General features: G+C 34.9%; 39 protein-coding genes and 1 pseudogene (1 of these 40 running past the window's edge). 34 read left to right on the forward strand and 6 right to left on the reverse strand.

Annotation, left to right across the window (positions count from 1 at the left end; translation table 11 throughout):
• The 3 genes and pseudogenes from H4J70_RS17100 to H4J70_RS17110 all read left to right on the forward strand — a co-directional run.
• Positions 1-207, forward strand: a pseudogene (locus H4J70_RS17100) (prohibitin family protein); the annotation flags it as partial.
• Between the two features lie 379 nt (positions 208-586).
• A complete protein-coding gene (locus H4J70_RS17105) occupies positions 587-1,651 on the forward strand; it encodes a metal-dependent hydrolase (protein WP_182251525.1) in 1,065 nt (354 codons plus the stop codon).
• A gap of 312 nt (positions 1,652-1,963) precedes the next feature.
• Positions 1,964-3,001 carry a hypothetical protein gene (locus H4J70_RS17110; protein WP_157471073.1) on the forward strand — a complete coding sequence of 346 codons (1,038 nt, stop codon included), beginning with the start codon at positions 1,964-1,966 and terminating at the stop codon, positions 2,999-3,001.
• Positions 3,002-3,039: 38 nt separating this feature from the next.
• Here the strand turns inward: H4J70_RS17110 and H4J70_RS20935 are convergent, their stop codons facing one another.
• Positions 3,040-4,917, reverse strand: coding sequence for a response regulator (locus tag H4J70_RS20935; RefSeq protein ID WP_182251526.1), 1,878 nt, complete (start codon positions 4,915-4,917; stop codon positions 3,040-3,042).
• 773 nt (positions 4,918-5,690) lie between these two features.
• On the opposite strand from H4J70_RS20935, the gene H4J70_RS17120 reads away from it, so the two are divergent.
• From H4J70_RS17120 to H4J70_RS17130, 3 genes are all read left to right on the forward strand, one after another.
• The gene (locus tag H4J70_RS17120) at positions 5,691-6,299 is read left to right on the forward strand and encodes a PAS domain-containing protein (RefSeq protein ID WP_070376905.1); all 609 of its coding nucleotides are present in this window, start codon (positions 5,691-5,693) and stop codon (positions 6,297-6,299) included.
• Positions 6,300-6,460: 161 nt separating this feature from the next.
• Positions 6,461-8,284, forward strand: a complete 1,824-nt coding sequence (locus H4J70_RS17125; protein ID WP_070376906.1) for a PAS domain-containing sensor histidine kinase — start codon at positions 6,461-6,463, stop codon at positions 8,282-8,284.
• Positions 8,285-8,288: 4 nt separating this feature from the next.
• Positions 8,289-8,630: a response regulator gene (locus tag H4J70_RS17130; RefSeq protein ID WP_070376907.1), complete on the forward strand. Its 342-nt coding sequence runs from the start codon at positions 8,289-8,291 to the stop codon at positions 8,628-8,630.
• A 327-nt stretch (positions 8,631-8,957) separates the two neighbouring features.
• Here the strand turns inward: H4J70_RS17130 and H4J70_RS17135 are convergent, their stop codons facing one another.
• Positions 8,958-9,272 carry a hypothetical protein gene (locus H4J70_RS17135; RefSeq protein WP_182251554.1) on the reverse strand — a complete coding sequence of 105 codons (315 nt, stop codon included), beginning with the start codon at positions 9,270-9,272 and terminating at the stop codon, positions 8,958-8,960.
• A 280-nt stretch (positions 9,273-9,552) separates the two neighbouring features.
• Between H4J70_RS17135 and H4J70_RS17140 the strand changes: the two genes are divergently transcribed.
• The 26 genes from H4J70_RS17140 (at position 9,553) to H4J70_RS17270 (ending at position 50,216) form a co-directional block, all read left to right on the forward strand.
• Positions 9,553-10,119 carry a response regulator gene (locus H4J70_RS17140; RefSeq protein WP_070376909.1) on the forward strand — a complete coding sequence of 189 codons (567 nt, stop codon included), beginning with the start codon at positions 9,553-9,555 and terminating at the stop codon, positions 10,117-10,119.
• On the forward strand, positions 10,119-11,201 hold the full coding sequence (locus tag H4J70_RS17145) for an HD domain-containing phosphohydrolase (RefSeq protein ID WP_182251527.1): 1,083 nt from the start codon (positions 10,119-10,121) through the stop codon (positions 11,199-11,201). The genes H4J70_RS17140 and H4J70_RS17145 overlap by 1 nt, the downstream gene beginning before the upstream one ends.
• Before the next feature lie 79 nt (positions 11,202-11,280).
• Complete coding sequence (locus tag H4J70_RS17150) at positions 11,281-12,981, forward strand: ATP-binding protein (RefSeq protein ID WP_182251528.1); 1,701 nt, start codon at positions 11,281-11,283, stop codon at positions 12,979-12,981.
• Positions 12,981-16,568, forward strand: a complete 3,588-nt coding sequence (locus H4J70_RS17155) for a CHASE domain-containing protein (protein WP_182251529.1) — start codon at positions 12,981-12,983, stop codon at positions 16,566-16,568. The genes H4J70_RS17150 and H4J70_RS17155 overlap by 1 nt, the downstream gene beginning before the upstream one ends.
• 103 nt (positions 16,569-16,671) lie before the next feature.
• Entirely contained in the window at positions 16,672-18,210 is a 1,539-nt protein-coding gene (locus tag H4J70_RS17160; RefSeq protein WP_182251530.1) for a PAS domain-containing methyl-accepting chemotaxis protein, read from the forward strand.
• Positions 18,211-19,190: 980 nt separating this feature from the next.
• Positions 19,191-21,044, forward strand: a complete 1,854-nt coding sequence (locus H4J70_RS17170) for a tetratricopeptide repeat-containing diguanylate cyclase (protein ID WP_182251531.1) — start codon at positions 19,191-19,193, stop codon at positions 21,042-21,044.
• A gap of 935 nt (positions 21,045-21,979) precedes the next feature.
• The gene (locus H4J70_RS17175; RefSeq protein ID WP_182251532.1) at positions 21,980-22,267 is read left to right on the forward strand and encodes a lipid asymmetry maintenance protein MlaB; all 288 of its coding nucleotides are present in this window, start codon (positions 21,980-21,982) and stop codon (positions 22,265-22,267) included.
• Between the two features lie 43 nt (positions 22,268-22,310).
• Positions 22,311-22,673: a response regulator gene (locus tag H4J70_RS17180; RefSeq protein WP_070376915.1), complete on the forward strand. Its 363-nt coding sequence runs from the start codon at positions 22,311-22,313 to the stop codon at positions 22,671-22,673.
• Between the two features lie 4 nt (positions 22,674-22,677).
• Entirely contained in the window at positions 22,678-24,777 is a 2,100-nt protein-coding gene (locus tag H4J70_RS17185) for a chemotaxis protein CheA (protein ID WP_182251533.1), read from the forward strand.
• Positions 24,777-25,301 carry a chemotaxis protein CheW gene (locus H4J70_RS17190; RefSeq protein WP_070376917.1) on the forward strand — a complete coding sequence of 175 codons (525 nt, stop codon included), beginning with the start codon at positions 24,777-24,779 and terminating at the stop codon, positions 25,299-25,301. Before H4J70_RS17185 ends, H4J70_RS17190 begins: the two co-directional genes overlap by 1 nt.
• A 10-nt stretch (positions 25,302-25,311) precedes the next feature.
• Positions 25,312-25,782, forward strand: a complete 471-nt coding sequence (locus tag H4J70_RS17195) for a chemotaxis protein CheW (protein WP_182251534.1) — start codon at positions 25,312-25,314, stop codon at positions 25,780-25,782.
• Between the two features lie 47 nt (positions 25,783-25,829).
• Positions 25,830-29,000: a methyl-accepting chemotaxis protein gene (locus H4J70_RS17200; RefSeq protein WP_182251535.1), complete on the forward strand. Its 3,171-nt coding sequence runs from the start codon at positions 25,830-25,832 to the stop codon at positions 28,998-29,000.
• 47 nt (positions 29,001-29,047) lie between these two features.
• Positions 29,048-29,920, forward strand: coding sequence for a protein-glutamate O-methyltransferase CheR (locus tag H4J70_RS17205; RefSeq protein WP_182251536.1), 873 nt, complete (start codon positions 29,048-29,050; stop codon positions 29,918-29,920).
• A 5-nt stretch (positions 29,921-29,925) separates the two neighbouring features.
• Entirely contained in the window at positions 29,926-30,585 is a 660-nt protein-coding gene (gene cheD, locus H4J70_RS17210; RefSeq protein WP_182251537.1) for a chemoreceptor glutamine deamidase CheD, read from the forward strand.
• Between the two features lie 24 nt (positions 30,586-30,609).
• Positions 30,610-31,695: a chemotaxis response regulator protein-glutamate methylesterase gene (locus H4J70_RS17215; protein ID WP_182251538.1), complete on the forward strand. Its 1,086-nt coding sequence runs from the start codon at positions 30,610-30,612 to the stop codon at positions 31,693-31,695.
• Entirely contained in the window at positions 31,685-32,860 is a 1,176-nt protein-coding gene (locus H4J70_RS17220; protein WP_182251539.1) for a methyl-accepting chemotaxis protein, read from the forward strand. The genes H4J70_RS17215 and H4J70_RS17220 overlap by 11 nt, the downstream gene beginning before the upstream one ends.
• Positions 32,861-32,878: 18 nt before the next feature.
• On the forward strand, positions 32,879-33,187 hold the full coding sequence (locus tag H4J70_RS17225) for an STAS domain-containing protein (protein ID WP_182251540.1): 309 nt from the start codon (positions 32,879-32,881) through the stop codon (positions 33,185-33,187).
• A 6-nt stretch (positions 33,188-33,193) separates the two neighbouring features.
• The gene (locus H4J70_RS17230; RefSeq protein ID WP_259368076.1) at positions 33,194-34,918 is read left to right on the forward strand and encodes a SpoIIE family protein phosphatase; all 1,725 of its coding nucleotides are present in this window, start codon (positions 33,194-33,196) and stop codon (positions 34,916-34,918) included.
• A 2-nt stretch (positions 34,919-34,920) separates the two neighbouring features.
• Positions 34,921-35,844, forward strand: a complete 924-nt coding sequence (locus H4J70_RS17235; RefSeq protein ID WP_182251541.1) for a diguanylate cyclase domain-containing protein — start codon at positions 34,921-34,923, stop codon at positions 35,842-35,844.
• 80 nt (positions 35,845-35,924) lie between these two features.
• Entirely contained in the window at positions 35,925-37,088 is a 1,164-nt protein-coding gene (locus H4J70_RS17240) for a response regulator (RefSeq protein WP_070376924.1), read from the forward strand.
• On the forward strand, positions 37,085-39,253 hold the full coding sequence (locus H4J70_RS17245) for a PAS domain-containing sensor histidine kinase (protein ID WP_182251542.1): 2,169 nt from the start codon (positions 37,085-37,087) through the stop codon (positions 39,251-39,253). Before H4J70_RS17240 ends, H4J70_RS17245 begins: the two co-directional genes overlap by 4 nt.
• Before the next feature lie 443 nt (positions 39,254-39,696).
• Entirely contained in the window at positions 39,697-40,272 is a 576-nt protein-coding gene (locus tag H4J70_RS17250; protein WP_070376926.1) for a response regulator, read from the forward strand.
• A 1,156-nt stretch (positions 40,273-41,428) separates the two neighbouring features.
• Positions 41,429-42,964 carry a PAS domain-containing methyl-accepting chemotaxis protein gene (locus H4J70_RS17255; protein WP_182251543.1) on the forward strand — a complete coding sequence of 512 codons (1,536 nt, stop codon included), beginning with the start codon at positions 41,429-41,431 and terminating at the stop codon, positions 42,962-42,964.
• Between the two features lie 5 nt (positions 42,965-42,969).
• Positions 42,970-45,567, forward strand: coding sequence for an EAL domain-containing protein (locus H4J70_RS17260; protein WP_182251544.1), 2,598 nt, complete (start codon positions 42,970-42,972; stop codon positions 45,565-45,567).
• 50 nt (positions 45,568-45,617) lie between these two features.
• Complete coding sequence (locus H4J70_RS17265) at positions 45,618-46,652, forward strand: GGDEF domain-containing protein (RefSeq protein ID WP_182251545.1); 1,035 nt, start codon at positions 45,618-45,620, stop codon at positions 46,650-46,652.
• A gap of 729 nt (positions 46,653-47,381) precedes the next feature.
• Complete coding sequence (locus H4J70_RS17270) at positions 47,382-50,216, forward strand: PAS domain-containing hybrid sensor histidine kinase/response regulator (RefSeq protein WP_182251546.1); 2,835 nt, start codon at positions 47,382-47,384, stop codon at positions 50,214-50,216.
• A gap of 1,089 nt (positions 50,217-51,305) precedes the next feature.
• On the opposite strand, the gene H4J70_RS17275 is transcribed toward H4J70_RS17270, so the two are convergent.
• Together H4J70_RS17275 and H4J70_RS17280 are read right to left on the reverse strand one after the other, a co-directional pair.
• Entirely contained in the window at positions 51,306-51,710 is a 405-nt protein-coding gene (locus H4J70_RS17275; RefSeq protein WP_182251547.1) for a hypothetical protein, read from the reverse strand.
• Between the two features lie 344 nt (positions 51,711-52,054).
• Positions 52,055-52,348 (reverse strand): hypothetical protein, encoded by a 294-nt coding sequence (locus tag H4J70_RS17280; protein WP_182251548.1) that lies wholly within the window; start codon positions 52,346-52,348, stop codon positions 52,055-52,057.
• A gap of 832 nt (positions 52,349-53,180) precedes the next feature.
• Between H4J70_RS17280 and H4J70_RS20795 the strand changes: the two genes are divergently transcribed.
• Together H4J70_RS20795 and H4J70_RS17285 are read left to right on the forward strand one after the other, a co-directional pair.
• Positions 53,181-53,390: a hypothetical protein gene (locus H4J70_RS20795; RefSeq protein WP_259368077.1), complete on the forward strand. Its 210-nt coding sequence runs from the start codon at positions 53,181-53,183 to the stop codon at positions 53,388-53,390.
• Between the two features lie 13 nt (positions 53,391-53,403).
• Positions 53,404-54,591 (forward strand): Arm DNA-binding domain-containing protein, encoded by a 1,188-nt coding sequence (locus tag H4J70_RS17285; protein ID WP_182251549.1) that lies wholly within the window; start codon positions 53,404-53,406, stop codon positions 54,589-54,591.
• A 63-nt stretch (positions 54,592-54,654) separates the two neighbouring features.
• Here H4J70_RS17285 and H4J70_RS17290 read toward each other — a convergent pair whose 3' ends face one another.
• Positions 54,655-55,854, reverse strand: coding sequence for a tyrosine-type recombinase/integrase (locus tag H4J70_RS17290; protein ID WP_182251550.1), 1,200 nt, complete (start codon positions 55,852-55,854; stop codon positions 54,655-54,657).
• A protein-coding gene (locus H4J70_RS17295) for a hypothetical protein (protein WP_182251551.1) crosses the window boundary here: on the reverse strand, positions 55,847-57,671 show its 3' portion. It continues 1,370 nt past the right edge of the window; 1,825 of the gene's 3,195 nt are visible here — the last part of the coding sequence; its start codon lies beyond the right edge, outside the window; the stop codon is at positions 55,847-55,849. Before H4J70_RS17295 ends, H4J70_RS17290 begins: the two co-directional genes overlap by 8 nt.

The raw sequence follows: 57,671 nt of genomic DNA on the forward strand, positions 1-57,671 counted from the left end.
GGTATTAAGCTCGTTGCTATAGCAGAAGCTGAATCTATTCGAATTAAAGGCTTAGCTGAAGCTGAAGCGATTACGGCTAAAGCTAAAGCACTGGGTAACAACCCTTTAATTGTTAAGCTAACAGAGGCTCAAAACTGGGATGGCAAGCTTCCAGCGACAATTTTAGGCAGTAGTAATATGCCAATATTAGATATGAGAGCAAAATAAGCCTACTAGTATCATAATAGAAACCGCTTAATTGCGGTTTTTTTATCAGTATCGTCGAGAAATCTCGGTACTTTAGTGCCGAGTAGTTTACCTAAGACTAATGAAACTTTGATCGTCGAACAAGATGTTAATCATTACCTTAGTTATTCTATCTCTGTCATGAGTATATTATATGAGTTAAATGCCATAGAAAGCTTATGCCATGTCAACGCTCTATGAACAACAAGCCTCTTGTTAAAATTGTCAGTAAACCGAATGAATATAGTTTATTAGCCATTGAAACAGTATGAAAAACCAAAGAAAATTTGCTGTCTCAATTGATCTAGAATTGTAGATAAAGGCGTATTAAAATAATAATTGTTAAATCGGCAAGGTCATTATGGATTCATTAACACAAGCTGTCTTGGGTGGCGCAGTCGGCTATGCCGTATTAGGTAATAAAGTTGGTCCTAAAGCGGCTATTTATGGTGCCGTTTTAGGAACATTGCCTGACTTAGATGTATTCTTACCCTATGGCGGTGATGTCGAAGCTTTTACTTACCATCGAGGATTTAGCCACTCGTTATTAGTACATTTGCTCATTAGCCCTTTAATTGCCTGGTTAATAACCAAATGCCATCAAGCTACGGCCATTTATAAGAAACACTGGTTTTTGTTGGTATTTTTGTGTTTATCTACTCATGGGATTTTGGACAGCTTCACTGTTTACGGTACACAGTTGTTGTGGCCAATTACTGAATATCCCTTTGCAGTCTCTAATTTGTTTATCATTGACCCCATGTATACCTTACCGCTGTTGTTTGCGTTTATTGTTATTTTTCTGCCCAGAGTTAAACCGGCAAGTGCTGTAAAAATCAATACTTTTGCATTGACGATAAGTACACTTTATATCTGTTGGTCTTTGGCGGCAAAGCTTTATATAGACGATAAAGTCACAACAGCGCTGAACGAACGACAGATAAAAACACATCATTATTTGAGTACACCTGCGCCTTTTTCTACGCTACTTTGGCGGGTATTGGTTATGTCTGATGGTCAATATTATGAGGGCTATGTCTCTGTGTTTGACTCAGCATCGGAGGTAAGACTGGAAGCTTATCAATCGTCAGACTCTCTGCTTACTAATCTTAAAGATGAATGGAATGTACAACGACTACAATGGTTCACGAAAGGCTTTTATTCAGTAAAACAAGAAGAGCAGTATATTGTTTTATCTGATTTACGCATGGGTGTGGAATGTAGTTATGTGTTTAATTTTATTGTTGGCGAGCAAACGAATATGGGGATTGTTAAGAGTCATGCTGAGAAGGTAAGTGCGAGGCCTGATTTTAGTATGCTTGGTAGTGTTTGGCAGCGAATTTGGGATCCATCAGTTTCTTTGTCGCCTCTTAAAGAAAACGGTGTTTGTGCTAACAGTAAAAATTTATCTTCTAAGAAAGCTTAATCAGCTAAGTACTCTTCATGTGGATCGCTCGCTTCTTACTTATATCAGGAAATACCGCTATTAATACAGCTTCTATTCACTCTGATTTCTTTAAAAATATTGAGTTAGTCAAAAAATTAGGACTTTTCAAAAGAAAGTAATAGTTAGTAAACAGAGGTCTAGGTCAATGATTATTTTCAGAATAATTAAAATAAGTCATCTTTACTGATTAAGATCAGCTAATGATTCTTTAAGTGTGGAATGACAGTTGATAAACGTTTATGATCTTTTCAACATATAATGCCAGTGATATTATCCAATGGATGGAACAAATTGAAAGAGCAATCCCCCAAATATTATCTATTGATACTAATATTACTGTTAGGGTTAACCATTACTTCGGCTAGTCTTTTTAAATCTATCTATATAGATCAGCAAGAATTAATAAACGTTCAAGAGAATAGGTATGATTCCTATTTGTTAACAACGCTATTACGTCGCAGTTCAGATGACTTAACTCGTTTGGCTAGAATGTACGTAGTAACAGGCAACCCGCTATTTGAAAAACAGTTTCATGATGTCCTTGCTATTAGAAATGGTCAATCTCCATTACCTGTTAATTATGATAGAGTTTATTGGGATTTCATGGCCGTTAGCAACGACTTAACTCCTTTTGAATTAGGAAAACCTGTTTCACTGATAAGCTTAATGAAAAGCGCCAATTTTACAAAAAGTGAATTTTTATTGTTAGAAAAATCACAGGATAAATCGGATAAGCTTGTTTCAATTGAAGAAACTTCCTTTAATGCAATAAATGGCATATTTCAGGATGAGAATGGTGAATTTACTATTTCTGCTAAACCGAACAAACAAATGGCGATTGATTTATTGCATAGCGATGAATATCACATGGCTAAGATAAATATCATGAAGCCAATTAATCAATTCTATGAAGCTTTAGATCAACGTACCAAAAAAAAGGTCAGCGACACAGCTAATCGACTTAATTCCTCTTCAAATATTCAAATAATTATTTTTATTTTATCGGTTTGCGCAATTGCCTTATTGATTTTTATATTATGGCGAAATCATAAAAAAATGTTGCAAGTATTAAATCAAATAGTTATCGAAAGAACAGAAGAACTACAAACTTCAAACATTGAGCTTAAAAATTCTTTAGAACAAATAAAAACGTTAGAAGGAATCATTACTGTTTGCGCATATTGTCACAATATTCGAGACGATGAAATGGAATGGAATACAATGGAAAAATATTTTTCTGACCATTCAGATGCAAGGTTTAGTCATGGTATCTGTCCTAAATGCGTACCAATTATTCGTTTAGAATCTGGTCTTGGTGTAAAAAAATAACGTAACAAGTAAGTTATTTTATCACTACACTTTATGATTCAAAGGAGAAGGCCTTTCATTACCTCACGCAACTTATCGATGCTGTAAGGCTTACTAACAATACCTGCAACACGGTCACGCCCTAACTTCGTACTGATTTCAGTATCACCAAAACCACTCGAGACAACGATAGGGAGTTCTGGCTTAATCTTCTTCAGTTTTTCGAACAACTCATAACCATCCATCACTGGCATCCCCATGTCAGTAAAAACAAGGTTTATTTCTGTTGCGTTATTTTTGTACATTTTCAATGCTTCCTTGCCGTTCACTGCCTCCAGAATAGTGTAACCTAGTATTTCAAGAAATTCTTTTGCAAGAGGGCGTATATTCTCATCATCCTCTACTAAAAGTAATGTGCCGCTTCCCTTCCATGATACTGAATGTACAGAAGAGCTTTCTTTGTCGCTCTCATTGTGTTCATTTGATAGGGCAGGCAGGTATATTTTGAAGGTTGTGCCTTGTCCCAACTGGCTGAACAGTTGTAAAGCGCCAGCATGTGATTTTATGATCCCAAGAACTGCTGACATTCCAAGTCCACGTCCTGTAAATTTAGTTGTGTAGAATGGTTCAAATACTTTCTCTTTTGTTTCTTCATCCATACCACCGCCATTATCTGTTACTTCCAGACAAAGATATTCACCTGTGGGAATTAACTGGTCGTGGTAATCTTTAACAGTTTCCCCCTCTATAACTCTATACATAGAGAGCAGTACATCGACTTTACCTTGCTCTGTGCCGATAGCTTCTGATGCGTTTATTATCAGGTTCATGATTACCTGATAGAGTTGACTGATATCCCCTTTTACCATAGAAATTTCGCTTGAAACTTTGGTTTTGATAACTGCATTTGGGGAAATGACTTCTTTGAGCATGCAGATGGCTTCGTCTACCTGTACCACCATATCGACATTAGTTATAGTGAGTGGAGTATTACCTGCGTATACCATCATCTGGCGACAGAGTCCTGCTCCTCGTTCAGCAGCTGCTGCTATTTTAGGGATATTCCGAGTGGCAGTTTCTACGTTCATCTTTATCAGTTCGCAATTACCAATGATGATTCCAAGAATGTTATTGAAGTCGTGGGCTATACCTCCAGACAATACACCTAGGCTCTCCAATCTTTGAGAACGTTGAAGTTGGAGTTGATGTTCGAATAAAGCTTTCTTTTTACTTTCAAAAGCAAGTACTTCATTGGCGATGACTAGCTCAGCGGCACGTTTTTCTTTTTCATTATTTTGAAAGGCAAGTACTTCGTTGGCGATGACTAGCTCAGCGGCACGTTTCTCTTTCTCATTATTTTGAAAGACAAGTTCTTCGTTGGCGATGACTAGCTCAGCGGCACGTTTTTCTTTTTCATTATTTTGAAAGGCAAGTACTTCATTGGCGATGACTAGCTCAGCGGCACGTTTTTCTTTTTCATTATTTTGAAAGACAAGTTCTTCGTTGGCAATGACTAGCTCAGCGGCACGTTTTTCTTTTTCATTATTTTGAAAGACAAGTTCTTCGTTGGCAATGACTAGCTCAGCGGCACGTTTTTCTTTTTCATTATTTTGAAAGGCAAGTTCTTCATTGGCGATGACTAGCTCAGCGGCACGTTTCTCTTTTTCATTATTTTGAAAGGCAAGTTCTTCGTTGGCAATGACTAGCTCAGCGGCACGTTTTTCTTTTTCATTATTTTGAAAGGCAAGTTCTTCGTTGGCGATGACTAGCTCAGCGGCACGTTTTTCTTTTTCATTATTTTGAAAGACAAGCTCTGCATTGGCGATAACTAGCTCAGCGGCACGTTTTTCTTTCTCATTATTTTGAAAGGCAAGTTCTTCGTTGGCGATGACTAGCTCAGCGGCACGTTTCTCTTTCTCATCATTTTTTTGAGTCACTTTATATCAGTCACTTTATATTAGTCTCTTTAGTCACTTTATATTAGTCACTTTATATTAGCTATTTAAAGCTATTGTTTAGTTTTAAATAGCTAATATAAAGTGACGATATTAAACGTTCATAGTAATTCTTAATATCAATAAGAGAAAGGGCTAAGTCCTTGTGCTTTATTGTGACCACAATGAGAAGTCAAATCTTCACAGAAAATGAAATATAATATATTTGACATACAAATAAAGGGTTATTAACCAGTAAAAAAATACAGTTATGACCGTTTTGTTTCCATAACTCACATTGCATGCTAAGCGACTCATGGACAAAAGTCATCATCAAAAAAACTTGGGCTTTTATTTGTGGGGTGCGCCCATTATCGGGACGATGTAAGCTAGTGTGGTTATTTCGCCATATTTGCTCTAGATGAATATAGATAAAAAATTTCAGTGTAAATCCTTAAATGCTAAGATCAGCAAAGTGCATATCAATGTCATTAACCTAAGGATTTAACACATATGTTTATAATTGATTGGGTACTTATTTGTCTTATTTCTCTGGTCTTATCGAAAAAACTACGATCAGGTCGAATAACAGGTACAATTCTTTGACATTTTATATAACTCAAGTTCACCAAGTCTAATAATGAAGCTGACAACATTATCCTTTAGCTGATTTATCGCGTAGGTGAAATTGATTTTATATTCATAGAGCCTATTGTTTTAGGCTTTTGTATTTGTAACTATAATAAATTTTTTCTAAATTAGGAATTAACACTATTGTGATTAAGAGTCTGATATATATTGGTGATTATTTCCCATATTGCCTGACAATTGTAAATGTAAGCGATAAAACTAATCGTTCTTGTATTTATGCAAATAAAATATTTCAAGAGAACACGGGTTACACCGCTGGTGAAAGCATAGGTCGAAACCTTTCGTATTTACAAGGAGAGCTGACATCCCAAGATACAACCGAATTTATGAGAGGCTGTTTTAACCAAAATGTCGCTTGTGTCCAAGATATTATTAATTACAAAAAAGATGGTTCTCCCTTTCTTAATCGTCTTTTAATGCTTCCTATAAACGATCATTCCACTGGCGATTTATATTATATAGGCATCCAGAATGACGTGACAAAAAAAAAGGGACTTAACTATAATAACAAATCTTTAAGAATTGTTAATAACGGCGAAATTCGTCATGTTGTGAATAACCCTCTCCAGATTATTTTAGGGAATTTTGAAATTGCGTTAATGAAATCAACTTCATCAGCAGAAATTGATTTAGTCGCTAAGAGGCTTTCTTCAACATTTAATAGAATCAATGAGTTTGCATTAAATATTGAAAGTTTATCAGACTTTGCTGATTTCGATGCTAAGTTGTATTAGTTAAACTCTTGGCACAATAGACTGAAAAACGCCACCACGGTATTGAGCGATCGGCATCATGGTATTACACAATTAGTATTTAAAGTAATTTAGGCGAAAATAGCCTTGAAAAACACTAATAAATATTTTGATAAAAATCAACTTGAGAGCCCTCAATTAAAATGAATGATATTTATATTAAAAGTAGTTATGAAAAACTTTTTGATATGTCTTTAGATATGCTAAGTATTGCTAATACCGAGGGATACTTCGTAGAAGTAAACCCATCGTTTCATCGTGTTTTAGGTTATTCAACAGAGTATTTACTATCAATACCATTTTTAAACTTGGTTCATCCTGATGATGTAACAAAAACACTGGAACTATTTTCAAATTTAAAAATGGGACAAACGGTTTTTGAATTTGAAAATCGTTATAAACATATTGAAGGTCATTATATCGACTTTAGCTGGACTGCATCTGTTGATACGAATAAAGGTTTAATTTATGCCGTAGCTCGAGACATTACCGAACGAGTAAAGTTAAAAAGTCGCCTAAAACAAATAGAATCCGCATTGTATGAAAAAGCAATCATAGGTATTACCGATGCAAAGGGTATTATCGTAGATGTTAATGATAATTTTTGCGAGATTTCTGGCTATTCAAAAAGTGAACTTATTGGTAAAACGCATAAGATAATTAACTCAGGACATCATTCATCTGATTTCTTTGACAACATGTGGGCTACTATTGCTAAAGGAAAGGTTTGGTCTGGGACTATCAAAAATATAACGAAAAAGGGCACGTTTTATTATGTTTACAGTATTATTACCCCTGTTTTTGATAATGAAAACCGCATCACTAATTATTTGGCTATACGACATGATGTTACTGACTCAATCAATAATGCGCATGAATTATCGAAAACACTGAAAATACTGAGTGAAACAAGTGCAATAGCCAAGGTGGGAGGTTGGGAATTAAATGTTAAAAGTGGTGAATTAACATGGACAGATGAAACCTTTGCTATTCTCGAAGTAGATAATAAAAAAGATAAATGTCCTATTTTGCCTGAAGGTTTACAATTATTTGTACCTGAACATCAACCGATAATAGAAAATGCAGTTAATCGAGCGATTGAATACGGTGAACCATATAACTTAGAGCTTAAAGGTTTAACCGCTAAAGGTAATATTAAATGGGTGTCTACTAATGGCAAACCTAATTATGAAAATGGAGAAGTAGTTACAATATCAGGAACGATACAAGACATTCATCTAAGAAAAACTACTGAATTATTATACGATCAAGAAAGACAAAAAAGCATTCAATCTTCCAAATTAGCCTCTTTGGGGGAGTTAGCAGCAAGTGTCGCTCATGAGATAAATAATCCGTTGGGTATTATTTCTACTTACACTGAGGCGTTAATAAACCTTCCCTATCAGAAAGAAAAAACTGACAAAAAACTTAGCGTCATTCAAAAGTCAACTGAACGTATTAGCCACATAGTAAAAAGTTTGAAGAAATTTTCTAGTACAGATGATGTAAATACAAAAGTGGCACTAAAACTATCCACTATTGTCACCGAGGCTATTATTTTAATAGCACCGAAACTTAAAAGAGAAAATATAAATATCATTTACGAGCTAAACGATCGACACTTAATTTACGCTAATGAAATAGAAATAGAACAAGTGATCATAAATTTAATGTCTAACGCTATCTATGCCATTAAGGATCTTAAAGAAAAATGGATTGAAATAAATACACGGGATATTGATAATGCGGTAGAACTGTCTGTTAAAGATTCAGGCAAAGGACTGCCAAAAGATATACAAACTAAAATGTTTGAACCATTTTATACTTCTAAATCTTTAGGGGATGGAACAGGGCTAGGTTTATCAATAACGAAAGGTATTTTAGATGATCACAATGCATCAATTTGGCTAGACTTAAACTCACCCAATACTTGTTTTATTATTAAATTTTTAAAATTTGAAGAGTAGTACCATGAAAAAATTAGTTTACTTTCTTGATGATGAAATTTTCTTAGGTGAAATATTTCAAGAATATTTTGAAACAGAAAATATTGACATTGGGGTCTTTAATCACCCTAAAGAAGCAATTGAGGCGTGTATTTCAAATCCACCTGATATTATGCTTATAGATTATCGTTTACCTGAAATGACAGGATTAGAAGTTGCTCAATTCATTGACGATAAAATTATTAAGATTTTGATGACGGGGGATTTTGTAGTTCCGGTAAATGATTTATTTAAGCTTACGATTAATAAACCTTATAAATTAGAAGATTTAAAGTCAATTATTTTAGGTGAAGACATATATAATTAGGATATAACAATCACTAGGCATTTTTTTTTGGCGCGTTTGATATCTATCATCAGCGCCTTTATCTTTCAGGCTTTTTTCTATCTGTTAGATCCTTTGTATCATGCTCAACACTCTATCAGCCTTGCCTTTTTCCCTTTACCTTTACTTACGCTTCAATAAGATTTCTTGGCGATAAAGCGGTAATACATATTGGTATTTACTGGGGATAATTTTGCTTAACAAGGTCGATGTCGAAAACGCTATAGGAATTGGACTTAATGGTACTGGCGCTAATTGATGCTTTGTTGATGTACCTTGTTTTCCACACCCGCGGCAACTCTATTTCAATTACATATGCTGTATCACTTTTATTCGTGTTGGAATAAACTCAATATTTTTACTACGATCATCTCCCATGTGGTCTATTGCAGCTATAGCATACGCAGGTTTACCCTCAATATTATTAGCGATAACTTCACGAGGTAAATAGCTCGGTAATTTTTTACTGACGGGCTTTTTCTTCGCGATGATAGGGGCGAATTCAGATACTTCCTCAGTAACGTCAAGATCAGTTTCCACTTCAGTAAATAAATCCCCTTGTGCAGGATGTCCTTCACAGCTTACGCCAAAACTCTGCTGTTTAGCATGACGAAACTGCTCTATTAAATGCTATTTTTTACGGTGAGATTTTTAACGAGCGACTGGATGGAAAGCACCATTGCTTGTAGTGATTCGGGGCGGCTGGTCCAATTTCTTTTAAAGTAAATGAATATCAAAACAAACAAAGCAAACAAAGCAAACAAAACAGACAAAGCGAACAAAGTTGTACATTCATGGTTTGTGTGTATAATATCGCATAATATATACGTTACTATTGTTAATAACTTTTACTCTATTATCTTTTGCAAATTTAAGTAACGTTTACTTCAAGAAGAGAAAATTTTTGAAAAAACATCTGAGTTCGTCTGAAGTCGCAGAATTATTAATGGTGACACCTACAACGGTTAGACGTTGGTGTAATAGTGGGAAATTGAACTCCTTGCAATCACCGGGAGGGCATCGTCGTTTTTTAAATGCGGATATTGATACGTTTGCTTCAGAGCAAGGAATATCACTAGCAAGAAGTATAATTGCTAAACGAAAAATACTTATAGTAGATGATGATGTAGCTGTAGCTGAACTTCTTCAAGAAATTATTATTGATTCAAGCGATGCTGATGTTTGCACTGTGAATAGTGGCTTTGAAGCCGGTTTAAAAGTGAAAAGTTTTATGCCAGATACTATTATAACTGACATCATGATGCCAGGCATGGACGGAATAGACGTATGTAAAATGTTGAAAAAAGATCCTTCCACTCGAAATATACTGATTATTGGTATAACTGGTTTTTATAGCGAAGAAAATGTATATAAATTATTAGATGCTGGTGCCGAAACCTGTTTGAAAAAGCCGATAAATATCCCCGAGCTATTATCCACCTTGGGTTTACAGTTAAGAGAAGATAAATAATGAATATTGCTTTAGATAAAAAAATTATGATTGCTTCCAAAGAAATCCCAAAAATACTAATCGTTGATGATGAGGCGATGCATCGCAGGTTGGAAGTAGAAATACTCGGTGACGAGTACTGTGTATTTGAAGCAAAAAATGGCGAAGAAGCTATTGAGTTGGTACAAACGATCAACTTTGACGTTATTTTACTGGACAAAAAAATGCCAGGAATGAGGGGCGATCAAGTTTGCCATTATATTAGAGAAACTCTTGACCAAAAATTAGTCCCTATCATCATGGTTACTGCGAGTAGCTCTGCATTTGAATTACAAGAAAGTTTAAATTTAGGTGCGACAGACTTCATTAAAAAGCCTTACGATACTACTGAGTATATCGCTAGAGTTAAGTCCGCAATTGCGCATAAAAAGCTAACTGACAATTTAGATTCAGCTGAGTCAGTATTATTTGCTTTAGCTCGAATGGTAGAAGCACGAGATGAAGGCACCGCAAAGCATTGTAGCAGATTAACTTATTACGCAAAAATCTATGGTGAACACTTAGGTCTTAGTGCTATTCAAAAAGCAGCACTTGATAAGGCCTGTGTATTACATGACATAGGTAAATTAGGCATTCCCGATAGGATCTTACTTAAAAAAGGACCATTAACGGAAGATGAATGGAAAATCATGCATCAACATACCGTAATAGGTGCAAAGCTTTGCTCTGAAATCAATTCGTTAAGTGATGTACTCCCTATCATTTTACATCATCATGAAAAGTGGGATGGCTCTGGCTATCCAGAGTCGCTTGTAGGGGAAGATATTCCTCTGTTGGCCAGAATCTTTCAATTACTTGATATTTTCGACGCGCTTAACTCCGAGCGACCTTATAAGAAAAAATTCAGCAAAGATAAAATTTACCAAATTATTAGTGAGGAAAAATCAAAAGGGTGGCGGTGTCCTATTTTGACCGATAATTTCTTAGAATTTCTAAAAAATAATGACTATTTATTTGAAGCTGATTTATCTGCTTTGAAAGAAGGTACGGGTGAAAAATTATTTAATAAAATAGCAGAAACGGTTTATCTAATCTGGGATTGATTGTCTACTACAGTGCTAACAGACGTAATGGTGATGAGCCATCAAACTTATAAAGACTTTTACTTACAGTAATATTTCTATGACAAATATAATCCAAGAATACGATTTACCTGAAGTGATTAATAAGCACCTTATCATAGCAATAACGTGTAAAAGAGGCCTTATTAAGTATGTTAACGATGCATTCGTTAAATTATCTCAATACTCACAAAATGAATTGCTCGGTAAAACACATAAAGTCATTAATTCTGGACTACATACCGATGCTTTTTTTAAAAACATCTGGAATGAAATTTCATCTGGCCAAACTTGGCAAGGTGAAATATGTAATCGTAAAAAAAATGGACAGTTATATTGGGTACAAACAACTATTGTTCCGCGAATAGATGACAAGGGTGAAATTAAAGAGTTTATTTCACTCAGAACAGACATCACCCCGAGTATTGAGCTTCGAGAGAAAATAAAACAGCAATCCTATATTGAAAGAATGCTAAAGAATATATTAGAAATAATCATTACCGATAATAGCAGCAAGAACATTTTCAATGAGGTTAAAGACATTTTTAATACACTTTGGCCAAATGCGGGATTTAATATTTACACGAAACACAAAGAAACGGAAAGCTTTGATACCGTTGCTAGTCATAAACTTTCAATCACATTAAATCAGTTGCTTGCTAAAATATCACTTCCTGATAATGGCTCATCCATCGAAGAATTATTAGAAAAAACACCCTGTTACTATTTTGAAAATATAGACTTTAACCCGTATGAGTGTGATGAAGTGAACATTATTAACGAAAATAATGTTCACTCTTTTATTATTATTCCCATTAAAAATAATAAAAAGGTGTTGGGAGTATTAAGTATTTACAATTTTAATATGCTAACTGAAATTGATGTTGAAGTTGAGATCAAATTATTATTACAAATTGCCAATTTATTCTCAGTTAAATTAGCACAGGAAATAGCAGCTAATACCCGTTTAAGAGTGCAAAAACAATTAATACAATCTGAAAAACTAAACACGATCAAAAATATGGTAAGAAGTATTGCTCATGAATTTAATAATTCATTGACGAGTATTTTGGGTTATGCAGATTTAATTTGTGTCAGGCATCAACACGAGATTCCAAAAAAGGCAGCTACCTATTTGAACAGAATCACTCAAGCTGGAGAATCGGCTAAGCATTTAGTATTGAAACTAATCGAATACAGTGAGAATAAAAAGAGCGAAGAACGCATAATTAATGTCATTCCATTTATTGAAGAACTCATAACACTTCAACAGAAAGATGAAGATGCTATTACTTTTTCCTTTGTTATTAAATGTATTGAGGTGAATGTGAGAGTTGACCCCGTTCAGTTATATCAAGCCGTCAGCTTAATTGTATTAAATGCTGTTGATGCAATTAAAACAGAAGATAACACAAGTATTAAAAAAATTACTTTTGGTGTTGAAAAAATTGAGCTTATTAAGTCAGAATGTATCTCTTGCTCTCAACGTTTTGAAGGGGAATGGGTGAAAATTTCAATCATTGATTCCGCACAGCCCATCCCTGAGTCAATCGTAAATAAAATAGTAGACCCTTTCTACACAACTAAATCGTTAAGTGAAGGCTCAGGAATGGGGCTTGCTATTGTAAATAAAACCATTCATGAAGCGGGTGGACACATCCAAATTATTTCAGGAAATGATGATAGCGCAGAAAAATCAATTGATCTTTTTTTACCATCAGTGCCTCATAACTTACACGTTACTGATAAGGATATCATTTAATGATGAATTCTAATCATTTAAAAACTAATTGTTTTTCACAAAGTTCCCACGAAAAAACAAACTTAACCTTAATCTGTGGTCTAGTTGTTTTTGTAATCTATTTCATTTTGTCTAAATTATTTATTGTTTTTTCAATCCATTTAGGGGTCTCTAGTCCTATTTGGCCTGGAGCGGGCTTTGCTGTTGTTGCCTACTTAATCTTTGGCATAAGGGCGCTACTACCTATAGCTCTGGCGATTATATTCTTGACGATTCTGGGACAAGGAACACTTCAGTGGCAATACTTTCCAGTCAGTCTATTTTTTGCTTTGGGGGCATCACTACAAGCCGTTGTTTGTGGCTTTATAATAAAAGTTAAAAAAATCAACTTAAACAGTCTTGCTGATATGAGAGCAATAGGATTGTTTTTTATTTTATCATTTTTAACCGCGCTAATTTCTACAACTGTTTCAAATATTGGCCTCTATTTAGTTGGCGGTTATGACTTTACACCAACGTATTATACTTTTTTTACATGGTGGCTGGGTGACTGTGTTGGTATTTTTATTTTTGCACCTCTGCTTTTTTGGTTAACTAGAAAAAATAAAAGTGAACTTGACAAAAAACAAATCAGGGTAACTTTTATCTCGTTAATCACTTTTATTTCATTGGTTTTTATTGCTTTTTATAGTGAACAAAATAAAAATAAAGTTACATTAAAAGAAACATACCAACGAGATGTTGAAAATATTATCGAGACAATCGAGCATGACTTAACGCAAGTAGCGTCGCTATCAAAAATGCTCTCAAGTTATATTGCTAACCAGGAAGCGATGTCTAACGATGAATTTTTACAGTATACCGATATAGCGATAAAATCTAATGAAAACCTGCTGGCATTATCATGGAATCCATTGGTTTTAGATGAAAATCGCAAAGTATTTGAGCGTAAACTAGGCAGAGTACATAACGGAAAAGATTTTATCTTAGAAAAGAATAATGATGTGATGAAAATAGCAGACAAAAGAAATTTTTATGTTCCTATTCTGCTAATACATCCGATTAAAGGTAATGAAAAAGCGATTGGCTTTGACTTGTATTCAAGCAAATATCGAAAAGAGGCACTAAACAAAGCGCTTCAACTTAATAGTGCCGTAGCAACTCAAACTATTAAACTCGTTCAAAACGCTAAAATTAACAATGCCATACTCTTATTCGAACCCTTAACAAAAAAGCAAAGTGCTCCGTTAAATAACCCGAAGAGATATGAAACAATAGCAGGATTTGTTTCTAGCATTATTGATATTGAACATCTCATCGTCAATGCCATAGATAAATCAAACATTAATTTTCAGCACATTAACATTACAATTACAGACAAGTTGTCGAAAGCTGAAATTTATTCGAATGCTGAAAATATCACTACGCATATTTCTAAACTGAATTTAACTATATTATCGCTTCAACATAATATTTCATTTGCTAACAGTCATTGGATAGTTAATGCGCAAGCTTCAAATGAATATATCTTGGCAGTTGGAAAAGATAGTGAATGGTTTATATTATTCTTTGGCATAATTATTACCACAATGTTTTACGCTATGGTGCTGTTCTGGTCAGGACGTCAAAAAGTCATTGAGGATATAGTAAAACAGCAAACCAATGAAATAAAGCTAAGTAAAAAGCATTTGACGTTAACACTCAATAGTATTGCTGATGCTGTAATTGCTACTAATATGAATGGTATAATTGTTAACTTAAATCCGGCAGCCGATAAACTACTGGGAACGGATTTTAGTGTGCAAAACGCGGTTCATATTGACCGCTTATTCGCTCTTTTATCAGGAGAACGAGCGCATATTTTCGATGATGCCTCGGTAAAAATAAAGAATGAATTTTGTGTTATCGATAGTGAAGATTTTGTCACGTTAAATAAACCTGATGGCACCAGTCACCAAGTTTTAGCTATAGCCTCGCCAATAACCGATGATGAAAATTTATTTCAAGGAATCGTATTTATCCTTAAAGATATATCCGAAACTCTTGAACTTAAAAATAAAAACGAACATATTTTAGTTGAGTCAGCCGCTCGGCATAAAGCGTTAATATTATCTTCAAATACAGGAGCCTGGGAGTTTTTTAGGGATATTAATTATGTAGATTGCAGCCCAGAATATTTTTCCATGTTAGGTCGAGATATCAAGGATTATCAATCAAAAAGTCACGATAACCTCACTCAAGTATGGAGTGATTTAATACACACCGAAGATAGAGAACAAGCAACTAACCTATTCGCTGATTACCTAAAAAATCCGCAAGGTATCTATGAAAGCAACTTCAGAATGAAGCATAAAGATGGTAGTTGGGTATGGATACTTTCTCGAGCGCAAATACTAAAAGATGCCCATGGTGGTCTTACTCAAAGAATCATTGGTACACACATCAACATTACTAGCCAAATAGAAACGCAACAAAAACTCAAACATAGTCAAAAAATGGATGCTTTGGGTAAATTAACAGGTGGCGTAGCTCATGATTACAACAATATGCTTGCCGTAATTCAGGGCTATTCAGACTTGTTAATCACAAAGTTAGAACCCAATAGTAAGGAACTCAAGTACGCAAACCAAATACTTGTGGCAAGTAAGCGCGGCGCACATTTAACTGAAAAATTACTCGATTTCTCCAAAATACAACAAGACGATAGAGAAATATTCTCACTGAATGAGTTAGTGCTTGAACAAAGAGATATGTTACATAAGGCTTTGACTGCACGTATTAAAATCAGTTTCAACCTTTTAAATATAAATCCACTTGTCTCAGCGAATAAAAATGATTTGATCGATGTACTGTTTAACCTATGTATTAACTCAATGCACGCAATTGAAAACAGTGGTTCAATCGAACTCTCTACAGGTCTTAAAACTTTCTCTAGTGAGGAGGCTAATTTACTCAATATCACCGCGGGTAAATATGTAACCTTAGCAATAGAAGATGACGGCTGTGGAATGGATGACTTAACATCATCTAAAATATTTGACCCCTTTTTCACTACAAAAGGAGAAAATGGAACCGGACTTGGCCTTAGTCAGGTCTACGGTTTTACGAAAAGTAACCAAGGCGGAGTTACTGTATCTTCTGAATTAGGTAAAGGCACAAAAATAACCCTTTTTCTTCCGAGTAAGAAAACGAAAAATGAGAATGTTCATCAGCTAAATAATGACAACAAATCAGATAAAGCTGAAATTGGCAATATATTAATCGTTGATGATGAAATAGAGCTTTTAGATTTAGCATTCGAATTTTTAAGTAGCAAAGGTTATAACGTAAAAACCGCGAAAAGTGCAGAAGAAGCACTGATAATCCTTAAAAACGAAAACATTGATTTAGTCGTTACTGATATCATCATGCCAAAAGTAGATGGGTATCAGCTAGCGAGCTTAATTACAGAAAACGCTATAGACACCAAAATAGCTTTCGTTAGTGGTTATAACGACGAAAGTGTTAGACAAAATAGCGACTTATATTCTCAAATAGATTTATTAAAAAAACCCTATAGCGGCATGGAATTAATTACCTTTGTTCACAAATCATTAAACAAGGAATAATTTGATGGCCTAATCATTATCTTCTAGAGATTTAGATACACATACTAAGAACCCATAAGCTTAAATATTTAACATTAAAAATAACGATTTTAAAAGGATTATGATGAACCGCACATCAAATAATGAAAGAACTTTCTCTGAAGCTGAACAATTGGTATCAATTACCGATCTAGAAGGTAAAATAACTTACGCTAATAATGATTTTTGTTCGATTGCAGGGTATTCACTTGATGAACTTGTTGGCCAACATCATAATATAGTAAGACATCCGTCAATGCCTAAAGCCGCTTTCGCTGATTTATGGAGCAAGCTTAAGCAAGATGATTCATGGCGAGGTATGGTTAAAAACCGTTGTAAAAATGGTGATTATTATTGGGTAGACGCTTACATAACCCCTGTATATGAAAATGGCAAGGTAACAGGCTATCAATCTGTTAGAACATCGCCAAGTTTTGAGCAAAAACAAAAAGCTCAACAGCTTTATGACAAGTTGAATAATGGAAACTCTCTGTATGACTTACAAAGCAATTTTCGATTTAAACGAATAGTGGCATTATTTATCATTGTCTCAGCTACATTTTCAAATTGGTTATTTACTGAATCAATATTTTCATCTGTAGCATTACTTACGTGTATAAGTTTAGTCTCTTTAGTTTTTTCACAAGAGTTGTTTGCCTTTCCAAATTACGTAGCCAAAGCCCAAAGGTTATCGGATAGTCCTTCACGCCTAATCTTCTCAGGAAAAGGGCCGCTAAATATTATCTCTTACCCAATAGAACTATATAAAGCACGAATAAGAACAATACTTGGAAGAAGTAGTGACTCAGGGCGTAAACTCCTTAACCTTGCAACCGAGTTAGAAAGTGCGTCTACACAAACGTTAAAAGGTATAGAAGAAGAAAACAACAACCTTGCACAATTAGCAACAGCAATAACTCAAATGAGCGCAACCATTAGTGAAGTAAGCTTAAATACCAATCAAACACACGACAAAATATTAATGGTACAAAACGAATGTAAAAGCAATATTACGGTTATCGAAGCCAGTCAGAATAAAATTAACTGTTTGGCTAGTGATGTTGATAAAGCGGCTTCTAATGCTCTTGAATTAGTCAGAGATGTAGATAAAATTTCAGATGTTATGTCAGAAATTCAAGGCATTGCCGATCAAACCAATTTATTAGCATTAAATGCAGCCATAGAAGCGGCAAGAGCAGGAGAGCAAGGGCGAGGCTTTGCTGTGGTTGCCGATGAAGTAAGAACTTTAGCGAGTAGAACTCAGGGAGCAACAGTTCAAATTCAATCATCCGTTGTAGAATTACAAACCACTTTGAAAAATTGGAGCGAAGTTATGCTTAAGAGTAAAAAGAATGCTGAAGAATGCTCTGAAGATAGCTCTAGAATTAAACAAGCGATGGATCATATTATAAGTGATGTAAACGATGTAAGTGATATGACTGCACAAATAGCTACCGCTGCTGAAGAGCAAAGTGTTGTTGCTAATCAAATTACACATAGTGTTCATACTATCGATGATATTTCTCAACAAAACGCAATACTTGCAGAAAAAGTCAGCCACCTAGGTATTGCCGTAAGCAAAAGTGCTGAAAATATTGAAAGGTTAAATACGACATTTAAATAATCAAGACCTTGTAACAAATATATAGGTTCTATTCTGGGCTTAGGTGTTCTCATTTCTATTTACGCTTAAGTAATGCCATTGTTAGGTTTAGAGTTCAGCCCTTATTTTTTATTCTTTCTTTAGTCATTATGTTAGTTGGTATAGCAACAATTATTCAATTAAAAGGTGACTTCGGTTAACAAAGAAGTGAAATTTATCTTGGTACTAGGTGCTTTACTGTAAATAATAAAGAATAGCTTTAAAATTATATACGCCATAAGGTTGCTATGGCGTTTATATCTTTAAATATTGAATGCCTAATTAACGTATGAACTCGAATCTCCAAAAAATTTTTCTAGTTGAACATGATATGAGTAAGCTAGGTGTTCCTTCTGCGATTCTTTCAAAAGCTGTAAAGCTCAAAGGTGAGGAATTTAATTTAATAAGGCTACACTCAGTCATTGGAGAATAAATCCTAAAATATATTGACGTTAACTTCCCACTAGCAACGATTGCTCGAAAGCATCATGAAAGGGTAGATGGTTCAGGTTATCCAGATGGGTTTATAGATCATTAAATACTTTTAGAAGCCCGAATTATTGTCGTAGCTGATGTTGTTGATGAATGCGTTTATCTAGAGCATATAGAAAGCAAGTGGGTTTGCCTGCGGCTATTGATGAACTAAATAAAAATAAAAATAAAGGTATTTTGTATGACCCAAACGTTGTCGGTGCCTGTTACCCGCTTTATAAGAGCAACAAACTTAACAGTTCTCACGCAGAAAATTTACAGGAGGAAAATAGAGGTAAGTCCTAATATACCTGTGTTCAAGTATCTTCATTAATAACAGGTATATACCCTAGTAACTTGTCGACATTATTCAAAGAAGCAACTATTGTTATAACTATTAACCATTTAGTGACTAAGACAACAGAGATTATCAAACGCACATGGCTTTACAATTATTACATAAAGTTTTCATATTATACTTAAGTATTGCAATGGGATTGATTACCCTATTTCTTGCCCCCTCAACATTTGCGGCAAATACCATAGAAATTGAGCAACGCTTTCTTCAGCTCGAAAATGCAGAGCTAATTGGTACTATGAAAGAATATCGTCACAGTATGCGCGAACTGCAGATTTGGTTAGCTCCCGATAATGATAAACAACAAAATCGCTATAACGCTTTAGATTGTTGGATGCTACAAGCTGATACATCGGAATTACTTCAGTCCGCAATCAAGAAAGCTAATGCCTATCTTTCAAAAGCAATAGCGCAGGAAGACAAACGCGCTCAGTCTGATTTAACCCTTTGTCGTGGCTCATTCTATGAAGCAGCTTCTGATAATGTTTCAGCAAAGAGTGATTACAATACTGCTTTACAAATAGCGACTGAAATTAACAATTCAAAGCTGATTGCTGATGCCTTATCGACTCGGGCATCGTTAGCCGCACTTAACGGCGATTTAGCACAAGCACTGGAAGATTTTCAGCTTGCACAAACCCACTACGAATTAGCAAATATACCTTATTGGATTTACTACAATTTAGGAGAAATAGGTAATACTTACCGTCGTATGGGTGATTTTCAGCGGGCATTAACCTTGATGAAGGAAGTTGAACAATTTAATGAAAAAAGAGGCGATTTAGAAGCAGTTAATGATACACGTTATGTACGTGCGCTGATTATGGATGATCTTGGCAATCACACATTAGCCCAAGAACTTTACACCACCTTGTTGACCAACGCCTATAAGAGTGGTGATAAAGCATTAATCTCAACAATGCTTGTTGCCAAAGCTGACTCTCTGTTGCAAGCAAATAAAACTACAGAAGCAAAAAGCCTACTCAACGAAGCTGAGCCTATGCTAGATCCAAGATTTGATCCTTATAGTTGGTCGCTGTGGCACTTATTTAATGCGAAAGCTGACTACGCTGATGGTAATTATGAATCAGCGTTAGTACATATAAAAAGCGCTGAGCCAAGTATGAGTAATCAGGATAATTTTCGTTACTTAGCGTGGATTCAGAATGTAAAAGCGAAAACGTTGGCTAAACTTGGAGATTGGCAACAAGCATATCAAGCTAATGTCGCCTATAACAACACTAAAGAATTACTAGCAAGCAAACTACGTGAGCAAAATACCACACGCATGCGCATAGAATTCGATGCCGCCCGCAAAGAAGTTGAGAATAAAACGCTTAAAGCTGAGCAGACCGTTCAGCAAGCTCGTTTGCAATCACTAGAAGAACGTAAACGTTGGCAAGCCCTAGTGATTGGCTTATCACTGATTTTATTGATCTTGATATTGATCTGGGCATATCGTCAATTTATGCGTGCACGTTTAATGCATGGCATGGCAATGACCGATGAGTTAACCCGTCTACCAAACAGACGCAGTATTCAGACAAAAGCATTACAGGCCATGAATGCTGCTCGTGACGCCAAGACTCCAATGAGTTTATTAGTATTTGACGTTGATTACTTCAAACGTATTAATGATACTTGGGGCCATGAGACCGGTGATCGTGTGCTACAAAAAATATCAACCGCAGCAGAACTTGCCATGCGAAAAAACGATTGTGTCGGTCGCACTGGCGGCGAAGAGTTCATGGTGGTTTTACCTGATTCTACACTAGACAGTGCAGCAGAGATTGCACAACGTTTATGTGACTGCATTGCCGCAATAGATATGAAAGAAATTGATGATGATCTGGTGGTTACTATTAGCTTAGGTGTTGCCCAACTCAGTGACATTGATACTACTGTGTCGTTGCTAACTCAGCGAGCAGATAATGCATTGTATCGAGCAAAAGACTCAGGACGAAATCGAGTTGAAGTTGAGAGATAAATGCCTGAGTAGCAATAACACTTGTAGATAGGACTTCCAGATAATTGGTCGACATTGGTTTTATTACTTTTTTATCGAACATCGTCGAGAAAACCCAGTGATCTTTAGTCGCTGGGTAGTTCACTTGCCAACTTTCAGATCAACTCCCACGGTTTCATCATTGTAAACCTTTTAAACATCAGCTGCTAGGTGACTTTCTGCTGATAGTTTTTGTCGCTTGGCTGATATCTAAAAACCTTAATGGAGCAGTCCAAATTAAGATTAAAATCCTACCTCTCATACGGACTCCACGTGTTTTGCAACTAATAATGTCACATTAAACATAATAATATGCGGTCGTATATACGGCTTATTATTGAGATAGCTACTCTCTAGCCTCTGATGTTTGTGCTCTTATTATCCTTTTTGCTATGGCAGTCTTTATGACTTTCGAGATAGACAGATTTTAATCGGTTGGTTTTACCGTTTATGCTGAATCATTATTGTAATATTAATTTTATTATTTTAAATTATCATGCTACAACCAACTGTTCTTACTCATGTTTAATTTTATGTCTGAGCATTGCCCAAGCAGTTCTAACGGTTTTATCATACCTTGATTTTACTCCTTGTGTTAAAAATAAAATAGTAAGTCCATGAGGTTTTGTGTGCTTTTTTGTCGATTATGTCGGTATTTATGTTTGTTTCTAGCTCTTTATTGCGATGACTTTGTCGTTTATGCAAAATAAATGGTGTTTATATTTGTTTTTTAAGCTAAGTTAGTTACAGTCAACGAACCTTAACGAAGTAGATGCTCGTTTATTACAAAATATTCTTATTTATTTTGTGCTAAAAGTGGCGCTTTTCAGTATTTCACTCTCAGGTGATTTTTCTGCAAGTATTAATCTGCTGAATATTAATTTCGACAATATTTTTAAATAGATGTGAGAATTATTTTGGAAGATTCAACAATAAAATTACCATCAGAGTTGACCATTGCTCAAGTGGATAAATACAGAAATATATTTCTCGATATTATTGATAAAAATGATGTTTTAGTGATTGATGATAGTCGTTTAAAACGAATTGATACTGTTGGGGTGCAACTCTTACTTTCCACGATTACTTGCATAGCTTTTCAAAAAAAAACACTGGCTTGGCACTCACAATCCGATGCTATAAAAGAAAGCATAAAACAACTGGGCTTAAATGAAGCCATTTTTACTCAATATTTGAATGTTTAACATTATCTTTGATAAAAGCACAGCATGAAAAAGGAATAATAGTATGACCAAAGTTTTAGTTGTTGATGACTCAAATTCAATCAGAAATATGGTGAGTTTTACCCTGAAAAGTGCAGGATATGAAGCCACTGAAGCAGTAGATGGCCTAGAAGGGCTTAATAAAGGAAAAGCTGGAAGCTTTGATTTGGTTATCTCCGACGTCAACATGCCGAATATGGACGGTATTACCCTTTGCAAAGAATTACGACAACTACCCCAATTTAAATTCACCCCTATTTTAATGTTAACCACTGAAAGCTCTACTGAAATGAAAATGCGTGGTAAAACCGCTGGTGCAACCGGTTGGTTAGTTAAGCCATTTAATCCAGAGAAGTTACTGGCAACCATTAAACGCGTTGTAAGGTGATCATATGAGTGTTGATCTATCTCAATTTATTCCAAGTTTTCTTGAAGAAAGCTTTGAAGGACTAGAATTAATGGAGTCTAGTCTACTGAATTTAGACGCAGGCGATACTGAAACTATTCATTCAATTTTTCGTGCTGCACATTCCATTAAAGGTGGTGCTGGTACTTTTGGTTTTGATAAAGTTACCGAGTTTACTCATCTTGTTGAAACCCTGTTAGATGAAATGCGAGATGGTCGACGGGAAATAACAGAGAAAGATACTGAATTGCTTTTAATTGCTGTCGACTGCATGCGCATTCTAATAGAAGCAGCAAGAGACGATACTGATCATGATGAAGCAAAAATAGAAAAAACAACCGCTCTTTTAGCAGAAGCCTTGGACGATGATGTCCCCTCCAGTGAAAGTGATACCCAAGAAATAGCAATTGAACCATCGAATATCAAAGGAAAAATTTGGCAGATTAGTTTTGTGCCAGATCATCATTTAGTAAAAACGGGTAACGATCCCATATTTTTGTTTAATGCCTTAGCTAGCCTTGGCGAATTAACGGTAAAAGCTAAAACAGATGCACTACCAGCACTCAAGGATATGGATGCAGAAGAACTTTATCTTAGTTGGGAGTTAACACTCATATCTGACGCTAGTGAAGATGACATTCGAGAAGTATTTGAATGGGTCGAGGACGAATGTACATTAGAAATTGAAGGGATCGACCCCGCTCCAAAAGTGACTGAATATGATAAAACTGATGATATAGATATTTCATTATCTGACGACAGTGCACTACCGTTGAGCAGTTCGAACATTGTTTCAGCGGGAGAACCCGTAAATATTGCTAAGCTTCCTGGAATTTCGGAGAAAAATAAAACAAAAATAAAGCAAGATGTCGGCTCTATTCGTGTTGGCGTCGACAAAGTTGACTCGTTAATCAACTTAGTGGGTGAACTTGTTATTACACAATCAATGTTGTCTGAGTTAGGCAATGACTTTGAAATATCAAAATTAGAAAAACTAACCTCTGGTCTAGAACAACTATTACAAAATACCAAAGAGCTACAAGAAAGTGTGATGAAAATTCGCATGTTACCAATTAGTTTTGCCTTTAACCGTTTTCCACGTTTGGTTCATGATTTAGCACTAAAAACGGGTAAAGAAATGGAATTGATTATTCGAGGAGAACAAACCGAACTCGATAAAACAGTCATGGAACAAATTGGTGACCCGTTAGTACATTTAGTTCGTAATGCTGTTGACCATGGTATTGAATCTTCAGAAATTCGCTTAGCAAATGGTAAACCAATATCCGGAACTATTATTTTAGCTGCTTATCATCAAGGCGGTAATATTGTCATCGAAATCAGTGATGATGGCGGTGGAATTAATCGAGATGCTGTGCTCAATAAAGCCATTGAAAAGGGCTTGGTTGATAGCCATGTAACATTAGCCGATAGCCAAATATTTGATTTGTTATTTGAACCTGGTTTTTCAACAGCACAAGAGGTTAGCGATATTTCTGGCCGAGGTGTTGGTATGGACGTCGTTAAAAGAAACATTCAATCACTTGGTGGTCGTATTCAAGTAGAATCCGAAAAAGGTAAAGGCTCTAAGTTTAAAGTAATCCTACCATTAACACTGGCCATATTAGATGGACAGTTAGTACGTGTTGGCACTGAAATTTATATTATTCCTCTCATTACCATTGTTGAATCATTACAAGCTAAACCAGAGCTTATCAACAGAGTTTCCGGTGATATGATCGTTTACCGTTTACGCGAAGACAACGTTCCGGTAATTCCTATTTACCAATTATTTAATTTGCCCGCCGAGACTAAAGATGTCAATAACGCTTTATTGGTTGTAGTAGAAGCTGATGGTCAAAAAGTTGGCTTGATGGTTGATGATTTATTAGCGCAACAACAAGTTGTAATAAAGAGTTTAAAAGATAATTACCAACAAGTTAATGGTGTTTCCGGAGCCACTATTTTAGGCGATGGCTCTGTCGCGATGATCCTCGATGTACCCGGTATGATCGCTATGGCGATGAAGAGAGCAAAAAAAATACAAAATGAACACAATACAACTGTTGAAGGAGAATTGGTTTAATGGATATTCAAGCGTTAGCTAAGGACATTCCTTCTGAAGGTGAACATTCACTTGAAGGTATTGATTTTATTACCAGTGGAAAACAATACCTGACTTTTTTATTAGCGGAAGAAAACTACGCCGTTGATATTTTGTGTGTAGAAGAAATTAGAAGTTGGGAGCAACCAACTAGAATACCGAACGCGTCAAATCATGTTAAAGGCGTGATCAATATGCGCGGAATTATCGTTCCAATCATTGATTTACGCTTAAAGTTTAACATTGGTGAAGCGAACTATAGTGAAATTACTGTTGTTATTGTCTTGACCGTTGAAATCGAAGACCATTCAAGAACTATTGGTTTTGTTGTTGATGCGGTTTCCGATGTCTTAAATGCTGAAGATAATGAAATAAAAAATGCCCCAGATTTTGGTGGTTGTGTACCTCAACAATACATCGCAGGATTAATCAATACGGGTGACAAAGTGGTCACTTTGTTGAATGTTGAAACATTGCAACTTATTGAAAAACATAAAGTAGATTAGGTGTTATAACATGTCTGAATTAGAGCAAGAATACCTCACATTTATACTAGAAGGTGAAGAATATGGCGTCGATATTTTATGTGTGCAAGAAATTAGGGTGTGGAGTGCTGTAACCGAATTACCTAATAAACCTAATTACCTTAAAGGGGTGATTAACCTGCGGGGAATTATTATCCCTATTATCGACTTAAGGCAACGTTTTGGTAAAGAGCCTTTAGCTTATAACGAACAAACGGTAACCATCATATTACATAATCATAATACCGAAAATCCCGCAGTGGTTGGTATTGTTGTTGATGCGGTTTCAGAAGTATATAAATTTAGTCAACGTGATATTAGTCACCCACCATCCTTTGGTACTAATATTGATAGCTGTTTTTTAAAAGGGTTAGCTAGGAATGAAGATAAGCTTATTATGTTATTAAATACCGATAGTTTATTAAACGAAAAAGAATTGTACCGTGTAGAGCTTAGAGCTTAATAAAACCTATACATTTGCCGTATAAATAAAAAACGACAGGAATGTTTATGACTCCAAAACAAATTGATTTAGTGCAAGAAAGTTGGAAAAAAGTACTACCAATTGCAACGCAAGCAGCTGAAATATTTTATCAAAAGCTTTTTGCACTTGACCCCGCTTTAAAACCTTTATTTAAAAGTAATATGAGCGAGCAAGGTAATAAATTAATGACCATGCTCGATACTGCAGTAAAGTTACTTAATTCACCAGAAAAACTAGTGCCAGCAGTACAAAAGTTAGGTGCCAGACATGTTCATTATGGTGTTAAAGAAAGCCATTACGATACGGTTGGCGCTGCTTTACTGGATACGTTAGCTGAGGGTTTAGGTGATGATTTTACGTTATCAGTTAAACGAGCATGGACAGCTGTTTATGGCGTTTTAGCAAAAACCATGATCGATGCGGCAAAAGCAGAACAAAAAGAGACTCCTCCTTTAACTATAAATAATTCAACAATAACAGAAGAGCCGGATATGGAAAATAAAGCCAATAAAAATGATTTAGCGGTGCGTTTACAAGGCGCATTAGATCAATCTGCAACCGCATTTATGATGATAGATAGAGAGTTCATTATAAATTATGTAAACGAAGCGACATTGTCATTGCTCGCCAAGCATGAAGAAGTTTTTCAAATGAAGTGGCCTAGTTTTAGCGCAGAAAAATCGTCTGTATTGGGTACATGTATTGATGGCTTTCATAAAAACCCTGAACATCAACGTAAATTACTCGATGATCCAAGTAACCTACCTTGGAAAACGGATGTCAATATTGAGTTCTTAACCTTTGAATTAAATGTTTCGGCAATTAATGATAGTGAAGGTAATTATATTGGTAATTCCATGGAATGGAAAGATGTTACTGATGAACGTATGCAAGCGAATAAAGCTATTCAACTACAAGGCGCTGTTGAACAATCAAATACACCATCGATGATGATTGATAGAGATTTGAATATTACTTATGCCAATCCAGCGACCTTTACATTATTAAAAAAGCACGAAGCGACGTTTCAAATTAAATATCCAGGGTTCTCCTCAGAACCAGAAAATGTTATTGGTGTATGTATTGATGGTTTTCATAAAAACCCAGCACATCAGCGTAAATTATTAGATGATCCTAGTAACTTACCTTGGAAAACTGATATTAACATTGAACATTTGATTTTTGAATTAAATGTTACGGCGATTAATGATGCCAGCGGTAAATACATTGGTAACTCAATGGAATGGAATGACGTTACTGATGCACGAGCACAGGCAAATAAAGCTGTTCAATTACAAGGTGCCGTTGAACAATCAAATACCCCAAGCATGATGATTGATAGAGACTTCCTTATTACTTATGCTAATCCAGCGACTTTTGCATTATTAAGTAAGCATGAAGCGACGTTTCAAATTAAATATCCAGGTTTTTCATCGAAACATGAAGCGGTTATTGGCGCCTGTATCGATGGCTTTCATAAAAACCCAGCACATCAGCGTAAATTATTAGATGATCCTAGTAACTTACCATGGAAAACTGATATTAAAATTGAACATTTGACTTTTGAATTAAATGTAACGGCGATTAATGATGTCAGCGGAAAATACATTGGTAACTCGATGGAATGGAACGATGTTACTGAAATACGTTCAAAAGCGATTGAAGTGGGGCGATTAACATCTGCAGTTAACGGTATGACAACTAACTTAATGATGGCAGAGACTACCGGTAAAATTGTTTACTGTAATCCTTCGGTATTACAGATGCTCCGTAGACGAGAAGTACAGCTTCGTACGGTACTACCTTCCTTTAATGTTGATCGTGTTGTGGGCACTAACTTTGATTCATTTCATAAAAATCCTGCACATCAGCAAAATTTATTAGGGAATCCAGCAAATCTACCCTTTGACACTGAAATTAAGGTAGCAGGATTAACTTTCCAGCTAATTGCCATTGCTTTATTCGATGAAAATAAAAATCATGTTGGCACCGCAGTACAATGGTTAGATTTAACTGAACAAAAAGATGGCCAAGCACAAGTAGAAAGTTTGATTTCCGCCGCTATTGACGGTGATCTTGGTCGCCGAATTGACACCAAAGAATATCAAGGTTTTATGAAATCCTTAGGTGAAAATATTAATAACTTAATGGATACCATAGTAGAGCCTATTACTGATGCTATTAATATTGCGCAAGCCTTATCTGAGGGTGATTTGACTAAAACTATGGATGGCAAATATGGTGGAGAATTTTTAGCTCTTGCAAACGCAATGAACGGCTCGATTGAAAACCTAAGCAATATGGTCGAAGAAATACGCGATGCATCAACGAATGTCTTTGATGCCGCACGAGAAATCGCCGCAGGTAATGATGAACTAAGCCACAGAACGGAATCACAAGCGTCAAGTTTAGAAGAAACTGCCTCAGCAATGGAAGAGCTCACCAGTACGGTACAACAAAATGCTGAAAACTCTTCTGATGCCAGCATGCTTGCTTCATCGGTAATGGAAAAAGCTAGCAGTGGTGGTGAGGTTGTTAAAAACGCTATTCAAGCGATGAGTGATATTAATAAATCAAGTAAAAAAATTGCCGATATCATTAGTGTTATTGACGAAATAGCCTTTCAAACTAACTTGCTGGCACTTAATGCCGCGGTAGAAGCGGCGAGAGCCGGTGAACAGGGACGAGGTTTTGCTGTTGTTGCTGCAGAGGTTCGTAATTTAGCACAACGCTCTGCGGGAGCGGCTAAAGAAATAAAGGGTTTAATTAATGACAGTGTTGAAGCTGTTGGTCAGGGAACTAAACTCGTTGATGAAACCGGCCAAACGTTCACAGACCTTGTTAACTCAATTAGCGATGTAAGTAAAATGATCGCAGATATTGACGCTGCAGGTAAAGAACAGTCAGCAGGTATTGGTGAAGTAAGTGCCGCGGTTAGTCAAATGGATGAAATGACACAACAAAATGCTGCCTTAGTTGAAGAAGCTTCAGCATCGAGTAAATCGATGGAAGAACAAGCACAAGGGCTGTTAGAGCAAGTTGATTTCTTTACTGTTAATGAAGAAGAGCCAGAGCCAGAGCCAAAACCTCGTCGCAGAGCAAGAAAACCAGTGGGTAAACCAGTCCAAAAACCTACTGCTAGTCGCAGACCTGCTCGTCGTGCGACAGAAAGTGACCAAGAATGGGAAGAGTTTTAGGAAGTAATTTTAATGCCCTTATATAACAACATGGAAGGCTTGGTGTAATGTCAGAACAACGAAATGAAACTAATAGTTTATCAGAAAAAGACTTTAAGTTCATTTGTCAGTTTGTGCATGACGCATCAGGCATTGTACTTGGTGAGAGAAAGCGTGAAATGGTTTATCGCCGGCTCACGCGTATCACTCGAGAGCGAAAGTTAAACAGTTTTAGTGATTATTGCGAGTTATTGAGGACACAACCAGAACAAGAAGAAAACTATTTTATTAATGCGATAACAACCAATTTGACGAGTTTTTTCAGAGAAAATCATCATTTTGAATATTTACAGCAACATGAAATCCCAAGAATAATTGCACAAGAAAAAAAATCAAAAGGACAGAACAAACGAATAAGAATTTGGTCTTCTGCAAGCTCTACTGGCGAAGAGCCTTATAGTATTGCTATTACCCTCTTAGAGACGATGCAAGACCAATTAACCGAGTGGGATGTTAAAGTTTTAGCAACAGATGTTGATAGCAATGTTCTAGCTCATGGTTCAATGGGTATTTATGCAAATAATCGTATTGAAGATTTACCCATAGCTATAAAAAAAAAATATTTCGTTAAAGGTTCAGGAAGTAACAGTAAAAACGTAAAAATCAGTGGGAAATTAAAAGACTTACTTACTTTTAAACGATTGAATTTGCTTCATGACTGGCCTATGAAAGGTCCTTTTGATGTCATATTTTGCCGTAATGTCATTATCTATTTTGATAAAAAAACACAACAGGAGTTGTTTTCTCGTTATTACGAATTACTCAAACCCGGTGGAATATTGATATTAGGCCATAGTGAAAATTTAGGGGAATATCAACAATATTTTTATAATGAGGGCCGTACTATTTTTAGAAAGCCTGAATTAGAGGAGAAAGGTTAATTATATTGGAACGTAATACTGGGCTAGAGCTTGAGCAATGTATATCACGTTGCTTGCCAGAGTTTTCTCACGTCAATCACTATTGGGATAATCAAAAAAAGTCAGTGGTTGCAAAAATCTTACCCGGTGAGTTTTATATGACACGGGACAATGTGAATATTGCCACAACATTAGGTTCGTGTATCGCTGCATGTATTTGGGACAAGCAAGCAAAAATAGGGGGCATGAACCACTTTATGTTGCCTTTAACGGATAAAAAAGTACATGAAGTTAATTGGGGACATCGAGGAATTACAAGCGATGCAACCCGATATGGCAATTTCGCAATGGAACATTTAATTAATGCGATCTTAAAGAATGGTGGTAGACGCTCAAATTTAGCCGCAAAAATTTTTGGTGGCGGCAAAGTATTAAAACAAATGTCTGATATCGGACAACGTAATATTGAATTTGCCATTCAATATTTACAGCTGGAAAACATTGAAATTGAAAGCACCGATTTGGGAAATATGTATCCGCGGAAAGTTATTTTTGAACCGGCAAGTGGTCGAGCTTTTGTTAAGAAACTCGATAATTTACATAACGATACAATAGCTAAACGTGAAAGAGATTACAGTTATAGCATTGACCACTTCAAAGTGGATGGTGATGTAGAATTATTTTAGTAGGATCTATAGGTGAGCCATACATTGAAAAAAATTAAAGTATTAGTTATCGATGATTCAACAGTCATACGGAATATTATTAAAGATGCACTAAAAGATGATGACCAAATTGAAGTCGTAGGTGAAGCAGAAGACCCAATAGTTGCTCGTGAACTAATTAAAACATTAAGACCTGACGTTTTAACGCTAGATGTTGAAATGCCTAAAATGGATGGTATTACATTTTTAGAAAACCTAATGCGCTTACGTCCTATGCCCGTCGTTATGTTGTCTACATTAACCACAAAAGGTGCAGACATTACTTTAGAAGCGTTAGAAATTGGCGCTGTAGATTTTATTGCTAAACCGAGTGTTCAAGAATTGTTAGCGACTAGAAATAGCTTTAAAGAAATTTTAGTGACAAAAATTAAACAAGCAATGCTTGTTGATCAAAAAAAATTACGACTTTCCAATGCATTAATTCAAACTAAGCAAGATACAATATTGAATTTTAATGGGGTGAAACAAGCTAATCATATCGTTGCAATAGGCGCATCTACTGGCGGAACCGAAGCAATAAAAAGTGTACTCATCACGCTACCGGCCAACGCACCAGCAATAGTGATTACTCAACATATCCCAAAAACCTTTAGTGGACGATTTGCTGACCGACTTAATGACTGTTGTAAAATAACCGTGCAAGAAGCACGGCATGGTCAAAAAATAAAGGAAGGTCATGCATATATTGCCCCCGGAGATATGCATCTAAAAGTGGTAAAAAAAGGTGATGGATTATTTTGTACGTTAGAAGATTCAGCCGAAGTTAGCCGGCATAAACCATCGGTAGATGTACTCTTTGATTCATTAATACCTTTTGCTGATAATGCGCAGGCTATTTTATTGACAGGGATGGGCAGAGACGGGGCGCAAGGAATGTTAAATCTGAAAAATAAGGGAGCTATTACACTCATTCAAAACCAAGTAAGCAGTTTAGTTTGGGGGATGCCAGGTAAAGCCTTTGCATTAAATGCTCACTGTAAGGAGGTGCACTTAAATGAAGTTGCTACTGCTATTCTACATTTTTCCTCATTAAATGAAGCCGCTAGAAGAAAGGAAAGTTATGAAAGTTAACAAGCTTTTATTTTGGGTGAATTTTATTCTGATCATGGTTTTATTAGTGAATGAAATCATATTAGAAATAAGCTATTTAAGCATTATTATTGCTTTTGCTTTACTCTCAGTATTACTCGTGAAAAGTAAACCGCAGGCGATAAATACCGAGCAAGTAGTAGAAGACGACGAGGAAAAACAACATCAGTTAATTGAAGAGGTTATTCAAGATTTACATCGCCTGCTACAACAAGAAGTAGACATTATTGACAATGAAATCAATCGAACTACAGCCTTAGTCGGTGATGCTGTTTTAGGTATTTCAGATTGTTTTAATAATTTACAACAACTTAGCCAAGAACAACAAACGATGATTGCGGCATTGGTGGAACAAAGTCAAAGTATTGGTGATGATAAAGGAACTACGTTGGCAACTTTTGTTCATTACTCTAATGAAACCTTAAATAATTTTGTCAACGTGATTATTAATACCAGTAAACAAAGCCTAAAGACTATGGCATTTACCGATGAAATGGAGCAGCAATTTGAAGCCGTATTTAGTTTGTTAGAGCAAGTAGAAAGTATTGCGAGTCAAACTAATTTATTAGCATTGAATGCTTCTATAGAAGCCGCTAGAGCGGGAGAAGCTGGCCGTGGTTTTGCGGTTGTTGCTACTGAAGTAAGGTCGCTTTCAATAAATTCAACAGGATTAAATCAAAATATACGGAAAGAAATTGATCTTGCCAAGAATACGATAAGCAAATTAAGAGGCGCTGTAGAAACAATAGCTTCAGCTGATATGACGCCTACACTACATGCGAAAGATAAAATTCGCGCCATGATGGAAAATTTTGAAAGTACAAATAAAGATAATACGGCAAAGGTTGAGGAACTTTCTACCCTTAATCCTAAGATTGCAGATGCTGCAGCATTAGGCATTCGCTCATTACAATTTGAAGATTTAACTTACCAAACGTTACATTCGATAAAAACTAATGTTGACAGTATTCAACAAATTAACAATGAATTAAAACAATTCAGCGAAAGTTCAAATCAATTAAAGGTAAGTCAATTACATGTTCTTAAAGAAAAGTGTGTTGATATATTTACACTGACAAAGTCACAAAACTTACACCGTAGTGTCACTCAAAATTCTATGGATGAAGGCGAAGTTGAATTATTTTAGAGTTTAGGAGCAGAAGTTATGACAGTAAAAACAAAGGTATCAAAAGATAATAAAGAAGTGTCAATTTCGGTTTTAGAACGTTTTGACTTTGCTCAACATCAATGTTTTAGAAAAGCCTATAGTCAATATAGTCAAAATGGCACGAAGTTTATTGTAGATTTAAGTAAAACTGAGTATATCGATAGTTCGGCATTAGGCATGATACTTTTACTAAAAGATTATGCAGAGCATATTGATGGAACGCTCACTATTACCAAGCCTAGTAAGGCGGTGAGTAAAATATTAGAAATAGCGCAATTTCATCGATTAATGACCATTGTTCAATAATTACTAATGGCTATGGGTATTCAGCTAGACGCTAAAATAGCATTAGTCGTCGATGACTCCGTTACACAATGTAGAGTCCTTACCGCTTTATTGAAAGAGGAGGGGTATCGAGTGTTTACCGCCAATGACGGCGCTCGCGGTGTTGATATGTATATTAAATATCAACCCGACCTAGTATTGATGGATATTAATATGCCTGTCATGAATGGTTACGAAGCTGCTAAAAAAATCAAAAGTTTGAGCAAAGGAAGTTTAGAACCGCTAATTTTTGTGACCAATATGAATACAGAACAAGCATTCATTGAAAGCATCGAAGCTGGCGGGGATGGCATATTAGTACGGCCATTCTCTCCAGAAGTTTTTAAAGCGAAAATAAAATCTGTTCAACGTATCAGTGACTTATATCAGCAAGTAAAAGCGCTACAACAAGAACAAGTAAAAGATGCAGAACTTGCCGAACAGCTCATGTCTGAAGTTGTTGAGTCCAGAAATTTTGGCCTAAATAAAATAGGCATCATTAAACAACCCGCAAACATCTTTAGTGGTGACATACAGTTAACCGCTCTAACCCCCAATGGCGATATACATGTAATGTTAGGTGACTTTACTGGTCATGGTTTACGCTCTTCAATTGGCGCTATTCCGGTATCAGAAACATTTAGGGCAATGTCTAATAAAGGTTTTTCATTATTTGAAATTATTGCTCAAGTAAATCGCCAGCTTAAAACTTTATTACCTACGGGATTATTTTTAGCGGCAACCTTTGTTAGTATCTCTAGTCGAGAAAAAACCGCGTATATATTTAATGCTGGTTTACCAGAAGCCTACATTTTCGATCAACAGGCAAACATAAAGCATAAGTTAGTCTCTAGTCATCCACCATTAGCTGTTTTAGCAGAATTATTACCCGACGCAAAATTAACAGCTTTATCGATAGAAACACAAGACCGCATTGTTCTGATCTCTGACGGTATTCTCGAGGCTAGAAACAATACAGGCGAAATGTATGACTATAAACGTTTTGAGCAAGCTGCAATTAAAGGCGTTATCCAAGGTAGTGTTGCTAAAGTAGTGATGAAGGATGTTGCCCGCTTTTGCCAAAAGGCGCCACAAGAGGATGATATCTCAATTATTGATATTCCTTGTAATGGCTGGGACGAGGAATTAATCGCACAAATCAGAGCACATAACCAAGAAAACAGTGAACAAGTAGAAGATTTTTACATGAAAAATCCAGCATGGCATTGGCAGCTGCATCTGTCAGCTCAAAGTTTAAACGCAGTTAACCCAATTCCCATGATAATGAATCAAATTAATCATATTGAAGGTTCTAAACCGCAATGGCAAAACTTATTCACTATAATTACTGAGTTATTTATCAATGCCCTCGACCATGGTGTTTTAGGATTAAGTTCTGTGTTGAAGACTTCTGCTGAAGGGTTTTGCCAATATTTTGACGAACGCGAAAAACGCTTAAAAGTATTAAAAACAGGTTTTGTTAATATCTCAATTGATTTTTTTAATGATGTATCTACTAATAAAGTTGTGTTGACCATCGAAGATAGTGGCCAGGGATTTGATGTGTTAAGCATTTTTAAAGAGATTAAAGTAACGAATATCGATGCATTAACTTATAGCGGAAGAGGATTATTATTAGTAGAAAAACTTTGTGAAACGTTAGAATTTAAAAATAACGGTTCGACCGTTCAGGCGTTATATTTATGGAAGTAAAATTGAACATATTAATTATCGATGATGACCGAGTAATGAGGAGGATCATCAGAGCTATGCTTGCTGAAGGATCGCATAATACGTTAAGCGCGGGTAATCATATTGAAGCGTTGTCTGTATTATCATATCAAAAAGTTGATTTGATTTTAATGGATATAGAAATGCCAGAAATCAATGGATTTGACTTAACCAGAATTATCCGCAAAAAACTCGACCACTGGCTACCAATTATATTTTTAAGTGCGAATGAAAGTGATAATTATCTTGCATTAGGAATTGATGCTGGAGGGGACGATTATCTCACGAAACCAGTTAACCAAACCATCTTAAATGCCAAGATACGGGCAATGAGTCGTATTGCTGATATGCAAAGACAATTAAATGAACTTAACAAGCAACTAGAAAAACTGAGTTATATTGACCCATTAACTCAGTTGCTAAATCGCAGAGGTCTTGTAGAACGTTTAGAAATTGACTGGCGAGCAAATAAACGTAAAAAAGAAGAATTATCAATAATGTTACTAGATATTGATTACTTCAAACCATATAACGATAACTATGGTCATCCTCAAGGAGACTTATGCTTACAAAAGTTTTCTCAAGTTCTCACTAACTGCATGCACCGACCAGCTGATAGCATCGCTCGTTATGGTGGTGAAGAGTTTCTTATTATTTTACCAGCTACCCCTATTGAAGGTGCGCGCTTTAAAGCTGAAAAAATCATCAATGCATTGTTGAATGAGTCAATTCTTCATGAGCATTCTCAGGTCGCTAAGTATGTCACGACAAGCATAGGTATTAGCTCAACTAAATTTGGTGCTGTTGATTACACAGAACTCATCAAACAAGCTGACTCGGCTTTATATCTAGCTAAACACAAAGGAAGAAATAGACGTGTTATATATCAGCCAAAAACACAAAATTAAAGCGATTGTTTTTAGCACTAACAAAGACCTATTTGAGGTTTTGATTAGAGTTAAAAAAAATGAAACAAGGAATATTCATAATGACTAAACACACAGTATTAATTATTGATGATGATGCGGAATTTTTATCACTTCTCAGCGAAAGTTTAGATGGTACGTTTCAAGTAAGTTGCGCTAAAAATATAGATGAAGCGGAACATTTCTTAAATGAACATCAAACTTTTGATATTGCCCTTGTTGATGAATATATTGGTAAAGAAAAGGGCTCTGATTGGATTAAGGCAAAAATAACGTTAGGAAATATAGCTAAATCATTTGTTTTATATTCAGGACTTGCAACCGAAGATGCTATATTGAGAGGTCTAGAATGTGGTGCAGATGACTTTTTAGCAAAGCCTATTTCACTTCACGTATTACATAATAAACTTTTAAAATTAATTACTTACCAAGATGAAATTAAGGGTTTTAAAACTGAATTAAGTTCTAAAGACAATGTGATAAATATTTCAATGGCACAGGCTTCAAAATATGGGAGCTGTATGCAGTTGACCTCGAGGTTAAATCAATGTTTCTCCTTTGAGCAGATACGAGATGAAGTTTTTAAATTTTTACAAAATGAGAACTTATCGAGCTGTATTGCTTTTTATCCACTAAATGAAAGTCCTTTGTTTTTTCATTCTGAAAAAGGAGTTTGCTCGCCTGTAGAAATAAATGTGATTGGACTATTAAGGGTAAAACCCCGGTTATTTCGTTTTGGTGCACGCACTATATTTAACCATCACTTGGTATCATTACTGATCCTTAATCTCGAAGAAGGTAGCATTGATACTGATATCTATATTGATGCCCTAGCATCGGTAATAGAATGTATTGGGGCAAGAATGGCATTTATCACCTATAAAATGTCATTGGTAGGTGTTCAAGAACAAATTAAACAAGCCGTTGATAAAACAAAAAAAATGCTCGCTATATCAAAATTACATCAACAGGAAGTAATGAACGAAATAGTCCAAAATATGGGGATGAGTTTTCATGTACTTGATATGAATTATGAACAAGAAGAGTACTTAACTAACCTCGTTCACACTGCGTTAAAAAGGCATACTCAAGACGATATAAATTTTTTAGAAGTGACACAATTACTCGATCAAGCCCTTGATAGTGTTGATAAGTTGAAGTCGTTAAATATCGAGACTATAACCGAAGAAGATAATGGTTATGACGATGAGGATGAATTATTTTGAAAACTCTTAATGCTTTTTCAATTAATGATATTCCGTTACCGGCCTTTAAACTCAAAAATGATGGAAAAATCAACGCGGTCAACGAACAAGCCATTGTTCTGTTGGGCTATCAAAGTAATGAGTTGGTTGATGTACCCTTTGAATTATTATTTGATAATCAACAATTTCTGCAAAGTGAAAAACGCTTACCTATCACCGAATTTTGTACCCCCTCAGTAACACAAGCTATTTTAAAAAGTAAAACTAAAGAAACGTTCAAGGTTTCACTGCAAATAACTAAAAGGGAAGGTGAATTTCTAGTTTTGTGTTTATCATCAATACCTGTAAATAGTGGTGTTAAATCAAACACGTTTGATTGTTCAAATAAAGCGATCGTAGATCAATTGAAACAACAAAATGGCTATTTAGAGTTAGCTGAGAAAATAGGGAATTCAGGGTGTTGGCAAATAGATTTAGTCAAAAATACCGTGTTTTGGTCACCTGGGGTATATCAAATTCATGGAGTAGATGAAGACGCCTATAAACCTACATTGGCAGGCACGGTAAACTTCTATATAGAAAAAGAAAGAGAAAGAGTTGCAGCAATATTTCAAAACAGCATAGATAATAAAGAAGGTTTTTATTTCAAAAGTGTCATCGTTAAAACGGACGGAGTAAAAATAAAAGTAGAATCAATTGGTGACGTGGAGTTGGATGACTCTGGACAATTAAAATCTATTTTGGTGGTGCTTAGGGATATCACTGAAATGGAGGTGAATTATGAAAAATTAAAACTATTAGCCATGGTTAATTATACGGAAAAAGTTCCGGTTTTCTTTATTAATGAAAGTGACAACCTTGTTCATCAAGATATCAATCGCTATAGATATGAAGAAAATAAAAATTTATTTTCTTATGTAAACTTCACTACCAACGACTATTTACAGCTGAAGAAGTTGGCGAAAGCTGAACATAAATTAAAAAGGTTCAATATAAGTTATGACAACTACACGAGTGTTTTTGATCTGTCAGTTACTTATGAAAGTGAATCCAGCATTTATATTTGGATTGTTGAGAATGTTACTGAAAAATACCGCTTAGAGCAACAGCAAGCCATCAGTAACCGTTTAGGAATGTTAGGCAATACTTTTGGCAGTGTATCACATGATATTAATAATGTTCTCGGTGTAGCATTAGGTTCAATTGAAATGCTAGAGCTTAAATATTCTCAGGGAGAGAAGGATATTTCGAGTTATATTTCTCGAGTGAAAAATGCGATTTATAAAGGTAAGAATGTTACCGAAAGGTTGTTGGCATTTACCCATAAGCCAAGTGTGAAAATTGTTAATTTTGATCCTGTTAAAGAAATTAGAGAAAATAAATATTTGTTTGAGCAGTTATTATTAAAAAATATAAAAATCAAATATGCTATTAAAAATGTCGATTGTAATATTCACTTTCCACAAGGTGAGTTTATAAATATATTACTCAATTTGGTATTGAATTCTCAAGATGCAATTCAAAACAAGGGTATTAATGGTCAGATAGAAATATCAGCAAATATAGTTGATGAAAATAAATTAGAAATTCATGTTATAGATAGTGGTGTCGGCATTACAAATGAAAACTTAACTAAGGTTTTTGACCCTTTTTATAGTATTAAATCAGTGAATAAAGGTAATGGAATTGGCTTGGCAAACGCCTATAATACTATGTATAAAAATAATGGCCATATTCAAGTTAAAGGTGATAGTAAATTAGGCGGAGCACATTTTATTTTAACATTTAAATGTCAAGTCGGTTTGTTGTCTTCAGAAATAAGCGTTAGAAGGAGTCATGGAAGTCTTCAAGGCAAACGTATTCTTGTACTTGATGATGAAGTGAGTATTGCTGAGTTTGTTGGCTTGTATTTAGACAGTTTGGGCGCTGAAGTGATTTGCGTGAACAATAAACTTGATTTAGAGAGGCAAGTTAATATCATTGATGATATTGATATTTTTATTACCGATATGATAATGCCAGACTTATCAGGCGCGGAAGCTGTAGATATTGTAAAAAATAAATTCTCTCAGGTCACGATTTATTCGATGAGCGGTTATATGGCAATTGAAAATAATGGTTGGGAATATCCAGTGCTTCGTAAGCCATTCAACTCTGAAGAGCTTTCTAAATTTCTAACAGAGTAATTCGACAAGCGTAAAAATATGACTTTTATGAAAAAGGTTTGAACATGAAATACCAAAAAAGTTTAAGTTTGTATAATCATAAATTAAAGCTTATTTATGTTTTAGATCACATAAAAAAACACTCGATATTTTATACGAAAAAATTATTCTGATATTAAGTGTCATTTTGACTTAGTCAATTAAATTCAATTCTTTATGTTTTAAGAGTTACTTCCTACTTTGTTAATTATCAAAATTTATTAATCATATTTTAGTTTCAACTAAAAACAAGTTCGTTAACATTTATTTGACAAATCTATGACGCTTAATGCCGCTAAACAAAAAAAAACGACAAAACAGAAGTGTGGATGTCCATTTATGGAATATTAGCTATAATAATCTTTAATGTTATCTTAAATATCGGTATTATTGATTTAAATTAATAATACCGATATTTATAAAGTATGAGTACTGTCACTAAACCGCTGTTAACAACTTCAGAAGCTGCAAAACTTCTGAATGTAGCACCAACTACCATTCGTCATTGGGCACAAAACGGTCGACTGCCTTTTATTTCAACACCTGGTGGTCATAGACGGTTTGAAAAGAATGATGTTTTGTCTTTAATGGCAAGACCAAAAAAAACGCAGGTTAATGACTTTTCTATTTTAATTGTTGATGATAATAAAGAGTTTGGTGACTTGTTATTCGAATTATTAGGGAGCTACTTTCCACAAGTCAGATTGGAACTCGCATACAATGGTTTTGATGCAGGTGATTTATTACATAGATTTAAACCTGACTTAGTGATTTTAGATTTAATGATGTCAGGTATTAATGGTTTTTCAGTATGTAAGCGAATTAAAACATCGCCGTCAATGCAACATATTAATGTTATTGCAATGACAGGGGCATTAACAGAAGAAAATGTAAAAAGAATAACTGAACTAGGCGCAGAGCGTTGCTTTGGTAAACCCTTAGATTATTCTGTAATGAAAGAGGTTATATCACAATTCATTACCAACAAGTCAAGTGTGTAACTAAATACCAACAAACAATTAATTAAAGCGACATTTAAGAATAATGTCGTGAAATTTACATTTCTTATAACTTGTTCACTGTCTAATTGAATTGTGACTTTCACTAGCTAAAATAACGCGTTGATTTTTAAACAAAAAATAAAAAAATTTATGAATTCAACCACCAAAGGTATGAATACTATATTATTTTTGGTCAGGATTGCATATAAAAACTATTATGTCTAACGCTGTTGCAAACTCATCAATGTCATTAACTTAAGAATTTAACACATACGTTTATAATTCATAGAATATTTGTTGGGGACGAACCTTCGATCTTTTCTAATAAACTTTCTATTCGGCTTAATAACACTTAAATTCTTTGATATTTTACTTATCAATAGCTCGTATAACTCAACATTAGCTAGCTTCATTGTGACCCAACAACATTATCTTTGATCTGATTTATTGCAAAGAATAAGTTAGTTATCGGGGTTTCTTAAGGTCAACTGTTTGGCTAAAAGCTGGTATTATGAGTGTTTATCTAAAATAGTTAATCCACACTTTTTGTCGCACGAAAAGAATAATTGGTAGTTTTCCATAAGTAAAGGTCTCCCAAGTTATTATAATACTTATAAGTCGGAAACTTTAACAATCCGCATCAATTCTGATACGTGTCATTCAAATGCTCCTCTACCTGTTCAGTTCAGTTAAATAAAACCATGTACGTTGCCTACCGTTAAATTTTTCTTTTCGTTGTTTTATACGTACCTACGTGACCTGGTCAACGGTCCTCTAGTTGATTAACGTGTTTTGAAAGAACTGAATCGCCAACTCCCAATTGGTCCCGAATTAACTGAAATTCTGTATCTTCAATAGGTACTAATAGCGGTTGTCGCAACGTTAAGGATTTTTGCAGGTTCTGAACGTATTAAAAATTTGTTAGATGTATTCAAATTCTACTTTTAATAGTGAACTATTACGTAATAGCAACTATGGTACGGTTACCTCCATAAATCACTTTGCTTTTCCTTGAATTTATAGCTTGTGCTTGGTAGTATTCGTTTTTTTGTTGTTTTTGTTGTTTTTGTTGTTTTTATCGCTTCTGGTGCGTAATTCTGGCTTTTTGTTAAGCTGTTGTAGATAAAAAGATGATTTTTGATTAATAGGGTGCGGAGTGAATAAAAGAGACCATAATTTGATTAATAAAGAAGTTCATTTTCAAGAAGGTGAAGAGCTAGTTTCAACAACAGATACTAAAGGTGTGATCACCTATGCTAATCCTTCATTTTGTCGTATTGCTGGTTTTACACTTGGTGAGCTTGTAGGTGAAAATCATCATATTGTTAGGCATCCAGATATGCCATCGGCTGCTTTTAAAGATTTATGGAGTAATTTAAAGTCTGGCTTACCTTGGAGAGGCGCTGTAAAAAATCGATGTAAAGACGGCCGTTATTATTGGGTTGATGCTTTTGTAACACCTATTTTCGAACAAGGCCAGCTTGTTGGATATCAATCAGTAAGAACTAAATTAGATGATAAGATCAAACAAAATGCAATATCCGCCTACCAAAAAATAATTGCGGGTAAATCAATTAATAAGTGGTATCAAAATTCAAAAATAAAAAAAACTATATATATAACCGCAAATGCTTTCACTGTATTTGGTGCAACGCTCTCTCCTTATTTTATGGCTTTTTTCCCTATTATTCCTTTTATTGTTTATAAAAATGAACTGATTAATGTTCCTAAATACTTTAAAAAGCTCACGAATGAATACGATAGTGTATCTCGACTTATTTACTCAGGTACTCAATCTCAGGGGATAGCTGATTTTCATTTAAAAATTGCTGAAGGAAAAATAAAGACAATTTTAGGCCGTATTTTAGATAGTAGTCAGTCGTTAACTAAGGGAGCTGGGAATTTAGTAATTGCTGCTCGTTTAGCAAAAGAAGGGGTTGAACAAGAAACTGCAGAGTTGCATCAAGTTGCAACAGCGGTAGAAGAAATGGTTGCTACGATTGATGAGGTCGCTAAAAATACAACGTTTACTTCAGAAAAAGTTTCTCAAGCCCATGATGATTGTGAAACAGCTACACATGCCATGAAACATACGATGGAACAAGTTAACGTTTTAGCACAAGAAGTCGCCCAATCAGCTTCTTCAGCATCAGAGCTTGCTAGCGAAGCTGAAAAAATTGGTAGTATCATGCAGGAAATTCAAAGCATAGCAGATCAAACTAATTTACTTGCTTTAAATGCGGCTATTGAAGCTGCGAGAGCAGGGGAGCATGGCAGAGGATTTTCTGTTGTTGCAGATGAAGTAAGAGCATTGTCTACCAGAACGCATGATTCGACAAAACAAATTCAAACCTCAATCCATGATATACAAACTACATTGCACTCTTGGTCAATTACGATGAGTAAAGGTAAAGACTCTGCTGATGATTGTGTTGCACAAGCGACACAAGCACATAAAGTGGTTGATTTGGTTTATCAATCAATTACTGACATTTCTGATCTGGCGATTCAAATTTCTACTGCTTCTGAAGAGCAAAGTATGGTATCTCAAGAAATCAGTCGAAATATTATAAATATTAGTGACGCGTCTCAAAATAACCTGCGTCAAGCGAATACTGTTGAGGCAGAAACGCAGCAAATTACAACACGTGCCAATTCTCTTGGTTCACTCGGACAAGCCTTTAACGGATAGTTATTATGACTCATTATTTGAATACATTAACGTCTCTTTCTCATGATGTGGGAATAGGATTAGTTGATATGAAAGCGTTAATAACTGAGGGGTTATATGCTGCCCCTTCTGAATTTTCGGTGAATAAAGCAGGTCTCTGGATTCTTGACGATAAGAAAAAAGCTTATAGCTGCTTAGCTTATTTTTTTAATGAAGTTGTTGATCCTGAACAATTACCGTTAATTACTGAAGATAATGATTTAGCATTGTTTAGTTTACTACAAAACACCTCCGATATTATTGAAGATGGTGCGACTTATGAATTATTAAGCAATAAGAATCAAATGGTTATGTCCGCTTTTAAATTACAGTCAGTATTATTGATTCCTCTTAATATTAAAGGCGAGAATAAAGGTTTTATATTTTTAGGAAATAGCATAAACAGTACTGTATGGTCTGATAATATTGTTTTTACTTTTAGATTTTTATCGCAATTATTTATTCGCTCTTTGTTAGCTGTTAACAATAAAAGTGTGGAAATAGAGTTACAACATAAAAATCAATTGATGAATGAAATAGAAAGAATCACGAAAACAGGCGCTTGGTGCTACGGTATTACTACGGGGGAAATCGAGTGGACAGATGAAACTTTCCGTATCCATGGTTTACCCGTTGGTGATGTGATATCTATCGAACAAGGCATTAAGTATTATGGCTTGAACGCACAAACAGTGATAGAAAAAGCGTTTAGTCGGGCGATTACTCATTTTGAACCTTATGAATTGGAGCTTCCGTTTATCGACGCTCAGGGTAACCATAAATGGGTCAGAACAACTGGTAAAATTAGGTATGATCTTCAAGGGGCAACTCATGTATACGGAGCTTTTGAAGATATCACACAGCAAAAACAATTATTCGAATCAGAAAAATCGACAAGTAAGAATTTAAAAAGCATTGTTGATAATTTAAATGACTGTATTTTGACTATTTCAGATAAAGGGCTCATTCGATCTGCAAATAGGGTTGTTGAAAAAACCTTTGGTTATTCTCCGCATGAGTTAATTGGTAGAAACATATCCAAATTAATGCCTGAGCCTTTTGCATCCTCCCATGGCAAGTACATGCAGAATTATCTCCAAACAGGGAATGCTCAAATTATAGGTATAGGTAGGGAGTTACCTGCTATGAAAAAAGATGGTTCTATATTTCCAATGGAATTATCTATTTCTGAAGTGTTACATGGACAAACTAAAGTTTTTATTGGAATTGTACGAGATATCACAGAACGCAAAAAAGCGGAGCAGGAGATTCATAAACTTGCTTACTTTGATGATACAACAAATATTCTAAATCGCCATTCTTTTGAACGAGATTTAAAAAAGTCTTTTGATAAATCGATGTTAATAAATGAAGACGTTTCTGTCTTCTTGGTCAATATTGATAAGTTTTCTCAAATAAACCTAACCTATGGAGAAGGCATTGGTGATGATATTCTTCGCATGATAGCTTCAAGGTTAACGAAAAGCCTACCACCCTCTGCAGTTACTTACAGAAATAGTGCCGATAGCTTTTATATTATGGCAAAATTTTTTGACATTTCGCTCATATTCCAAACAGAGCTAGCGCAACAAATTATAAAAGAGATAAACCAATCAATAGAAGTAGAAAATAAATTAATCAAAGTACAAGCAAGTGTTGGTATTTTAAATGTAAGCTCCCAAGACATTAATTATATTGATATTAAACCACTACTTGAATTAGCTGTTTTCAAAGCTAAAAAACAAGGGGGTAATTGCTATGTATTTGCTGATAGTAATGAAGCGAGTATATTGAAAAGGCATTCAGAACTATCTATGGCAATGAAGAATAACAAATTTACAAGCGAGTTAGCTATTGTTCTACAACCTCAATATTCTCCCTATGGAGATATTGTTGGCTCAGAAGTTTTAGTTCGATGGTTTTCGTCTATAGCAGGTTTCGTTTCACCCGGAGAATTTATTCCCTTAGCAGAAAAAAATGGCGCTATTATTGAGTTAGGGGAGTGGGTAATTGATAAAGCGTGTATTTTATTGTCGCAAAGACGACTTTTTTCAACATCATCATCACCTATCTCAGTAAATATCAGTGCGAAGCAAATAGCCCAACCTAATTTTGTAGATAAATTACGAACTAAACTAGATGAATATAAAATTCCGTATTCCGAGATGGTGTTAGAGATAACAGAAAGTGCACTTATTGCCGATTTTGATTTGGTGATAGGTAAAATGCAATTGCTAAAAAATAAGGGTTTTCATTTCTCTATTGATGATTTTGGTACCGGGTATTCAAGTTTGAGTTATATACATCATTTACCTATTTCAGAGTTGAAAATTGATAAGTGTTTTGTTGATGATATAAAAAATTCAACGGACGAAGTACCCATAATAAATACCATTATTCAAATGGCTAAATCTTTACACTTAAAGGTTGTTGCTGAGGGGGTTGAATGTAAGGCGCAGTTGGATTATTTAAAGCAACATGGATGTGATGTAATACAAGGTTACTATTTTTCTAAGCCTTTAGAACCAGAAGAATGGCTCGATAACTGGGCTTTAGAGCATATAGAAACATTACCAGAGTCATAATTATGGCTCCCATTTTCTCTTTATTAATAATAACTAAAAGTAACATATAAATGTACCAACCAAACACAATTATCGACCATATAGCTAATTTCACTTCTCAGCGTGATACAGAGCTATTGGCTTTTAGTCTATTAAAAAGCGTTAGTAACATGATGAATTGTTCATCAACAAAAATAATTACCATCAATAAAAAGGGAGATATTAGATCTCACATTTCTTTTGAGAATAATCACTGTGTTGTTAATAAAACCTCTGTTGAGATAGGGGGTGTTTTAAGGCGTACTTTTGAGCACATGAATGAATCTTCTTTGGAAGCATTCACTTTAAAAACTAAAACAGGTTACTCAATCATACGTTTATTGCACCATGATCGGAAAAGTGAGCAATTCTTAATCATTAATTTACAAGGACAAATGGGAAAAGATCACGCCTATATTCTGTCTGGTATTCTTAGTATATACAGTAATTTTATTACACTGTTAAATGAATCTCAAACGGATGAATTAACAGGACTTGCTAACAGAAAAACATTTGACTCTGCTATTTCAAGTATCTTTAACGCGCTTCCTCATGATTATGACAATGTAGAAAATGAAAGAAGAACACAGAATGAAATCACAGCTCAAGAGAGACGCAAGTTTTGGTTGGTGATGATAGATATAGATGATTTTAAACGTGTTAACGATAAGTTTGGACACCTTTATGGTGATGAGATATTAATTCATTTAGCACAAATTATTCGATCAAACTTCAGAGACGAAGATTTGCAGTTCCGTTTTGGAGGAGAAGAGTTCGTAATTTTATTGAGCGCAGAAAATCAAATGAGATGCATTCAAATTATAGAGCGTTTTAGACGTAATGTAGAAGAATATCAATTTCCAAATGTAGATAAAGTAACCGTTAGCATTGGTGTCGTCGAATTCAAGAAAGGTACCTTTCATGTAACATCTATAGATTATGCAGACCAGGCTTTATATAAAAGTAAAAAGAGTGGTAAAAACCAAGTTACTTTTTTTGAAGATATGGTAAGTCAAGGAATAGCTAAAAAGTCTGACATACCAGGGGGAGATGTAGATTTATTTTAACTCAAAATACATCAGATTTTCCACTCAATCAAATCAGAATTGCCAGTCATTATCATCCAACACTGACATCTTATAACACGTAGTGCGACCACTGAATAACATTCGGTTTAACACTATAATTTTAAGTCACTTTGTGCACTATTGATGTTAGATGTTGGATATTCTTTAGGTCAACTGATAGCCCAGGCTGTGTGATAACTCTCAGCTTACAATTTTTATACAACGCTAAGTAAATTCGAAGGTAGTTTGACACCAAACTTACTACAGATTTAAATCTACAGAGACTTTTTCGTTGATATTTCCAAATTACGCAAGTTCAAAATAGTTTTCACACAGCCTGGCCACACTGAAGACTTTAGCATTTGAAAATTTATGTATGTTTTTATCTACATCGAAGATAGTTGAATATTACCATTACGCTAGCATCTTCCTGATAGCGGAGGTTCCCTATAAATAAAAAATGAGTTATTTGATGAGAACTTTTTGCCAATACCTCTTTAAGTATGGATGGGAACAAAGCCACAAGAGTTGCCATTTATATAATCATCGTTAAAAACAATCTTGCGTATTATTGCTATTGTCGCTATTGTCGCTATTGTTGCCATTGTCGCCATTGTCGCCATTGTCGCTATTGTCGATATGCCACTAAAAAAGAAATAAGCAGAATGTAATTTTTATGAAAACTACATAAAACTATAGCGTCAACATGTTAATCATGGATGTAACAAAATGAAAGGTCAATCCCCAAAATATTATCTATTATTAGTAATCTTACTGTTAGGGTTAAGCATTGCTTCGGCGAGTATTTTTAAATCTATCAATATAGAACAACAAGAATTAATAAGGGTTGAAGGGAATAGATATGATTCCTATGTGTTAGCAACGCTTTTACGTCGAAGTTCAGATGACTTAACACGTATGGCTAGAGCCTATGCAGCAACAGGTAACCCGCTATTTAAAAAACAGTTTCATGATGTCCTTGCCATTAGAAATGGTCAATCCCCATTGCCTGTTCATTATGATAGAGTTTATTGGGATTTCATGGCCGTTAGCAACGAGTCCACACCTGTTGAATTAGGAGAACCTGTTTCACTGCTAAACTTAATGACAAAAGCAAATTTTACAAAAAGTGAATTATTATTGTTAGAAAAATCACAGGAGAAATCGGATAAGCTTGTTGCAATTGAAGAAATTTCCTTTAATGCAATAAATGGCATATTTCAGGATGAGCATGGTGAATTTACTATTTCTGCTAAACCTAATAAGCAAATGGCGATAAATTTATTACATAGCGATGAATATCACATGGCTAAGCTAAATATCATGAAACCAATTAATCAATTCTATGAAGTGTTAGCGGGACGTACCAAACAAGAGGTCAACAATACATCTGATAGACTTGATTTTCATTTAAATACTCAAATTATTATTTTTATTTTATCAGTCTGCACAATTACATTATTGCTATTTTTATCATGGCGCGATTATAAAAAAATGTTGCAACTATTAAATCAAAGAGTCGTCAGAAAAACATTAGAATTATCTAAGGCTAATGATAAAGCTACTGTCTATGAAAAAGCGCTATTAATAGCCAAAGAATTATTAATAGCCAAAGACCAAGCCGAAGCCGCAAAATTTGCCTTAGACCAACATTCACTTGTATCAATAGCAGATATAGACGGTAACATCCTCTATGTGAACGATAAATTTGTAGAAATCAGTGGTTATCAAGAAAGTGAACTTATTGGTAAAAAACACAGCGTACTTAATTCAAATAACCAGCCTAAGTCCTATTGGCAGAAAATGCATCAAACGGTATTAGCAGGTAAAGTTTGGCGCGATGAAGTACGTAATAGATCAAAGAACGGCGACTATTATTGGGTTGATACCACGATAGTCCCCAATTTCGATAGCAACAAAGAAGTCAAAGGTTTTACTTCCATCCGCACAGATATCACTCAACAAAAATTAAATATAGATAATCTTGCCTTAGCCAAGGAACAAGCAGAAGCCGCGACAGAGGCAAAAACACAATTTTTAGCGACTATGAGCCATGAAATTAGAACACCAATGAATGGCGTGATAGGTATGACAAACCTCTTACTTGATACTCCGTTAAATAAAGAGCAGTATAATTTTGCCAAAACGGTAAAATATAGTGCTGATTCTCTGTTAAGTATCATTAATGATATTCTTGATTTTTCCAAAGTTGAAGCTGGTATGTTAGAGCTTGAAACCCTTGAATTTAATTTAGAGTTATTGTTGAATGACGTTGGCAGCAGTCTTGCTTTTCAAGCTCATGATAAGTCTCTAGAACTGATTTGTCCCGCTAACATTATACCGAGTCAGTCGTTCATTGCTGATCCTGGACGCATCCGACAAATACTTAATAACGTGGTTGGTAATGCGATTAAATTTACCGAGCAAGGAGAGGTATCAGTCTATTGCAAAGTTCAAGAGGAGACTGAGCAGCGTACAAAACTCCTCTTTGAAATCACTGATACTGGTATTGGTCTTACTGATGAACAACAAATCAAGCTTTTTGAGCGTTTCAGTCAAGCCGACAGCTCTACTACTCGTGAATACGGAGGCACAGGGCTAGGGTTATCTATAAGCAAGCAGTTAGTTGAAATGATGGACGGTGAGATAGGTGTTAAAAGTATTGAAGGTAAAGGTTCAATGTTTTGGTTTACACTAAATGTTGCTAATACCAACACTTTGAGACCAAAGAAAGCTTTTGACAACTTACAGGGGCAAAAAATACTTGTCGTTGATGATAATTTTACAAATAGGGTTTTGTTAGGGCAACTGCTTGCTCAATGGCAAGTGGAACATACGTTGGTAGATAGTGGTCATAAAGCGTTAGAAAAATTAAATGAAGAAAGTTTAAAAGGGACACCTTACCATATCGCTATTTTAGATATGCAAATGCCTCAAATGGATGGCTTTGAGCTCGGTACTAAGATCAAAAATGATAGTCGACTTTTTAAGGAGACTCGTTTAGTGATGCTAACATCACAAGGGAAACGAGGAGACGCTGATAAATTAAAGGCCGCTGGCTTTAATGGATATCTGAATAAACCTATCGTTCATACTATTCTCTACAATACTTTAATGACAATAATAGGAGCTAACACACCAGAACAACCCTTGGTCACGGCCTATAGCTCTCATGAACTTCCACAGTTTACCGCAAGAGTTCTGGTAGTCGAGGACAATGCGGTTAATCAAAGATTAGCTCAAGGTTTATTGAAAAAATTTGGTGTCCAAGTCGATTTTGCTGTCAATGGAGAAGAAGCGTTAAATTCTTTAGAGAATCTACCTTTTGATTTAGTCTTCATGGATTGTCAAATGCCAGTAATGGATGGTTATGAAGCTACTCAAAAAATTCGGTATTCAGAATCGAAGGTTCTTAATCGAGATATACCGATAATCGCCATGACAGCAAATTCAATGGAAGGCGATCGAGAGAAGTGTTTAGCTGTTGGAATGGATGATTTTATCTCCAAGCCAGTAAACCCTAATAAGGTGCAAGAAGCATTAAAACGCTGGCTACCGAAGTAAAACTCTAAAGTATAGACAACAATACTTATTGATCCGAGACGTTTGTATCTTCTAACCGCTTGGTTTATTCTAAAAGTTAGCTTTCTGAGATGAAATCCCACCGGCAGGTATTCGATTATGCAGCAGTCGTAGATATTGTTCCCGTTTTATAACTGTATTTTACTTTGTTGATGATGAAATGAGTTTAAAGTCTATTTTTGGAGCATCCGCTTATCTAATGATTTGAATTCTGCTGTCGAGTGTTTTAGGTCAACTAACTGGTGCTCAGTTGACTTCGATAAACACTTTTGATTTCAAAATATCACTTTCGGTTTGCTCACCAAGAAGTCATATAAACGAAAGTGTGAAACGTCAGCTATCGTACCTTTGTTAACATTGGGCTAGTGATTATTATAGACTTCTTTAGCTAAACCAGGCTGTGTGAAAACTATTTTGAATTGGTGTAATTCGATAATATCAACGAAAAAAAGGCGTTGTAGACTAATTTTGTAGTAATTTTGGTATCAAACTAATTGATAATTTACGTAGCTTTGCATCATGATTTTACGCGGTGAGTTTTCAAACAGCCTGAGCCATAAGCTGACATTAAGCTTTTGTAAAATCATGTTAATATTAAAGGCGATGTTAACTGAAATTTTATGCTCGCTTATGAGGCAGTTTTAAGCTCTGTATAGTTCATATTCGCTCTGAACTCTAACTATTTAACCTAAAGCAGAACTGATAGAAATCACTGAATATGACTGCATTGATCAGCGGACGTTCTATTAATGTAAAATAGCTACCCACAAATGTATCCATCTGTAGTGGCTCATTAAAACTGGCCTACAATATAGATTTAAAACATATACTGGAATGTATATCGTATCAAAGCGGCCTATCTTTCTCTAATTTCCAAACCACTGCTATTACAGCCACCAAACTAAAAATTTTCAATCTTTATTGTCACTGTTTAGTTCATCACAGAGCATGGGGTTTTATAAAGTTTCAAACTTTATTGTATATTTAGATCGTCTAATTACACTAAGCCCAACTTATAGAGAACGACTTTTTTGCTGTAAGTTGTCGAGTTTGATTCGCAGAAAATCTTTGTCACTTTTTATTTTTTGAATCTTTATTTGAAATAAATACATCGACAAATGACACTAATGCAGTGGCAGCAATAAACATGGTTATTGCAAATATCAGAAGAATTTTTAAAGCTCGATCACTTTGGCTCTCTTGAGGTAAGTGAAGTGTAGCAATAAGTAAAATTGTCATCACTAAAATAGATAAGATATGTAGCTTGAAATTTTTCCATAAAGCCTTTTCACCATGTTGGTGTATGCTTTCTTTGACGCAGTCTGGTAGCTGAAAATTATATGTAAGCAAAAGTACAATAAGTGGAATATACCCGACGCAAAGTAATACCAAAAGGGCCATGTCATTTCTTTGGGAATAAAAAGAAAAAGCTAATAACGACCAACATAAAAGCCAAATAAATATTGTTTTAAACATAACCACCCTCAATAGTAAATAATCTTACATTATCTATTAGGTATCTTAATGAACAACTTAGCTGTTTTAGCTTATAGCCGGACTCACACACTCCAACATAGCTTTTCAACTTGAAGAATTTTTTCTTAAATTCAACCGATGTAAAGCTTCGAATTGATATATTTATCATTACTGTTTCCTTAAACAAAGTTTTAATGAGAAACTTGTAATTTGTCTATAAAAACAACTCACATGCTTGTCAAAAAGCTAAACTTTTTAATATCGAACAATCTATCATTTGCTGCATCAATAGCAGTGTTTTTTGTTAGTACTGACTCAGCGCTATGATCATTTAAATCAACTAACTAATCATTCGCTGCTTCTGCAATAGCGAAGTTTACGCTGTCACTGAATTTCTCTTCTTCATATTCGCTTTGTTTAGTTTTATTGCATACTTTATTTACGTACGCACTTGCCAACTTTTTAACAAGATGATAATCAGAACCGCACCACCTGGTAGCAGTAAAATTCCAAAAATCATCATTATCTTCTATCGTTGAAAATAAAAGATCGATATCAATAACAAGCGCCGGCACTAATGTGCAGATTGCACCTGATGTAATTTCTAAATTTAAATTACCTTCTCGATTTATATACATAAGTAAAACTCCTATTAAATTAATTCGATACTAAAAATATTCATCCAGCAAATTCTAGCTATATAAAATATTTAAGTCAAGAAAGCGGTTACTGGCAAGTCACTGATGTATATATGATTTTACAGGTTGTTCAGTGTCGTGATCTGAGATTAAAGGCGTTAATCTCAGGTTGCGATACTGTGGAGTATTTAAATTTCTTTAATCTCCGAGTAGGATACTGTGAGTATTAAAATCTCTTTAATCTCAGGGTACAAGTATAAGGATGATTGGATTTGAAAGATTAATTCTAAAAATAAATAAAAAACATTCATTTGTTTTATAAATATCAGCACTTTTTCTCTAAATATAAACAATTTGGTCTGGTTAATGTCAGATAATAGAAGTTAAATTATAGAAAGCATGAATCAATGTTAAACAAATATTAAGGTATTTATTTAACATTACTTATACGTTTTATAATCTTTCTAGCTCTAAAGTATTGAACCTTAAAATTATGCCTCAAAGATAGCATTAAGTAGATTCACGGCGATTACCATTGTAAACGTAGAATATTATCGAGCTATAATCGATTTGTTTAATTTAGGCATTAATAACATTACATTCTAATGTCATGACATTTCACCTGAAGTAATTCTTCCAGCTCGTATTGTGCTTCTACTTTATTATGTCAGACCAACGAATATTTATTGTTGGTCATCGTCATTACTCTAAAAATTCAGTTTTAGCATTTATTAACTGTTGAATAAGTAGCGCGTTTTCGCTTTCGTTTTATTGTGATCTCAGCCACAAAAATATAGTGGTATGTAGTATTAACTTATAAATGAGGTGAAAAATGAATACCTATTTAACGACCGAAGAACTGTCCAAAAAAATCAAATATCAGAAAAGAACAATCAGCTCACAGCTGAAGGACTCAATTTTAATTGAAGGGGTTCACTATATCAGACCTTTTGGTGGTCGAAAGATACTTTACATATGGGAGCAAGTTGAAAAACGAATGCTTTTAGAAAATTCCATTGACACATTAATTCAAATGATTTGATAGGGGACTGACTATGAGTAGTATTAGAGAAAGAAGCGGTAAACTTGTTTTTGATTTCACTTATCAAGGTGTTCGCTGCCGTGAAACAAGCAAGTTAGTGAATACTCCCGCTAATAGAAAAATAGCGAACGAAGTTTTAAGCCATATTAATGCTGAGATAATTGTCGGGACGTTTTCTTATGAAAAGTACTTCCCAAACTCAAAAAAAGTTGCATTGTTTAGTGAGTTGAAAGATTTAAAGGTAAAAAAAGATAACAACATTTTACCTACGGTTGCAGAGTTTACTGCGGTTTGGCTTGAAGAGAATTCTGGAGGTTGGCGTTACACTTATTTGTACAAGTTAAATGGTATGTTTAATAAGTACATACTCCCAAGCCTCGGGGGAATAAATTTAAGGGCGTTAACAAAGTCAGATGTTTTAGGCTTAAGGAATGAATTAGTCGCCGTAAAAAAGGGAGATGGTCAAAAACTTAGCTCAGATCATGTTAATCGTATCATGATGAAACTGCAGGCCATGCTATCTGAAGCTTCAGAGCGTTTTTCGATAGATAATGTGTCATCGTCAATCAAGTCATTGAAGAAAAATGTCATTGAAGTTACACCACTATCTCTATCAGAAGTTCAACAGTTTTTAGAATTAGTAAGAGATGATTACCATTGTTATTTCACGGCACGTTTTTTTACTGGATTAAGGTCATCAGAAGTTACGGCTTTGAAATGGGAAGACATTTACTTAAATCAGTCTTATATCATGGTACGAGCGGCATTGGTTAATGGAGAGCTCATTAACACGAAAACAGTCGGTTCGTACAGAAAGGTAGAATTAAATAAGCGGGTTGTCGATTGCCTTTTCGTTCATAAGAAAATTTCAAAATTTACTAATGAGAGCGACTTTGTTTTTTGTACATCAGAAGGTAACCACATAAATAACAATAATATTTGCGCACGCGTTTGGCACCCTATGCTGAGGTTATTAAACTTAAAGCCCAGGAAGATGTATCAAACACGGCATACTACCGCCTCCTTTTGGCTTGCATCAGGTGAGTCTCCCGAGTGGATAGCCAAGCAATTAGGACATAAAAGCACCGCTCTGCTGTTCAGTACTTACAGCCAGTTCATTGCCAATAACACGCAAAATGATGGAGAAAGGTTTGAGCGCTTTTTATCACAATCTGCCATTGGAAAGGAGGAAGGGAAGTAAGGTGGTACTATGGTCATGCTTTTATTTCAAAACATGACCTTTCTTGGTGAACGAAACAACAATTCATCCAACTTTATTAACATAACAGCTACTTGTTTTTTTCTTAGCATGTTTAATGAATAACAAAGCATTTAATGTTTTGTTATTCATCGTGTTATTCTCATTTGCAATTCTGAATCGACTACGTAATGTACGTAAATTAGCACTTGTTATATTCATCAAAGAAGCAGCATCGTCATCATTTACTTCAATTAATGAATTTTCTTCAAAAGCTGAGTGTATATAATGCTTTTGACTTGTTTGTAAATTATTATGTCCCATTCTTCCCGCAGCCTGAAAAAAGTTTCTTAATGAAAAATTATCTTTATTATCAATAAATTTAATTCTGGCTCGAGAGTGACGTAAATGTTTTAGACTGACATTTCGACTAAGCTCTTTTTTTATAGTCGCATTAATATTCATACAAAAATTATTAAAGCTTATTTGTTCTTTTTTTAATTCATCAAAATCAAAAATAGCTTCTTTCATTTTTTGTGTATTTGATAATAAACTTACAACAAGACTATCAGTTAAGTCAGAAAAGGGTATGTACCTCGTACTGTACCGATTTTTCATTGCTCCCAATCTGTTTGTTCTAAAATGCAACAGCTCACCAACAGTATCAATATCTTCCCCGATTAACTGATAAGCCTCGGTTATCCGGCTACCAGCCTCGTACACTGTTTGAACAAACAATTTATCGAGTGCTGATAGCTCATTTGATTGTAGAATTAACTCAACTTCCCAGTCCCAAATCAAATTTTTATCAACATTTTCAGTTGATGAGATGACCAACTCAAGCATCCCCAATGATTTACCGAAAGTTTCATTGAGAAACGTGAATAAATTCAGTAACTCTGATATTGTCTTTTTATTGTCTCCTTTGATTTCCAGCACTTGCTCGAATAAAGAGCAAAGCTCGAACTCATTCAGTGACGCTAAAGTTCGATTTTCTAAAAGCAGCGATATTGCTTTAATGAGCGAGATGTATGTAAACATCGTTGATATTGCGGGATTTTCTTTTTTACGCGTACCATTCTCCAACATAAACCCCCCAAATCTTGCAAATTCTGCAATTAGTGCGTTTTCATCATATTCAAAAGCGAGCAAACGTTCTTTAAATATCGATTTTTCGTATATTCGACCTTTTGCTTGAAGTTTTTTTGTGTTTATCTTGCGGACAAAAGCATCGACATCATGCCCAACATTTATATCTTTATTCATTATTTATCCTCCAATTTTTAAACTCTACATGTCTTATTTCTGGCTGTAGCGCATGAAACACTTTCAGTTCGCGATAAGCATGAAAGGCTGGGCTTTCTTTAAAGATCCAGCCACTTTTTACTACTTTTTGAAGTTGCGTGAATGATTTAGGAATGAGCCTATTTTTTTTATGAAGCCCCTTCATTATTTTGCTAAGCGCAGTGTCTATTGTATTTTTGTAAGGAGCTACATTAGATAGCTGAGTTTTAAGTTTTCTAATTAACAGCAATGACAAACTATCAGGAAAAAACCGGATAAACCCATACTCTTTATAAGAATATTCAAAAGATAGTGCGTTGTTGATACTTGTTTTTTCTTGTTTAATTAAATGATAAAAGTCCGTAATTGAAAGTGGATAGGGTAAGTTTTGAGATAAACAATGTAAGTACACTAAAATCAATTTATAGACACATTTTTTTTGATTTATTTCTGGGTGTGCAACTTTATCTATCACTTCGCGTGATATTATGTTTTTAAACACAATATATTGCTGCGCTTTGATTGCAAAGTCGTCAGTTAATGCTGACTTTTCAAAGCCAGTAGTGACATAATATAGCCTTTCAGGCTTGCGATTCGCTAGACGAGCTCTTTTCTTAATAGCTTTGTTTAACGCATGGATAATTAAGATTTTATTTCTTTTTTTGCTCTTATTCTCAAGCATTAAAGAGTCTCTAATTTCATCGAGTGTTGATTCAGTTAGAGACTCTTTCGTCTCAGTGAAAAACTGCGGAAGTTTATCTTTTAAGTAAGCTGACACAAATTCATTTGCGTCTCGAACATTCGACACTCTTATTTCGAGCCGTTTATCAATGCCAAATAGTGATTTTTCAGGAAAAACCAATGGTATATCATATTGAATATTTCCATCAGAAATACCCTTTATCGCTTGTAGATTGAGAGATTCCACTATTTTTTCTATTTCAGTCGATAGTTTTCCAATTAACGCTTGAGGTTTGATAGGGGATGAAGGACTAAGCGCATTTTGCCCCATTAGAAAGTGGCCCATGAAAAAATTAATCAGTTCTCTTTTTACACCGTTTTCTTTTAAGGCACTACACATCATATGGCGGTAGAAATTAGTCGGTAACTTCATTTCTGACCAAAAGCCATCAATTGAACTTTTATTGACTCCTTTAATTTTAAGCCTACCTTTTCTATCTCTTTCTAAAAGCAATAAAAATGGTAACGATTGCTGTTGTGACGGCTCGATGAGTGCTTTTAGTTTTCCCGCAGTCTCTAAATCAAATACGCTTATTCTATTTGAGATGTTTTTCAAATGAGTGAGGTAGTATTTGATTTGTAGCTTTGCTGTCCTACATAATGTCACGAGTCGTAAATCATGGTTATTCCCTGAAGCTTTATCGCCAATAAGTGCAAAACCATCATCAATAAATATATGATTTCTATTATCAAAAACATCATTGACGGGTCGATGACACGTTGTTATGAGTAGTACTGTTGTCACATATAGTACGTAATTATTGTGCGCTACAATCAGCTCATCAATTGTTCGATTACCTTTAATTGACCATTTTACAGTGCATTTCAATTCAGGTAGCCATTCATTAATTTTTTCTTTATTGATGCAAAGTTTTGAGCCAAGAAAAACGGTATTATTTGTATTGATTTTCTTTGTACACTCTCCAAAAACACGAGTAAATGCACTTACATGAATCTCTTCTGTAAGATTTAAGTTAACTGATGCGTAATAACACGAAGCGGGAATTAAGTAAGGGCTACTGGGTTTTAATAGAGTCGCATATACCTCATCTTCATCT

The organism is Colwellia sp. BRX8-9, assembly GCF_014077245.1.
Classification (GTDB): domain Bacteria; phylum Pseudomonadota; class Gammaproteobacteria; order Enterobacterales; family Alteromonadaceae; genus Colwellia_A.

Coding starts and splice junctions, on each gene's coding strand:
- H4J70_RS17205 (WP_182251536.1), top strand. CDS start 29,048: ATGTCAGAACAACGAAATGAAACTAATAGTTTATCAGAAAAAGACTTT.
- H4J70_RS17250 (WP_070376926.1), top strand. CDS start 39,697: ATGAGTACTGTCACTAAACCGCTGTTAACAACTTCAGAAGCTGCAAAA.
- H4J70_RS17265 (WP_182251545.1), top strand. CDS start 45,618: ATGTACCAACCAAACACAATTATCGACCATATAGCTAATTTCACTTCT.
- H4J70_RS17285 (WP_182251549.1), top strand. CDS start 53,404: ATGAGTAGTATTAGAGAAAGAAGCGGTAAACTTGTTTTTGATTTCACT.
- H4J70_RS17280 (WP_182251548.1), bottom strand. CDS start 52,348: ATGTATATAAATCGAGAAGGTAATTTAAATTTAGAAATTACATCAGGT.
- H4J70_RS17190 (WP_070376917.1), top strand. CDS start 24,777: ATGGATATTCAAGCGTTAGCTAAGGACATTCCTTCTGAAGGTGAACAT.
- H4J70_RS17130 (WP_070376907.1), top strand. CDS start 8,289: ATGAAAAAATTAGTTTACTTTCTTGATGATGAAATTTTCTTAGGTGAA.
- H4J70_RS17105 (WP_182251525.1), top strand. CDS start 587: ATGGATTCATTAACACAAGCTGTCTTGGGTGGCGCAGTCGGCTATGCC.
- H4J70_RS17180 (WP_070376915.1), top strand. CDS start 22,311: ATGACCAAAGTTTTAGTTGTTGATGACTCAAATTCAATCAGAAATATG.
- H4J70_RS17290 (WP_182251550.1), bottom strand. CDS start 55,854: ATGAATAAAGATATAAATGTTGGGCATGATGTCGATGCTTTTGTCCGC.
- H4J70_RS17230 (WP_259368076.1), top strand. CDS start 33,194: ATGGCTATGGGTATTCAGCTAGACGCTAAAATAGCATTAGTCGTCGAT.
- H4J70_RS17225 (WP_182251540.1), top strand. CDS start 32,879: ATGACAGTAAAAACAAAGGTATCAAAAGATAATAAAGAAGTGTCAATT.
- H4J70_RS17200 (WP_182251535.1), top strand. CDS start 25,830: ATGACTCCAAAACAAATTGATTTAGTGCAAGAAAGTTGGAAAAAAGTA.
- H4J70_RS17160 (WP_182251530.1), top strand. CDS start 16,672: ATGAACCGCACATCAAATAATGAAAGAACTTTCTCTGAAGCTGAACAA.
- H4J70_RS17260 (WP_182251544.1), top strand. CDS start 42,970: ATGACTCATTATTTGAATACATTAACGTCTCTTTCTCATGATGTGGGA.
- H4J70_RS17270 (WP_182251546.1), top strand. CDS start 47,382: ATGAAAGGTCAATCCCCAAAATATTATCTATTATTAGTAATCTTACTG.
- H4J70_RS17155 (WP_182251529.1), top strand. CDS start 12,981: ATGATGAATTCTAATCATTTAAAAACTAATTGTTTTTCACAAAGTTCC.
- H4J70_RS17150 (WP_182251528.1), top strand. CDS start 11,281: ATGACAAATATAATCCAAGAATACGATTTACCTGAAGTGATTAATAAG.
- H4J70_RS17125 (WP_070376906.1), top strand. CDS start 6,461: ATGAATGATATTTATATTAAAAGTAGTTATGAAAAACTTTTTGATATG.
- H4J70_RS17145 (WP_182251527.1), top strand. CDS start 10,119: ATGAATATTGCTTTAGATAAAAAAATTATGATTGCTTCCAAAGAAATC.
- H4J70_RS20795 (WP_259368077.1), top strand. CDS start 53,181: ATGAATACCTATTTAACGACCGAAGAACTGTCCAAAAAAATCAAATAT.
- H4J70_RS17275 (WP_182251547.1), bottom strand. CDS start 51,710: ATGTTTAAAACAATATTTATTTGGCTTTTATGTTGGTCGTTATTAGCT.
- H4J70_RS17185 (WP_182251533.1), top strand. CDS start 22,678: ATGAGTGTTGATCTATCTCAATTTATTCCAAGTTTTCTTGAAGAAAGC.
- H4J70_RS17195 (WP_182251534.1), top strand. CDS start 25,312: ATGTCTGAATTAGAGCAAGAATACCTCACATTTATACTAGAAGGTGAA.
- H4J70_RS17170 (WP_182251531.1), top strand. CDS start 19,191: ATGGGATTGATTACCCTATTTCTTGCCCCCTCAACATTTGCGGCAAAT.
- H4J70_RS17240 (WP_070376924.1), top strand. CDS start 35,925: ATGACTAAACACACAGTATTAATTATTGATGATGATGCGGAATTTTTA.
- H4J70_RS17220 (WP_182251539.1), top strand. CDS start 31,685: ATGAAAGTTAACAAGCTTTTATTTTGGGTGAATTTTATTCTGATCATG.